General features: G+C 64.9%; 49 protein-coding genes and 1 pseudogene (2 of these 50 cut by a window edge). 26 read left to right on the plus strand and 24 right to left on the minus strand.

The annotated features are described in order from the left end of the window. Together NHH73_14750 and NHH73_14755 are read left to right on the plus strand one after the other, a co-directional pair. Positions 1-347: the 3' portion of a sigma-70 family RNA polymerase sigma factor gene (locus NHH73_14750; GenBank protein ID USX29471.1), read on the plus strand. It extends 205 nt beyond the left edge of the window; only the last 347 of its 552 coding nucleotides appear in the window; the start codon falls outside the window, past its left edge; it ends in the stop codon at positions 345-347. After that, positions 344-985, plus strand: coding sequence for a DUF1109 domain-containing protein (locus tag NHH73_14755; GenBank protein USX29472.1), 642 nt, complete (start codon positions 344-346; stop codon positions 983-985). The genes NHH73_14750 and NHH73_14755 overlap by 4 nt, the downstream gene beginning before the upstream one ends. A gap of 28 nt (positions 986-1,013) precedes the next feature. On the opposite strand, the gene hmgA is transcribed toward NHH73_14755, so the two are convergent. After that, positions 1,014-2,327, minus strand: a complete 1,314-nt coding sequence (hmgA, locus tag NHH73_14760) for a homogentisate 1,2-dioxygenase (GenBank protein USX29473.1) — start codon at positions 2,325-2,327, stop codon at positions 1,014-1,016. A gap of 106 nt (positions 2,328-2,433) precedes the next feature. On the opposite strand from hmgA, the gene NHH73_14765 reads away from it, so the two are divergent. Beyond that, on the plus strand, positions 2,434-3,342 hold the full coding sequence (locus NHH73_14765) for a LysR family transcriptional regulator (protein ID USX29474.1): 909 nt from the start codon (positions 2,434-2,436) through the stop codon (positions 3,340-3,342). Between the two features lie 37 nt (positions 3,343-3,379). Here the strand turns inward: NHH73_14765 and NHH73_14770 are convergent, their stop codons facing one another. From NHH73_14770 to NHH73_14795, 6 genes are all read right to left on the minus strand, one after another. Further along, positions 3,380-4,684, minus strand: a complete 1,305-nt coding sequence (locus NHH73_14770) for a pentapeptide repeat-containing protein (protein USX29475.1) — start codon at positions 4,682-4,684, stop codon at positions 3,380-3,382. A 32-nt stretch (positions 4,685-4,716) separates the two neighbouring features. Next, the gene (locus NHH73_14775; GenBank protein ID USX29476.1) at positions 4,717-5,598 is read right to left on the minus strand and encodes a hypothetical protein; all 882 of its coding nucleotides are present in this window, start codon (positions 5,596-5,598) and stop codon (positions 4,717-4,719) included. 451 nt (positions 5,599-6,049) lie between these two features. After that, positions 6,050-7,216, minus strand: a complete 1,167-nt coding sequence (locus tag NHH73_14780; protein ID USX29477.1) for a hypothetical protein — start codon at positions 7,214-7,216, stop codon at positions 6,050-6,052. Beyond that, positions 7,213-7,614, minus strand: coding sequence for a hypothetical protein (locus tag NHH73_14785; GenBank protein USX29478.1), 402 nt, complete (start codon positions 7,612-7,614; stop codon positions 7,213-7,215). The genes NHH73_14780 and NHH73_14785 overlap by 4 nt, the downstream gene beginning before the upstream one ends. Next, positions 7,563-8,339 carry a peptidoglycan-binding protein gene (locus tag NHH73_14790; GenBank protein ID USX29479.1) on the minus strand — a complete coding sequence of 259 codons (777 nt, stop codon included), beginning with the start codon at positions 8,337-8,339 and terminating at the stop codon, positions 7,563-7,565. The genes NHH73_14785 and NHH73_14790 overlap by 52 nt, the downstream gene beginning before the upstream one ends. Positions 8,340-8,453: 114 nt before the next feature. Further along, positions 8,454-8,741 (minus strand): hypothetical protein, encoded by a 288-nt coding sequence (locus NHH73_14795; protein ID USX29480.1) that lies wholly within the window; start codon positions 8,739-8,741, stop codon positions 8,454-8,456. Between NHH73_14795 and NHH73_14800 the strand changes: the two are divergent. From NHH73_14800 to NHH73_14810, 3 genes and pseudogenes are all read left to right on the plus strand, one after another. Next, a pseudogene (locus NHH73_14800) lies at positions 8,740-10,191 on the plus strand (glycoside hydrolase family 43 protein). The gene NHH73_14795 and the pseudogene NHH73_14800 overlap by 2 nt on opposite strands. Positions 10,192-10,587: 396 nt before the next feature. Further along, positions 10,588-11,079 (plus strand): LamG domain-containing protein, encoded by a 492-nt coding sequence (locus NHH73_14805; protein USX29631.1) that lies wholly within the window; start codon positions 10,588-10,590, stop codon positions 11,077-11,079. A 121-nt stretch (positions 11,080-11,200) separates the two neighbouring features. Then, entirely contained in the window at positions 11,201-12,382 is a 1,182-nt protein-coding gene (locus tag NHH73_14810) for a galactose mutarotase (GenBank protein USX29481.1), read from the plus strand. 82 nt (positions 12,383-12,464) lie between these two features. On the opposite strand, the gene NHH73_14815 is transcribed toward NHH73_14810, so the two are convergent. Next, the gene (locus tag NHH73_14815) at positions 12,465-13,214 is read right to left on the minus strand and encodes an SDR family oxidoreductase (protein USX29482.1); all 750 of its coding nucleotides are present in this window, start codon (positions 13,212-13,214) and stop codon (positions 12,465-12,467) included. 110 nt (positions 13,215-13,324) lie between these two features. Between NHH73_14815 and NHH73_14820 the strand changes: the two genes are divergently transcribed. From NHH73_14820 to NHH73_14845, 6 genes are all read left to right on the plus strand, one after another. Next, positions 13,325-14,230 carry a LysR family transcriptional regulator gene (locus NHH73_14820; protein USX29483.1) on the plus strand — a complete coding sequence of 302 codons (906 nt, stop codon included), beginning with the start codon at positions 13,325-13,327 and terminating at the stop codon, positions 14,228-14,230. 145 nt (positions 14,231-14,375) lie between these two features. Continuing rightward, a complete protein-coding gene (locus NHH73_14825) occupies positions 14,376-15,320 on the plus strand; it encodes a dihydrodipicolinate synthase family protein (GenBank protein ID USX29484.1) in 945 nt (314 codons plus the stop codon). Between the two features lie 106 nt (positions 15,321-15,426). Continuing rightward, positions 15,427-16,128, plus strand: coding sequence for a GntR family transcriptional regulator (locus NHH73_14830; GenBank protein USX29485.1), 702 nt, complete (start codon positions 15,427-15,429; stop codon positions 16,126-16,128). 158 nt (positions 16,129-16,286) lie between these two features. Beyond that, a complete protein-coding gene (locus tag NHH73_14835) occupies positions 16,287-16,562 on the plus strand; it encodes a hypothetical protein (protein ID USX29486.1) in 276 nt (91 codons plus the stop codon). A gap of 3 nt (positions 16,563-16,565) precedes the next feature. Beyond that, positions 16,566-17,084: a DNA-binding protein gene (locus NHH73_14840; GenBank protein USX29487.1), complete on the plus strand. Its 519-nt coding sequence runs from the start codon at positions 16,566-16,568 to the stop codon at positions 17,082-17,084. Positions 17,085-17,115: 31 nt separating this feature from the next. Further along, complete coding sequence (locus NHH73_14845; protein USX29488.1) at positions 17,116-17,793, plus strand: HAD-IA family hydrolase; 678 nt, start codon at positions 17,116-17,118, stop codon at positions 17,791-17,793. A gap of 14 nt (positions 17,794-17,807) precedes the next feature. Here the strand turns inward: NHH73_14845 and NHH73_14850 are convergent, their stop codons facing one another. Then, complete coding sequence (locus tag NHH73_14850) at positions 17,808-18,677, minus strand: phytanoyl-CoA dioxygenase family protein (GenBank protein ID USX29489.1); 870 nt, start codon at positions 18,675-18,677, stop codon at positions 17,808-17,810. A gap of 212 nt (positions 18,678-18,889) precedes the next feature. Between NHH73_14850 and NHH73_14855 the strand changes: the two genes are divergently transcribed. Further along, complete coding sequence (locus NHH73_14855; GenBank protein USX29490.1) at positions 18,890-20,539, plus strand: mechanosensitive ion channel family protein; 1,650 nt, start codon at positions 18,890-18,892, stop codon at positions 20,537-20,539. Between the two features lie 13 nt (positions 20,540-20,552). On the opposite strand, the gene NHH73_14860 is transcribed toward NHH73_14855, so the two are convergent. After that, a complete protein-coding gene (locus NHH73_14860) occupies positions 20,553-21,842 on the minus strand; it encodes a hemolysin family protein (protein ID USX29491.1) in 1,290 nt (429 codons plus the stop codon). A 70-nt stretch (positions 21,843-21,912) separates the two neighbouring features. After that, positions 21,913-22,530 carry an exopolysaccharide biosynthesis protein gene (locus NHH73_14865; protein ID USX29492.1) on the minus strand — a complete coding sequence of 206 codons (618 nt, stop codon included), beginning with the start codon at positions 22,528-22,530 and terminating at the stop codon, positions 21,913-21,915. A 250-nt stretch (positions 22,531-22,780) separates the two neighbouring features. Between NHH73_14865 and NHH73_14870 the strand changes: the two genes are divergently transcribed. The 11 genes from NHH73_14870 to NHH73_14920 all read left to right on the plus strand — a co-directional run bounded on the left by NHH73_14870 (position 22,781) and on the right by NHH73_14920 (position 33,261). Continuing rightward, complete coding sequence (locus NHH73_14870) at positions 22,781-23,641, plus strand: AraC family transcriptional regulator (GenBank protein ID USX29493.1); 861 nt, start codon at positions 22,781-22,783, stop codon at positions 23,639-23,641. Between the two features lie 23 nt (positions 23,642-23,664). Beyond that, positions 23,665-24,240 carry a gluconate 2-dehydrogenase subunit 3 family protein gene (locus tag NHH73_14875; GenBank protein ID USX29494.1) on the plus strand — a complete coding sequence of 192 codons (576 nt, stop codon included), beginning with the start codon at positions 23,665-23,667 and terminating at the stop codon, positions 24,238-24,240. A gap of 1 nt (position 24,241) precedes the next feature. Further along, the gene (locus NHH73_14880; protein USX29495.1) at positions 24,242-25,981 is read left to right on the plus strand and encodes a GMC family oxidoreductase; all 1,740 of its coding nucleotides are present in this window, start codon (positions 24,242-24,244) and stop codon (positions 25,979-25,981) included. A gap of 9 nt (positions 25,982-25,990) precedes the next feature. Continuing rightward, positions 25,991-26,863, plus strand: coding sequence for a sugar phosphate isomerase/epimerase (locus NHH73_14885; protein ID USX29496.1), 873 nt, complete (start codon positions 25,991-25,993; stop codon positions 26,861-26,863). A 15-nt stretch (positions 26,864-26,878) separates the two neighbouring features. Then, positions 26,879-28,369, plus strand: coding sequence for a sugar ABC transporter ATP-binding protein (locus tag NHH73_14890; protein USX29497.1), 1,491 nt, complete (start codon positions 26,879-26,881; stop codon positions 28,367-28,369). After that, complete coding sequence (locus NHH73_14895) at positions 28,347-29,348, plus strand: ABC transporter permease (GenBank protein ID USX29498.1); 1,002 nt, start codon at positions 28,347-28,349, stop codon at positions 29,346-29,348. Before NHH73_14890 ends, NHH73_14895 begins: the two co-directional genes overlap by 23 nt. 22 nt (positions 29,349-29,370) lie before the next feature. After that, the gene (locus NHH73_14900; protein USX29499.1) at positions 29,371-30,321 is read left to right on the plus strand and encodes a substrate-binding domain-containing protein; all 951 of its coding nucleotides are present in this window, start codon (positions 29,371-29,373) and stop codon (positions 30,319-30,321) included. Positions 30,322-30,334: 13 nt separating this feature from the next. Beyond that, entirely contained in the window at positions 30,335-31,390 is a 1,056-nt protein-coding gene (locus NHH73_14905) for a sugar phosphate isomerase/epimerase (GenBank protein ID USX29500.1), read from the plus strand. A gap of 1 nt (position 31,391) precedes the next feature. Further along, a complete protein-coding gene (locus NHH73_14910) occupies positions 31,392-32,549 on the plus strand; it encodes a Gfo/Idh/MocA family oxidoreductase (protein ID USX29501.1) in 1,158 nt (385 codons plus the stop codon). A gap of 152 nt (positions 32,550-32,701) precedes the next feature. Next, positions 32,702-32,980: an antitoxin of toxin-antitoxin stability system gene (locus NHH73_14915; GenBank protein ID USX29502.1), complete on the plus strand. Its 279-nt coding sequence runs from the start codon at positions 32,702-32,704 to the stop codon at positions 32,978-32,980. Then, the gene (locus NHH73_14920) at positions 32,977-33,261 is read left to right on the plus strand and encodes a type II toxin-antitoxin system RelE/ParE family toxin (protein USX29503.1); all 285 of its coding nucleotides are present in this window, start codon (positions 32,977-32,979) and stop codon (positions 33,259-33,261) included. Before NHH73_14915 ends, NHH73_14920 begins: the two co-directional genes overlap by 4 nt. 31 nt (positions 33,262-33,292) lie before the next feature. Here the strand turns inward: NHH73_14920 and NHH73_14925 are convergent, their stop codons facing one another. Both NHH73_14925 and NHH73_14930 read right to left on the minus strand, forming a co-directional pair. Then, positions 33,293-36,220 (minus strand): PA14 domain-containing protein, encoded by a 2,928-nt coding sequence (locus NHH73_14925; GenBank protein USX29504.1) that lies wholly within the window; start codon positions 36,218-36,220, stop codon positions 33,293-33,295. Between the two features lie 146 nt (positions 36,221-36,366). Continuing rightward, positions 36,367-38,370 (minus strand): hypothetical protein, encoded by a 2,004-nt coding sequence (locus NHH73_14930; GenBank protein ID USX29505.1) that lies wholly within the window; start codon positions 38,368-38,370, stop codon positions 36,367-36,369. Between the two features lie 297 nt (positions 38,371-38,667). Here NHH73_14930 and NHH73_14935 point away from each other — a divergent pair, with 297 nt between their 5' ends. Further along, on the plus strand, positions 38,668-39,603 hold the full coding sequence (locus tag NHH73_14935; protein ID USX29506.1) for a glycoside hydrolase family 6 protein: 936 nt from the start codon (positions 38,668-38,670) through the stop codon (positions 39,601-39,603). Positions 39,604-39,762: 159 nt separating this feature from the next. Further along, entirely contained in the window at positions 39,763-42,003 is a 2,241-nt protein-coding gene (gene bglX / locus NHH73_14940) for a beta-glucosidase BglX (protein USX29507.1), read from the plus strand. Between the two features lie 66 nt (positions 42,004-42,069). Here the strand turns inward: bglX and NHH73_14945 are convergent, their stop codons facing one another. The 11 genes from NHH73_14945 to NHH73_14995 all read right to left on the minus strand — a co-directional run. After that, the gene (locus tag NHH73_14945; GenBank protein USX29508.1) at positions 42,070-43,932 is read right to left on the minus strand and encodes an EAL domain-containing protein; all 1,863 of its coding nucleotides are present in this window, start codon (positions 43,930-43,932) and stop codon (positions 42,070-42,072) included. Then, the gene (locus tag NHH73_14950) at positions 43,929-44,444 is read right to left on the minus strand and encodes a YfiR family protein (GenBank protein ID USX29509.1); all 516 of its coding nucleotides are present in this window, start codon (positions 44,442-44,444) and stop codon (positions 43,929-43,931) included. The genes NHH73_14945 and NHH73_14950 overlap by 4 nt, the downstream gene beginning before the upstream one ends. Beyond that, the gene (locus NHH73_14955; GenBank protein USX29510.1) at positions 44,434-46,476 is read right to left on the minus strand and encodes a TonB-dependent receptor; all 2,043 of its coding nucleotides are present in this window, start codon (positions 46,474-46,476) and stop codon (positions 44,434-44,436) included. The genes NHH73_14950 and NHH73_14955 overlap by 11 nt, the downstream gene beginning before the upstream one ends. Before the next feature lie 151 nt (positions 46,477-46,627). Further along, positions 46,628-48,814 carry an alpha-galactosidase gene (locus NHH73_14960; GenBank protein USX29511.1) on the minus strand — a complete coding sequence of 729 codons (2,187 nt, stop codon included), beginning with the start codon at positions 48,812-48,814 and terminating at the stop codon, positions 46,628-46,630. Between the two features lie 63 nt (positions 48,815-48,877). Further along, complete coding sequence (locus NHH73_14965; GenBank protein ID USX29512.1) at positions 48,878-49,705, minus strand: DeoR/GlpR family DNA-binding transcription regulator; 828 nt, start codon at positions 49,703-49,705, stop codon at positions 48,878-48,880. A 95-nt stretch (positions 49,706-49,800) separates the two neighbouring features. Next, complete coding sequence (locus tag NHH73_14970) at positions 49,801-50,910, minus strand: amidohydrolase (protein USX29513.1); 1,110 nt, start codon at positions 50,908-50,910, stop codon at positions 49,801-49,803. Between the two features lie 24 nt (positions 50,911-50,934). Then, the gene (locus NHH73_14975; GenBank protein ID USX29514.1) at positions 50,935-51,900 is read right to left on the minus strand and encodes an N-acetylglucosamine kinase; all 966 of its coding nucleotides are present in this window, start codon (positions 51,898-51,900) and stop codon (positions 50,935-50,937) included. Further along, positions 51,884-53,065, minus strand: a complete 1,182-nt coding sequence (locus NHH73_14980; GenBank protein ID USX29515.1) for an SIS domain-containing protein — start codon at positions 53,063-53,065, stop codon at positions 51,884-51,886. Before NHH73_14980 ends, NHH73_14975 begins: the two co-directional genes overlap by 17 nt. A 2-nt stretch (positions 53,066-53,067) precedes the next feature. Then, the gene (locus NHH73_14985; GenBank protein ID USX29516.1) at positions 53,068-54,369 is read right to left on the minus strand and encodes a D-tagatose-bisphosphate aldolase, class II, non-catalytic subunit; all 1,302 of its coding nucleotides are present in this window, start codon (positions 54,367-54,369) and stop codon (positions 53,068-53,070) included. A 25-nt stretch (positions 54,370-54,394) separates the two neighbouring features. After that, on the minus strand, positions 54,395-55,315 hold the full coding sequence (locus tag NHH73_14990) for an EamA family transporter (protein USX29517.1): 921 nt from the start codon (positions 55,313-55,315) through the stop codon (positions 54,395-54,397). Positions 55,316-55,317: 2 nt separating this feature from the next. Beyond that, positions 55,318-57,671: the 3' portion of a TonB-dependent receptor gene (locus NHH73_14995; protein USX29518.1), read on the minus strand. It continues 445 nt past the right edge of the window; only the last 2,354 of its 2,799 coding nucleotides appear in the window; its start codon lies beyond the right edge, outside the window; its stop codon occupies positions 55,318-55,320.

The following is a 57,671-nucleotide window of genomic DNA, read 5'->3' on the forward strand; positions in this document are numbered from 1 at the left end:
TGCCGCTGACGGCGTGGGTCTACACCATCGCCAAGTACAAGCTGATCGACTGGCTGCGGCGGCACGCGCGGCGCGACAGCCTGCACGATTCGCTCGACGACGTCGACGAGGGCGAGAGCGCGCTGTTCTCCAGCGCGGAGGAGGCGGCGGGCGAAGCGCGGCGCGACCTCGCGAAGCTACTTGGCCTGCTGCCGGACAAGCAGCGCGACGCCATCGTCCACACCAAGCTCGACGGCTTGTCGACCCGCGAGGCCGCCGCGGTGCTGAAGATGTCGGAGGCGGCGGTCAAGGTATCCGTGCATCGTGGAATGAAGACGTTGGCCACTATCCTGAGAGGTTCGCCATGAAGACAGACGATTTGATCACCATGTTGTCCAGCGGCCCGGATGTGGCGCTGGCCGCGCGGCCGCTACGCGCCACGGCGCTGCCGCTGCTCGGCGGGCTGCTCGCCAGCGCCGCGCTGATGCTGGCGATACTGGGCCTGCGCCCGGATCTGGACCTGGAGATGACCTGGCCGAAATTCTGGCTGAAGCTGGTGTTTTCGCTGGCGCTCGCGGGCGCGGGCGCGCTGGCGGTCAAGCGCCTGGCCGCGCCGGGCGCCAGCACGCGCGCGCTGCCGTTGTTTATCGCCGCCCCGGTGCTGGCGCTGTGGACGGCGGCGGCCGCTTCGCTATGGCTGGCGGCGCCCGAAGCGCGTTCGGAGCTGTTCTGGGGCAGCACGTGGCGCTATTGCCCGCTGCTCATCGCGGTGTTGTCGCTGCCGCTGCTGGCGGCAGCGCTGCATATCCTGCGCGGGCGGGCGCCCACCCGCCTGCGCCTGGCGGGCGCCGCCGCAGGTTTCGCGGCCGGCGGCGCGGCGGCGGTCGTGTATTGCCTGCACTGCCCGGAAATGAGTCCGGTATTCGTTGGTTTCTGGTATCTGCTGGGGATGCTGATTCCGACCGCCTTGGGAGCGGCGCTCGGCCCGCGCGCGCTGGCCTGGTAGGGCTGTCGGATCGCGGGGGCGTTGAGGGTCACCCCTGGCGGTCGTCGGAGTAATACTTTTTGAAGCCCTGCCAGCATTGGTAATAGTCCGGCTGCAATTGCGGCGACGCCAGCGCGTGGGCGGTGGGGCGGATCACGTCGCGCGTCTCGAACATGAAGGCCATCGTGTTGTCGACCTTGTGCGGCAACTTGGTGTCGGCAGCGCTGGCCTTGTCGAACGTGGGCGCGTCCGGGCCGTGGCCGCTCATGCAGTTGTGCAGGCTGGCGCCGCCTGGCCGGAAGCCTTCCGACTTGGCGTCGTACTGGCCCTCGATCAAGCCCATGAACTCGCTGGCGACGTTGCGGTGGAACCAGGGCGGACGGAACGTGTCCTCGGCCGCCAGCCAGCGCGGCGGGAAGATCACGAAGTCGAGCGTGTCGACCCCGGGCGTGTCGGACGGCGCCTGCAGCACCAGGAAAATCGACGGGTCCGGATGGTCGTAGCTGATCGAGCCGATCGCGTTGAAATGGCGCAGGTCGTATTTGTAGGGCGCGTAGTTGCCGTGCCAGGCCACCACGTCCAGCGGCGAATGGCCGATGCGTGCGCTCCACAGGTTGCCGGCGAACTTGGCCACCAGCTCGAAGTCGCCCTCGCGGTCTTCGAAAGCGGCGCGCGGGGTGAGGAAATCGCGCGGATTGGCCAGGCCGTTGGAACCGATCGGCCCCATGTCCGGCAGGCGCAGCAAGGCGCCGAAGTTTTCGCAGATATAGCCGCGCGCCTCGCCGTCGGGCAGCGCCACCTGGAAGCGCACGCCGCGCGGGACCACGGCGATCTCCTGCGGTTCGATCTCGATCAGTCCCAGTTCGGTGGCGATGCGCAGGCGGCCCTGTTGGGGCACGATCAGCAGCTCGCCGTCCGCGCTGTAGAAGTAGCGGTCTTCCATGTCGCGGTTAGCGGCGTACAGATGGATCGCGCAACCCGATTGCGACTCGACCGAACCGTTGCCCGCCATGGTGACCCAGCCGTCGAGGAAATCGGTGGGCGTTGGCGGCATCGGCAGCGGGTCCCAGCGCAGCTGGTTGGGCGGCGCGGCGACCTGGTCGAAGCGGCTGACGATGCGGCCGTTGCCCACTTGGCGGAACGGTTGGTGCATGGCCGCCGGGCGGATGCGGTACAGCCAGCTGCGCCGGTTGTGGGCGCGGGGCGCCGTGAACGCGGTGCCGGAAAGTTGTTCGGCGTACAAGCCGTACGGGGCGCGCTGTGGTGAATTCCGGTGCGGCGGCAGGGCGCCGGGGCGCGCCTCGGTGGCGAATTCGTTGCCGAAGCCGGTTTGATAGCCGGTGGGAGGATGTCGAACGTTCATGCTGGATCCTTTTGCAGATGGTATCGGCACAATGTAGTGCAGCCGCGCCGATTTTGCGATATAAATAGATAAATGAAGACTATTTACAATGTAAATAAAGGATCGCATGGACCTGCGCGAACTCGACCTGAATCTGTTGTTGGTGTTCCATGAAGTGTTCCGCGAGCGGCAGATTTCCGCCGCCGCCAAGCGCATGCGGCTGACGCAGTCGGCCGTCAGCAACGCGCTGGCGCGGCTGCGCCGCAGCGTCGGCGACGAACTGTTCGTGCGCACCAGCGACGGCATGCAGCCCACCCCGTACGCCGAGCGCATGGCCGGGCCGGTGGCCGAGGCGCTGTCGCATGTCGAGCGCGCGCTGCGGCCGGAGGCCGCGTTCGATCCCGCCGTCAGCCGGCGCCGCTTCACCCTGGCCATGACGGATGTCGGCGAAACCTATTTCATGCCCCGGCTGATCGACGCCTGCGCTGGTGTGGCGCCGGGGGTGGCGCTGGACACGGTGCGCGCCGGAACCACCGACCTGCGCGCGGCGCTCGAGGCGGGAAGGGTGGACCTGGCGATCGGCGCCTTCGACGACGCGCCGGAGGTCTTGGTCCAGCGCCGCCTGTTCCGCCAGCACTTCGTCAGCCTGTACCGGCGCGGCCATGCGCTGGGCGAGGGGGAGCACACGCTGTCGCGGCTGGCGGCGATGCGGCACTTGCGGGTCAGTTCGATGGAAAGTCCGTACGACGGCATCAACCTGGCGCTGGAGCAGGCCGGCATTGCCGTCGACGGCGGTTTCAGCGTGCCGCATTTTGCCGCCGTGCCATACATCCTGGCCGGCACCGATCTGGTGGCCACCGTGCCGCTCAAGCTGGCCGAGCGCGCGGCCGGGCCGTTCGGCCTGGCCTACAGCGACTCGCCGTTGCCGTTGCCGGTGCTGCAAACAAATATGTTCTGGCACCGCCGTTACCACCAGGACGAGGGCGGCCGCTGGTTGCGGGCGCTGGTGGCCGCGCTGTTCGCCGAGCCGGGGTGACGCCACAGGGAATGTCTACTCTGGATTGCGCATGGCGTTAAACCTTGGTGGCAATTGACCGCGTTGATGGAGGTTTGCATCGTCCCTGGGCATCAAGCGTGAAGCTGTTTCCTTCGGCTGTCCACGTTTTGCAGCAATCCAAGGGCACGACATAGCCGTTGGGCAGCAGTCCTGCGGGCAGCTTGGTTGTTGCGGTGTCGATGCAGGTTTCGGTCACTTGCTTCTTGGTCAAACCGCGGACACTGGATAGGTTTGCGCTTGCTAGGTTCGCTCCTGATAAATCGGCGTTCATCAATTGAGTCCGCTCCAGCGTCACCCCTTCAAGATTTGCGGATATCAGGCGGGCATTGGACAGATCAGTTTCCGTCCAGTTGGTCCCTGCGAGGAAGGTGGCGTTCAATTCGGCGCCTTGCAAGTTTGCCCCGGTAAAATCGACGCCGCTCAGATTGGCGCGATTAAAGGTGGCGCGTGGTAAAAAGGAATGTGCCAAACTGGCTGGTTTTGATAGGTCCGGGCCGGGCAATCCGCCAAGTTGAATCTCATTAAATCGCGCGCCGGGCGCATATATGCGTTCGAATGTGGCGTTGTAGGCTGACAGCGGCCGAATATCAAAACGCAATGCGTGCAGGTTGACCAGAATTAGGCCTCGCTCGGGGCTATACCTCTTTGCGGTGAGAATGGGCAGCTGAAGTTCGATGTGCCCCTTGCGGCCTGGTTCCATCGCAGATGAACCGAAAGCGGCATCAAAAACCGAACGAATGCGCTGCACGGTGGCGAACATAAGACCATCGCCGTTCGGTATGAGTAGCGCGTTGCCGTCGATCGACGTGTCGACCCAGCGATACGGCTGGAATGTCTGAGTCAGCACAGCGATGCGGATGGACAGGTTGTCGAAGCCGCTGTCGGACGCCGGCACCTGGCCGGGAATAGCGTCGCGACGCTGTGCGTTTATTTTGAACTGCCGGACCTCTTCGATTATCGGTGGGATGAGCTGTGCAAATTGGGAGTTTCGTTGTGCTTCAGCGATTTCGCTGGCGACCACCGATAGGTGGTTCTGGAGATCGAGCTTGCGATTTTGGTCAGCCAGCATGAAGCTCGCATGCAGCGCCAGTAGGCCGCCCAGGCTGATACCAAGCACCACCATGGCCCTACCCAGTAGCATGTACCGTATCAAAGCCGCTCCTGCTTCGAGCCTACGCGCGGTCGTCCAACCTTGGCGTTGCGTCGCGGCCCAATATGCGTTGCGCACCACTTGAATCAAACGATGTTCGATGCCGGTCACATCATGTCGCATCGCTTCAATATCTGCGCGCATCTCTGCCAACGCGGTTTCGGTATCCAAGTTACCTCCTCATTGATGGGCGATGCAGGGTCTTAGACTCTCGGGCCGGGCGGCATACTTGGCAACGCTGCAGCACTTGGTTGAGCGCGCGGCGGCGTCGCGCTTTGTTCAATGAATTTCTTGCCGACCGCCTGCGCGACGCCGCTCAGGCCCAAGAACTGCAACCAGCTAGGATCGAAGGTGGGATAGCCCAGCGTTTGCACGACGTATACGATACCAACCGTCAGCAGCAGCGTGTTGACCAAGATGGCTTGGTAGCGGTGAATTTGCGGCGTGTCATCCCAACTCGTTGTTATGTCGAACAGGAACCCGTGTGAGAATTGTTCCGAACTTGTGGCATTGTGGGAATCCGCCATCACCGATGCGGTAGCGGTGGCGGTACTGATCGCGACCAAGGCCAGCGTGGATGACTCCAGTTCGGGAAAACTGCCGTATATCGTCCAAAGAAACAACGCAGCGGTTGTGGCGAACACCATCCACATTCCCACCTGCACGCGGGATAAGCTATACGGCTTTCGTCGTTGCTGGCGATGCTCTTGGATGGCACTCTTGCCGGTGCGAAAGGTGTCCGTGCAACGAAGTGACCAACCGAAGAAAACCAGGACCGCGGTTCCCAGAAGGAACGCGCCGGCGACAGCTGCGAACGTGCTCACCCGGATCGCATTACCGGGTTGCCCTCCCGAACTGCCCACATCCGGTTGAATGAAGTACGGTTCGCCACGAGACCCCACTGCCGCGTGAAGTTCCATCAGACCTGTCAGTCCCACCTGCTGGTAAACGGCTGCCCACAGAGGTTTGCTATCCTTTGCCGGTGCGACGCGAAAGGTTAGCGCGATCCGGCCATCGACGCGTTTGCTTGCCACCAGCTTTGCGTCATTTCCGAGGGGGTAGCCGTTGATGATCAGTTCAGGCAAGACTAGGACTGGTATTACTGCCGCGCGTGCAATGTCTGCGGATTTGGGCGATAAAGCGCTCTTCGCCCATTTCTCGTATTCGGCCGCGTCTAGCGTCACTTCCACATCGCCGCCCCCTGACAGCAGGGTGCCGGTAGCAGTTGCTGGAGTTTGCGCGCGCTCGGCCCCGATAGGACATTGTGGTGCAGTGTTATCACCTCCCCGCGAGGCGACGCATTGCCATATTGACGACAGAGAGGGGAATGTACGGTTGTCCGATACCGCGACCCTATAAATCACATTCGCCGGCCTCGCTTCAGGCACAGCTTTTGGGGCCGCAGGCAACGGCTGGCACCAAGTGGCGAGATGAGGCATGCAGGCCAGCAAGACAATCGCGCACCGCCGTTTTAGAAGTCTCATTTTTCTCTCTCAAATGGAATGACCGGGATTTCGGCGGGCGAGCAGCCGATAGTCACTTTCCGGGCAGATTAAGAAACGCTGCGCCGATGCGCAGGTTGGTGGTCAGCGCCGTACGATCCTTCCCATCCGAGAAACCGCGTTCCCGTACACTGCCCAGTTGCAGCCACATGTCGTCACCCAGTGCCAATTTGAATTCACCCCCGACGGCGGTGTGTCGGATCTTCTCCGTCATGTCCCCCTCAAGCTTGACTCGACGTCGGCCCAATTCGAAGTATCCGTGCCACTTGCTTCGTCCCGTGCGCAACCGCAGAATCGCCTCGGTGGAGTTTTGCTGCAGAAGCGTGTCCGGCGTACTTTCCCGGACGTAGCGGTCGTTGAGACGACGGGACAGATGGCCTTGTATCAGAGTGCGATAGCCGTCTCCGGATTCCCCGCCTTCTCCTTCCCGAACTATTCCCTGCGAGTAGGTCAACCACAAGACCTTGTTGTCGGATTCCCGTTGCGTGACCTTCCCGGTACGGGAATACCAGGATCTGCCGATGCCAGCGTAAAGGGCCGGCCTCGCCCAGAGGGCCAATGCCGTATCCTTGGCCGGATCGCACAGGTTGATGGCCGCATCGGCGGGAACGACGGTTGCCGTCGGTCCAGCCGGGATGGATTCCATTGGCGTATTTCGCAGACATCTGGAGACCTGATCGGCGAACAAGCCCGGGTCGCCGCTGTCAATCAAGCCGACCCTGAGTCCGAACGCCACTTTGGAGGCGCCGGTGCTGTCCGCTTCGGTGGTGCCGAGTGATACGGTGGTGCGTGCCAGCACCCTGGTCGGCCAGTTTTTCCATTGGAAGTCGCTGTGGTCGCCAGGTTCGCCGCCGTAGTTGGTGCCGCCGGTAATCAATTTTCTGAAGAATACCGTCGCCGGCGACATATCGACCGCAATCCCATTGACAAGCTTGCCGTCCGCTCCCAGTGCACGGATCACCGAGCCAACGAAGTCCCGGGTCATGCCCGGGCGCTGAATTTTTTCAGGGCTTAAGCCCAGTGCTGCGAAAGCCGGGCTGGCTGGCACCGCCAGATCGGCCTGCGTCAGCGCCGCGATTTTTTCAAAAGCGTTGCTTGTATTCGAAACGGCTTTGCTGGGCTGGTCCGATGTGTCGGCGTCGCCGCCCGCCTGGCAAAGTAGAGGTGTCGTGAGGCAAAAAGCCACTAGTCTCTTGATCATGCGGCCGCCCCCGCCGGCATCGGCGCGGTAAGTGGTGCGATGATCGAAATGCCATCGTACACAATGTCATCTGCCCAGCTGCCGTCCGCAATCGAGGCGGAAAACTGGCTTGTCGCTAAGACGTTGCCGTTCGCTTCGCGGACCTTCGCGGTGACGCTATAGTCGCCGAGATTGTTGGCGCTGCGCACCGCTTGCACCCCCCATTTGATGTAAGCGGCGTCGCTGTTGAGAACCGGAGGCGTCTTTGACATGAATCGAGGATTGAAACTTGATGCGTGCATCGACAGAAAAGTCAGCCATAGAAATCTCCTTCGTCGGTTAGCTGCCGAACGGGCGGCGGGGTTTTTTATTGCAAAACGATGAAGTCCTTTTTCACCGCAGATCGGGTCAGGTCGCATACCTCGAATCCATCCCGGCTACCCTCGTTGTTGGAGTTGCCTTCGATGGTATCGAATGAATGGTGGGTGCCGCCGAAACCGAAGCCCGTGTGGGTCCAATCGCCGGCGGTGCGGCGGGCGAGAAATATGTATGCTTTACCCAGATGGTTCCAGTTGGAATTTCCGCTCGACAGATCCCTCTCGGTAACGAACAGTTTGGCCGCTTGGGCCTGCGCCGCAAGAGTGTCGCACGATAAGCTGCCCTTGATCGGCATTGGCAGGCCGAGCTCTACGCAGGCCTGGCGAAGAACGGAGGTCACAAATCCAGCGCACCACGCCCAATCGGCGCCATCGTGTCCCCCCGTGTAGATCCTGACCCATGGTCCGCAATTGTTTCCCCCCAGCTCGACTGGACGTATATTGAGATGCTGTTGCGCAATCGTGCGGACGCGTTCGCCTAGCGTATCGCCGCTACCGTCCTTAAAGGCTTCATGAATTGGTGCCGTGAGACGCTGCCAAGTCGCCTGATCGACTTCCCCGGTCTGGCTCAATTGCTTTTGCTTTTGAAACTTGCGCACAGCTGCGGCAGTGGCGGAACCGTAGGCGCCGTCGATGCCGGTTCTGCAGCTATGGAAAGCCAACCATTCCTGTACCCGCTGGACGGCCATGCCTCTGGCTCCCTCGGCGAGCGGATTTTTTAAGCTGAGTTCTGCGTTGACGGCTGCGGAATAGTCACTCGATTTCATCGTATAACTCCAGCAAGGCGATCTTTTTAGGGAGGGTTTTTCGTCTTCCACTTTGCGCCAGAACAACAGTGCGACATATTTATGTGGAATATGCTAAGGATATCTCAAGTAAATTTAACTGAGATAAGTTCCAATGCAAAAAATATAACTGTTGTAATTATGAAAATACCTTCCTTGCACTTCGCAATCTCTGATAAATTGACATGCCGACGGGCCTTTGCCCAATCTGCGACGTGAAGCGGCGCCGAGAGCTCCATGCGGCATCGCGATGCTGGTTTGGCTATCAAAGCCGCGTAAAAGGTCATTAGACACATTGTTTTCCCCGCGATATCGTGCATGGCCGCCAGTGGAGTTCCAACCGCTGGCGGCTAAAACGATAAAAATATCAACGGAGACAGACATGACCAAATCCTTCTCGCTGTGGGGAGCCGCCGCTGTAGTGGCCTCATCCATGCTTTCCCTCAACGTCGCCGCGCAGGCGCCCACCGCGCCGGTGACCTTCCTGAACGCCTCGGTCCACGATCCTTCCGTGATCAAAACGGACGGCACTTATTACGTCTTCGGCTCCCATCTGGCGTCAGCCAAGAGCAAGGATTTGATGCGCTGGACCCCGATCACCGATTCCGTCAGCGCCACCAACAAGTTATTCCTGAACGGTGCCAACAACGTCTACACGGAACTGGCGGAGACCTTCAGCTGGGCGCAGACGACCACGCTGTGGGCGCCGGACGTGATCCGCCTCGCCGATGGCAAGTTCTACATGTATTACAACGCCTGCAAGGGCGATTCCCCGCGCTCGGCCATGGGCATCGCGGTTGCCGACAAGATCGAAGGCCCATACGTGAACAAGGGCGTCTTCCTCAAATCCGGCATGTGGGGCCAGGCCAGCTATGACGGCACGGTCTACGACGCGCTCAAGCATCCAAACACCGTCGATCCGAACGTGTTTTTCGATAACGGCGGCCGGCTGTGGATGATTTATGGCTCGTATTCCGGCGGCATCTTCATCATGCGGATGAACCCGGTCAACGGCATGCCGCTGCCGGGGCAAGGGTACGGCAAGCGCTTGATGGGCGGCAATCACAGCCGGATCGAAGGCGCCTACGTGATGTTCAGCCCCGTCACGCAGTATTACTACATGTTCACCTCGTTCGGCGGCCTCGACGCGGCCGGCGGCTACAACATGCGCGTGGCCCGCGCGACGTCCCCCGACGGCCCGTACTACGACGCCCAGGGCGTGGACATGGCCAACGTCAAGGCCGATCCGTCCAAACCCCTGTTCGACGACGCCTCGATCGCGCCGTACGGCGTGAAGATCATGGGTAACTTCCTGTTCGAACGCAAGCTGGGCGAGCCGGGCACGGGCATCGGTACCGGCTATGTCTCGGCCGGCCACAACTCGGCCTATTACGATGCGGCCACCGGCAAGCATTTCCTGATCTTCCATACCCGCTTCCCGGAGCGCGGCGAACAGCATCAGGTGCGCGTGCACCAGATGTTCATGAACGCCGATGGCTGGCCGGTGGTGGCGCCGTACCGTAATTCCAACGAGACGCTGGAGGCGGTCCAGCGCGGATTCGTGTTCGGCGACTATATGTTCGTCAACCACGGCAAGGATATTTCGGCCACCATCAAAAAATCCCGCTTCATCACGCTCAACGCCAACGGCACGATCAGTGGTGCCGTCTCCGGCTCGTGGGCGCTGGTGGGCGCCAACCAGGCCGAGATCAATCTGCCCGGCTCGCCGCCATTCAAGGGCGTGTTCCTCAAACAGTGGGATGAAACCTCGCAAAGCCATGTGATGACGTTTACGGCGACTTCGCGCGACGGCGTCTCCATCATGGGCAGCCGCCTGGCGCCGCGCAGCGACATGCAGGCGGTGAATGCCATCGCCGACCAGCTCACGCTGGGCAACACCAACGCCGTCACCGGCGACATGGCCCTGCCGACCAGTGGCGCGCGCGATGCCGTGATCACGTGGACCTCGTCCAACCCGCAGGTATTGAGCAATACCGGACAGGTCACCAGCCCGGCCAGCGATGTGACCGTCACCTTGACGGCGACTATCATCAAGGGGCAGGCGCGGGTGGTCAAGTCGTTCGTCGTGACGGTCCGCAAGGTGGGCGGCATGATCGCCCACTACACCTTCGATGGCAACCTGGGCGATGCGACCGGCGCGTTCGGCGCCGGCACCGTGATCGGGGCGAAAATCGATGTCGGCGGCGGCAGCCTGGGCTACGAGCCGGGCATGAAGGGCAGCGCCGCCGTGTTCAACGGCGCCAGCGGTGTGCGCCTGCCGAACGGCCTGATCTCCAGCAATACCTACACGGTGGCGATGTGGCTCAAGCCGGCCCAGTTGACCGCGTTCTCCACCACGTTCTTTGGCGCCCGCAACGGCGAGTCCTGGATCAGCCTGCTGCCGAAGGGCCATGACGGCGTCGGCGGCGCGACCATGCTGTGGTCGGGCACCGCGTGGTACGACGCCGGGCTGGGCATGAATATCCCGGCCGGACAGTGGTCGCACGTGGCGTTCAGCGTCAAGAACGGCGCCGTCAACATCTACGTCAACGGCGCCAAGCGCTACAGCGGCGTGAACTTCCCCAACGTGTTCACCACCACCACCGGCGTGTTCGCGCTGGGCGTGAACTGGTGGGATGCGCCGTACAAAGGGTCGATGGACGACCTGCGCATCTACGGCTCGGCGTTGACGGACGGCGAGATTTCCAGCATCGCGCGCTAGGCCTGGGACTTTTTTATGCTGAGCCTGCCCTCCCGGGCGCCGAATGGCCGGCTCAGCAATTATCATAGGCATGGCCGGCACCCGCCGGCCGCCTCCTTTTTAACGGACACATCACCTACACATGACTATTTCCACCAGACCCGCCAAGATTTTCCTGCTCAGTACCCTGGTCGGCCTCAGCGCCTGCAGCCAGACGCCATCCCGCGACGACGCCGCTGCTTCGGGCGTATCGCTGTCGCGCATGCCCTTCGGCACGCTGTCCAATGGCGCCAAGGTTGAAGCCATCACCCTGAAGAACGCCGGCGGGCTGTCGGCCACGCTCATTTCCTACGGCGCCACCGTGCAGAGCCTGCGCTTCCCGGACAAGCAGGGCAACGCCGCCGATGTGGCGGTCGGCTACGACACCCTGGCCGGCTACGAGACGACCCCGGGCTTCACCAACGTGACCGTGGGCCGCTACGCCAACCGCATCGCCAACGGCACGTTCGCCATCGACGGCAAGAAGTTCGCGCTGGCGGTCAACGAGGCGCCCAATACGCTGCACGGTGGCGCGATCGGCTGGGACAAGCGCAACTGGGTGGTCAAGAGTGTCGAACAGACGGCTGAAAAAGCGTCGGTGACGTTCACCTTGACGTCGCCCGATGGCGACCAGGGCTTCCCGGGTACCGTCGTCGCCGACGTGACGTACGAACTCAATAACAAGAACGACCTGACCATCCGCTACGGCGCCAAGACCGACAAGCCGACGGTGGTCAACCTGACCTGGCACAGCATGCTCAACCTGTCTGGCATCCCGGCCACGCGCCTGGCCACCGACGCCGAGGTGACCATCGAATCGGACGCCATCCTGCCGGTGAATAAAACGCTGATCCCGACCGGACAGCCGTTGCCGGTGGCCGGCACGCCGTTCGACTTCCGCACCCCCGGCGTTGTGACCGAGCGCGTGCGCATGCAGCACCCGCAGCTGGCGCTGGCCAACGGCGGCATCGACCACAACTACATCCTGCGCGGCGGAAAGACGGCCGAACCCAAGCCGGCCGTCAAGATCGAGGACCGCGCCTCCGGACGTGGCCTGACCATCGCCACCACCGAGCCGGGCATGCAGGTCTACACCGGCAATTTCCTGAAGGGCGAGATCACCGGCAAGGGCGGCCAGAAGCTGACCAAGTACCAGTCGATCAGCTTCGAGGCGCAGGGCTATCCCGACAGCCCGAACCAGCCGGCGTTCCCGACCACCCGCGTGGACCCGGGCCGCGACTATGCGCAGACCACGGTGCTGCATTTCTATACCCTCGGTAAGTAAACCCAACGGGGCGCCGCCATCCGGCGGCGCGCCCCTGAACGGGGCGCCGCCATCCGGCGGCGCGCCCCTGTCTACCGGTGACTTACAGCTGGCTCATGCCGCCGTCGATGATCAGCTCGGTGCCGACGACGAAGGCGGCCTCGGGCGACGAGAGGTAGAGCACCGCGCCGGCGATCTCGTCCGCCGTACCGAAACGTTTCAACGGGATCTGTTGCGCGATGCCAGCGGCCATGTCGTTCAGTTGCGCGTCGGGCAGGCCGAGGCGGCCATACAAAGGCGTCGACACCGGCCCGGGGCTGATCACGTTGACGCGCGCGCCACGCTGGATCAGCTCGGCCGACAGCGTCTTGGCGAACGAGATCAGGGCGGCCTTGCTGGCGGCGTAGACCGACGAGTTGGGCATGCCGATGTGGGCGTTGATCGAACCGTTCAGCACTACCGCGGCGCCGCGATTGAACAGCGGCGTCAACGCCTGGATCGTGAAATAGGCGCCTTTGACATTGACGTTGAAGGTGTTGTCCCACAGCGCTTCGTCGATGTCGTCGAACGGCGCGAATTTGGCCACACCCGCGTTAAGGAACAGCGCGTCGAGCGTGATGCCTTTTTCCTTTAGCGTGGCGGCCAGCAGTGCGGCATCCTTGATATCGCCCTGGTCGTTACGCACGGCGATCGCGGCGCCGCCCAACTGCTGGCGAGCCGCTTCCAGCGTGACCGGATCGCGTCCGGTGATGACAACGCGCGCGCCTTCATTGGCAAATTGCAGGGCAGTCGCTAAGCCGATGCCGCTATTGCCGCCGGTGACGAGGACTGTTTTGTTTTCAAAGCGTTTCATGGTGGTTCTCCAAAAGAGTGGGTGTGAAATCACTATAGGATTAATGATCCGAGCAATCAAAGCCTTGCTTGTTGGTGATATATTCAGGTTTTCTGAAGATTGGAGGCGCTATGGACAGGTTGCGAGCGATGGAAGTGTTCGTGGAGGTGGTGCGCAAGAACGGCTTCGCGCGGGCGGCCGACGCGCTCGATACATCGCCGGCGAATGTCACGCGCATCATCGCCGATCTGGAAAGCCACCTCGGCACGCGGCTGCTGAACCGCAGTTCGCGCAAGATGTCGCTGACCGAGAGCGGCGACGCGCTCTACGAGCGTGCCAAGACCATCGTCGAGGATATGGCCGAGGTCGAAGCGATCGCGTCGTCGACGTCGATGACGCCGCGCGGCCTGCTGCGGCTGAACGCGCCGCTCAGTTTTGGCGTGCTGCAGCTGGCGCCGCTGTGGGGCAAGTTCATGGACCTGCATCCCGGCGTCGAACTGGAGGTGGCCTTGAGCGACCGCGTGGTCGATATCGTCGAGGAGGGCTATGACCTGGCGATTCGCATCTCGCGCTCCGGCTCGGCGTCGCATGCGGCGCGCAAGCTGGCCACGTCGCAAAATATCTGCTGCGCCGCGCCGGCCTACCTCGAAAAACACGGCGTGCCCAAGGTGCCGCAAGACTTGGCCGCGCACCGCTGCATCGGCTACCGTTACGCGGCAACCGCCGACGAGTGGCACTTCAGCAATCCGCAGGGACAGCCGGACATGGTCAAGGTCAGTTGCGCGTTGCATACCAATAACGGTGACACGGCCCGCTCTGTGGCGGTCGCCGGCGGCGGCGTCATCTGGCAGCCGACCTTTTTGATCGGCGCGGACTTGAAGGCCGGGAGGTTGGTGCGCGTCTTGCCGGACTATTCTTTGCCCGACATCGACGTGCTGGCGGTGTATCCCAGCCGGCGCCACCTGAGCGCCAAAGTGCGCGTGATGATCGACTTCCTGGCGGGCGAATTTTCAGGCATCCCACCTTGGGATCGATAAGCCGATCGCAGGAATTCCTATAAAAATCAAAGACTTGAAGGAACTTCGCTTACCCGTGATTTTTAAGATTGTATAAAATATCCAAAAGGATTATGATTCGTGGGTCCGTTTTACCCACTCCCAACGCCTATCTAAAGGAAGCACCATGAGCGACAACATCTTCACCGGCACCATTCCGGCCCTGATGACCCCATGCACCCCCGAGCGCACCCCCGACTTCGACGCGCTGGTGAAGAAGGGCCGCGAGCTGGTCGACCTCGGCATGAGCGCGGTGGTGTATTGCGGTTCGATGGGCGACTGGCCGCTGCTTACCGAAGCGCAGCGCCAGGAAGGCGTGGCGCGCCTGGTCGCGGCCGGCGTTCCGACCATCGTCGGCACCGGCGCGGTCAACTCGAAAGAAGCGGTGTCGCACGCAGCGCACGCGGCCAAGGTGGGCGCGAGCGGCCTGATGGTGATTCCACGCGTGCTGTCGCGCGGCGCCTCGCCGGCCGCGCAGAAGGCGCACTTCGAAGCCGTCCTGTCGGCCGCGCCGAAGCTGCCGAGCGTGATCTACAACAGCCCGTACTACGGTTTCGCCACGCGCGCCGACCTGTTCTTCGAACTGCGCGCCAAGCATTCCAACCTGATCGGCTTCAAGGAATTCGGCGGCGCGGTCGATCTGCGCTACGCGGCCGAGCACATCACCAGCCAGGACGAGAACGTCACGCTGATGGCCGGCGTCGACACCCAGGTGTTCCACGGCTTCGTCAATTGCGGCGCCACCGGAGCGATCACCGGCATCGGCAACGCGCTTCCGCGCGAAGTGCTGCAACTGGTCGCGCTGTGCCGCAAGGCTGCCGAGGGCGACGTTACGGCACGGCGCCAGGCGCGCGAGCTGGAATCGGCGCTGGCCGTGCTGTCGTCGTTCGACGAAGGCACCGACCTTGTGCTGTTCTACAAGTATCTGATGGTGCTCAACGGCGACAAGGAATACACCTTGCACTTCAACGAGACCGATGTGCTGAGCGACAGCCAGCGCCGCTACGCCGAGATCCAGTACGGCCTGTTCCGCACCTGGTACGCCGGCTGGTCGAAAGAGGTCGCCGCCTGAGGTTTCCAACGGCGCGCGCCGGTAATTTACGGCGGGGCGACAATATAATTTATACTGCCGCCTGCAAAGTCCGGCGCCTGCCCGGATAGCTGACCGAAAGCCCGCCATGAGTTCCACCGCCACTGCCGCCAACAAGGCCGCCGCCCCGCGTTTTGCGGTGACCACCGTCGCCGAGCAGGCGGCGGACGCGTTGCGCCGCAAGATCATGGCCGGCGACCTGCCGGAAGGATTCCAGCTGCGCCAGGACGCGCTGGCGGCCGAATTCGGCATCAGCCGGATTCCCGTGCGCGAAGCGCTGGTGCAACTCGAGGGCGAGGGCCTGGTCAGGATCGTTCCCCACAAGGGGGCGGTGGTGTCCGAACTGTCGATCGCCGAGATCAATGAATTATTCATGTTGCGCGGCTTGCTCGAGCCGCTGCTGCTGAAAAAGTCCGCGCCCAAGCTCACCGCCGCCGACTTTGCGGAAATCGACGCCATCCTCGCCGAGTACAAACAAGAATTACACACGCAACATCCGACCCGCTGGGGCGAGCTGAACACGCGGCTGCACGACTTGCTGATGTCGCGCGCCGAACAGCCGCGCACCTTGGCCATCGTCACCAGCCTGTTGCAGCAGACCGACCGCTACACGCGACTGCAATTGTCGCTGAGCGCCGAAAGCTGCCGGCGCGCGGAGGAAGAGCACGCCGAACTCGTGCGCCTATGCAAAGTCGGCGAGGTGAGGGCGGCGGCTAGCCTGTTGAAGCGGCACATCGAGCACGCCGCCGCCGAGCTGGAGCGCTTCATCGTCTCGCGCCGGCGGGTGTAGGGCGACAAAAGTCGCCCGAGCGGCATCCATTTGATTCTGTCTCAACCTGCGCGTCATCACATTGACTCAAAATCCCGTATAGGCTGTGCGAAAACCCATGCTTGCAATGAGGTTGTCACTTGACAACCTCATTGCAAGTCTTATACTGGAGACCACTAATGGTCCGTCCGTCCCATCCCAAAAATGAAATTGAGCGTGCTCTTCGGCACGCTGAAAGGCAAGGATGGCGGGTTGAGGTTGGCCGCGGCCATGCTTGGGGACGCATTTACTGTCCGTACAACGATCGCGAGTGCCGCTGCGGCGAATTCTGTATCACATCCGTATGGAGCACGCCGAAGAATCCTGGCAATCACGCGCGTGCCCTGCGGCGTGTCGTCGATGGTTGCACGGCGCGCCGCAAGGAACAGCAAGCCACCAACGATGCCGAGGATTGACAAATGGAATATATCTTTACGTTGAAGTATCAGCTGGCAGATGATGATCGTGATGCCGATGGGTTGGTCGAGCGCCTGGGCCAGCAGGGCTGCGACGATGCCTTGGTCGGGATCGGTCAGCCGGGCCGGCTGGCGCTGGAATTCACACGCGACGCGGACAACGCGGAGGCTGCCGTGCGTAGCGCACTGGCCGACGTGCGCAGAGCTATCCCTTCGGCGACGTTGACCGAGGTCGCTCCGGATCTGGTTGGATTGACGGACGTGGCTGAATTAGTGGGTGTGTCGCGGCAAAACATGCGCAAGCTGATGTTGACCTACCCGGGCAGTTTCCCGGCACCGGTACATGAAGGTAGTTCTTCGATCTGGCATTTAGCGGACGTGTTGGCTTGGCTGCATACCAAGGGCGGCTACTCGTTGACGCAAGATGTGCTCGAAGTGGCAAACGTCGCGCTGCAGGTCAACGTGGCGAAGGAAGGGAAGCGGTTATTGCGCTGCGGTTGCCAGGATTCTGATATGGCATGATTGGAGTTCTATCAATTCTCTAAGGCCAGGCATGACCATCACCCACCTCATCTCCGACTGCGACGGCGTGCTGGTCGACAGCGAAGCCATCGCCCTGCAGGCATTGGCCGACTTTCTGGCGCCGATCGCCGGCGACCGCGAGCGCGTGTTGCCGCTGATTCGTCCCCGGCTGGGCCTGAAACTCGAAGCGCTGGTGCTGGGCGTTTGCGCCGAGTTGGTCCTGCCGGAACCGAGCGTCGCCGACCTGGCCGTCATGCGCGGCGTGGTCGAGGCCGAATGCGACCGCAAGGCCGAGCCGGTGCCCGGCGTCGAGGCCGCGTTGCGCGCCATCGCGCTGCCCAAGGCCGTCGCCAGCAACAGCCGCCTGGTGCGCGTGCAGGGTTTGCTGGAGCGCACCGGATTGATCTCCTTGTTCGACGGCGGCCTCTACACGGCCGATATCGCCGGCCGGCCGAAACCCGATCCGGCGGTCTACCTGTTGGCGGCGGCCGGCATGGGCGCCCGCGCGGCCGACTGCGTCGTCGTCGAGGACAGCATCACCGGTGTGCACGCGGCCGTGGCGGCCGGCGCCGTTGTACTGGGCTTCACCGGCGGCCCGCACAGCCCGCCGGACCAGGCCGATCGGCTGCGCGCGGCGGGCGCCCGGCTCGTGTTCGGTTCGATGGCGGAATTGCCGGGTTTGGTGGAGGGATTGCGTCGGCAGTCTTGAGCACGCCCGCGCGCTCAACCGCCCGTTCCCATCCGTTCACCCGGCGACACGCCCGTCAGCAGGCCCGCGATCGTATGCTCCTGCACGATCGGATCGAGCGTATCGACCACGCGGCAGGCGATGCGGCTGCGCACTTCTTCCGGCAAGCTGTCGTAGTAGCCGCGCGTCAGCTGTAGATCGTGCTTGTCGGCGTTGCGGGCGTCCGGCGCGTCCACGCCCAGCACGAACACCGGGCGCGATTTGTCGGACTGGTTGGCGGTGCCGCGATGGATGGTCAACGCCGAGCGCGCCGAAATGTCGCCCATTTTTGCCAGCTTGCGCTGCGCCAGCGCCTCGTAGCGCGGCCATAATTCGCGTGCCGGGAACATCGGGTCGCCGCCGGCCAGGTCGTCCCACTGCGTGCCGGGTGCGATCTCGAAGGGGCCCATGTCCTCGGTCACGTCCACCGTCGTGATGTTGAACGCGAGCGAGTTGAGGCGCCGGCCTTTCAGCGTCGCCTCCGGCGTCGGGAAGTCGCGATGCCAGGGCTGGTGCAGCGCGCCGGGGCCGGGCACGTCGAAGCCGGCTTCGACGATACGGTAATCGGGTCCCAGGATGGCGCGGCAGACCGCCACCACCCAAGGGTGCGTGACGATGTCGAGGAAGCCGCCCAGGCGCTCCGGGTGGATCTCGACGTAATAGCGGTTCGGCCCGCGCCCCAGGGCGCCGCCCGGCCGTGCCAGCGCCTCCTGGAAGAGCGCGGCGATATCCGCGCCTAGTTGACCCACCCACTCGCGGGTGAAGGCGCCCTTGCAGGCGATAAAGCCGTCTCCGTACAGCCCGCCCATGATGGCGGCTTCGCTGTAATCGGCCGGCGCCGGGGACTTGAGCTTGTCTGGATCCATGGTGGCCTCCTGGTTTCGATGCGGTCAGGGATGATTGTAGACAATCGCGCCAATCGGCGCGGCACGGCTGAACCGCGCATCCCGCAGGACGGTGCGCTTTGTGCGGTAGCGAACGGAGCATCGTCGAAGAGACTTTTATCATTGACGGCCCATATGGTGGTCTTGCGGCAGTTTTGCGCTGCCATGTAACAGGCATAGGAGTCGTTCTCAGCATGCGTTTTATTCCCACCTTCCTGATCTGGCTGATGCTCGCGCTGGCTGCGCCCCTCGCCGCCGCGATACCGCCCACCAAGCCCGCCGCCGAGGCGCCATCGGTTCCCTCCGATACGCTCGGCCGCGAGACCCCGCGTTCCATGGTCGCCGGGCTCATCGGCGCGCTGGCCGAACTCGATTACGACCGCGCCGCCCAATTCTTCGATCTGCCGGCGCCGACCAGCAACCGGCAGCAGCGGACCGCCGCCAGCCAGGCGCGCGCGTTCCATGCGCTGCTCGACGACAGCGGCTCGCTCAAGCCTTTCGCCGCCCTGTCCAACGTCGACACGGGCAGGTTGGACGACGATCTGCCGGCCGACGAGGAAAACATCGGTGAAATCAAATTGCAGGGCAAGGAAGTGCCCATACTGCTCACGCGCGGCCAGGACGGCGACCGGCAGGTGTGGCGCATCTCGAAAGAGACGCTGGCGCTGACGTCGGCGGCGATCAAGCTGGCGCCGGTGGCGCAGACGCCGCCGAAAAACGAATGGTTTGTCGCCGGCGCGCCGCTCAAGGACTGGGGCGTGCTGCTCGGGCTGGGCGTCGTGGTGTTCGGCGGCTTGTGGCTGGTTTCGGTCATTTGCGTGACCGTCATCCGCCGGCTGGTCGCCGATCCGGCCGCCAGCAGCGGCTACCGCTTCGCCGAGGCGGCGCTGCCGCCACTGAGCCTGCTCATTGCCGTCGCCGTGTTCTACAACTGGGCCGACGCGCTGCCCGTGTCCATCGTCGCGCGCCAGAATCTGCTGCGCTACACCGGCGTCATCACCGCCATCGCGGTGGTGTGGTTCGGTCTGCGCCTGGTCGACGGCATCGCCGACCTCGCCGTCGCGCGCATGCAGCGGCATCAGCGCCGCCAGATCGTCTCCGTCATCATCCTGGCGCGGCGCACGGTCAAGTTCCTGCTGCTCGCGTTCGCCGGCATCGGCATCCTCGGCACCTTCGGCATCGATGTGACCACCGGGATCGCGGCGCTGGGGATCGGCGGTATCGCGCTGGCGCTGGGCGCCCAGAAGACCGTGGAGAACCTGGTCGGCAGCGTCACCATCATCGCCGACCGTCCGCTGCAGGTGGGCGACTTCGTCAAGGTCGGCGACGTGGTCGGCACGGTGGAGGACGTCGGCATCCGTTCGTCGCGCATCCGCACCGGCGAGCGCACCGTGGTGACCGTGCCCAACGGCGACCTGTCGGCGCGCCAGATCGAGAACTACGCCGAGCGCGACCGATTCCTGTTCAATCCGGTCATCGCCATTTCCTACGGCACCACGTCGGCCAAGCTGCGCGAGGCCATCACCATCGTCCAGCAGGTGCTCGCCACCCATGACAAGATGGCGGAGGGCGCCCGCGCGCGGTTGGGCAACATCACCGACCGCGCTTTCAATATCGAGGTGTTCTCGTACATCGACGTGCCCGACTTCGACACCCAGGTGGTGATCCGGGAAGAATTGCTTCTGACGATATACGAGCGGCTCGAAGCGGCCGGCATCGGCCTGGCGTTCCCGACCCAGACCGTTTTCTACGCCCCGCAACGCGCGGCGGCGACGGAGATGCCGACGCCGGTGGGCATTGGCGTCACCGCTTCCCGCAACAGCTTCGCCAAGTCAGCGATGTAAAAAGAGGAAGCGCTTAAGCCGCCGGGGCCGGTGGAACGGCCAACACCTTGTCGATGCGCTTGTCGTCCATGTCGACCACCTCCAGCCGCCAGCCTTCCCACTCCGCGTAGTCGCCGGGTACGGGGATTTCCCCCAGCAGCAGCATCATCATGCCGCCGAGCGTGTGGTAGCGCGCCTTGTCCTCTTCCGGCGCCGTCTTCAGCGCTAGCCGGTCTTTCATCTCCGGAATTGGGATGGAACCGTCCAGCAGCCACGAGCCATCCTCGCGCCGGACCGCCCACGCGGCGTCGGCGCTGCGCGGGGTGAACTCGCCGGTCACCGCTACCAGCAGGTCGTGCAAGGTCACGATGCCTTGGACTTCGCCGTACTCATCGATCACAAAAACCATCTGCGCCTGGTTGCCACGGAACTGGTCGAGCAATTCCATGCCGGTCAGCGTTTCCGGCACGTGGATGGCGGGGCGACGATTGGCCGTGTAATCGGGCGCCCGGCCTTGTGCGACGGCGGCGAGCGCCTGCTTGGCGTGGATCACGCCCAGTATTTTGTCCAGGCCGCCCTCGCAGACCGGGAAGCGCGTGTGCTCCGATTCGATCAGGCGGCGCAGATTCTCGTCCGGCGGCAGATTGATGTCGATGAAGACGACGTCGGCGCGGGGCACCATCAGCGAGCCGAGCTGGCGGGCGTCGAGGCGGAAGACATTGCGCAGCATCTCGTGTTCGTGTTGCTCGATGACGCCGGCCGCCGAACCTTCCTCCAGCACGTCGTGGATCTCCTCCGGGGTCACGCCGGGCTCGGCGTTTTGATTCACGCCCATCAGGCGCAGCAGGAAGCGGGTCGATAGCGACAGCAGGGCGACGAATGGGCGCGTCGCCATCGACAGTATCCGCATCGGCCGGGCGACCAGCCGCGCGACCGGCTCGGCTGCGATCTGCCCCAGGCGCTTGGGCACCAGTTCGCCGACGACGATGGAGATATAGGTCACCACCACAACCACTGCGGCGGTGGCGCCGATGTTGGCCGTGCCTGCGGCCAGGCCCAGGGAGCGCAGCCACTGCGCCAGCGGGGCGGCCAGCACGGCTTCGCCGACGATGCCGTTGAGCAGGCCGATGGAGGTGATGCCGATCTGAACGGTGGACATGAGATCGGTGGGATCGCCGCCCAGTTCGAGGGCGGTGGTGGCGGCATTGTCGCCTTCGGACGCCAGCTTTTTCAAGCGGGCTTTACGGACAGTGACCAGGGCGATCTCGGACATCGCGAACACGCCGTTGAGCACGCTGAGGCCGATCAGTATCAGGATTTCCATGGCACCTCCCGCTTCGAGCATACCAAAAAGGGCGGGGCGCGGGAGCCGCCATGGACGAAGCAGGGGCCAGCTAGACCAGCACTTGCGCGACCATGAAAACACACGCCTTGACGATGCCCCAGATGACGCCGGAAACCAAAACGGCCGAAGCGGTGGCCGCCACCACCCCGGTCGCGATCGCGAAGCCGTCGCGTTCCAGCAGTCCCAGCGCAAGCAGACTGATGGAAAGGGCCGGCAACATGTTTCCCAGCGGGATGGGGAGCACCAACACCAATGCCAGCAACAGGCAGACAAGACCGATCAGGTATTCGCATGGCGGCAGCGCCAGGACGCTGATGCGTGGACGCAGCAGTTTCTCGGCGCGCTCCAGCCATGGAATGACGCGCCGCATCATGCCATGGAAATCCGCGCGCGCCATGGAACGCCGGCTGATGATCCCCGGCAGCCAAGGCCGCATGCCGAATGTCAGCTGGGCGGCGAGGAACACAAGGGGAGCGCCCAAGATGGCGGACGTTCCCGGCGGCACCGGCAAGATGTTTGGAAAAGCGAAAATGAACAGCAGGGCGCCGGTGGCGCGGTCGCCCAGGGCGTGCAACAGGTCGCCCACGGCGATCCGGTCCCGCGACGTATCGTCGGCCAGTTGGCGCAATAGTTGGGAAAGTGCGGGGCCGTCGCCTGCGCAACTCATTTGTTAGGCTTCATTATTCACGGGAAGGCGGAGTGGACTCGCCTCGATTGTGGCCCTGCAACCTTAAGACCCTATTAACGGCATGGAGAAGTCCGCCGTTGTGACAAATTCCAACCGCGCCGGCAGGGCGTGAAGGCCGCTTCCCCGATTTTTGACTTGCCGATTTTGTTATAAATTTTTCCGATTTTTTATTACTTTCCCGGCATTGTCGATGCTACCATTCTCGCCAGACTAGCGAATGGCAGAGGCGATGAGCACGAGGATGATCAGGATGGGCATGGTGGTGGCCACCAGCGATACCGAAAAGGAAAAGCACCAAAATTTCCTGGCCGGTGACGGCGGCGCGTCCAGCTCCGATTGCACCGACTTTTTCTACCGCCACGGCATTTCCACCCCCAGCGTGCTGTTCGACGATCTGCAGGATACCTACTATTTCGCCAAGAACCGCGCCGGCCAGTTCGTCTGGGGCAACCGGCTGCTGCAAGAGCAGCATTCCCTGTCCAGCGTCAAAGACATCATCGGCAAGTCCGACCATGACTTCTTCCGCCGCGACATCGCCGACCGCATCCGCGCCGACGATCTGCAGGTGATGGAAAGCGGCGTCGCCGTCAAGAACAAGCTGGAGGTCATTGACGGCAATAGCGGCGCCTTGACCTGGCTGTTCACCACCAAGGCGCCGGTGCGCGACCGCCATGGCGAGATTGTCGGCGTCGAAGGCTTCAGCCGCGACGCCCAGCGCTCGCAGGAGGCCATCGCGCCGTTCCACGTTTTCAAGAGCTGCATCGAATACCTGCAAGCGCACCTGACCGAGGATATCGGCATCGAACATCTGGCCAGCCTGTCGTGCATGTCGCTGTCCACCTTCGAGCGCAAGTTCAAGCAGCACTTTTCGCTGACGCCCAAGCAATACATCCTGCGCATGAAGATCCACGAGGCGTGCCGCTTGCTGCCGGGCGCGCAAAGCATCGCCCGCGTGGCGGTGGAGACCGGCTTTGGCGGGCAGAGTTATTTCACCAAGATTTTCCGTAGTGTGGTCGGTATCACGCCCAAACAATATCAGCTGTCCTTGCTGGCCTCCGGGCGGGCGGGAACGGTCCGAAGGAGTAGTTGAACCAAAGAAGCATTGGAGGAGACATGTTGCACGCTGAACGAGAGATAGACGGACGCAGATCCGCTCTCATCAAGTTAGCCGGCCTGTGCGGCCTGGCATTGTCCGGCGACGCCCTGGCGGCGCTGGCGGTTTCCGGCAAGGCACCCGCCGCGCCGGAGTTGTTGTCGGCCGACGCGCTGGCGCTGACGGCCGTGATGGCCGAGCACATCATTCCCGCGACCGATACGCCCGGCGCGCTGGCGGTCGGCGCGCACCGCACCATCGACCATATGTTGAAGGTGTGCGCCACCGCGTCCGAGCAGCAGGGCTTTATCACCGGCCTCGAGCGGGTGGACGCCGTCGCGCTGGCGGCCGACGGCAAACGCTTCCGCGCGTTGCCGGCCAAGCGCCGCATCGCGCTGCTGCACGCCCTCGATGGCGGCACCGCGCCGTTCACCGCCGACGATCAACGGTTTTTCCGAAAGATGAAGTCCTACACGCTGTTCGCCTACTACACCTCGGAGGGCGGCTCGACGCTCGAACTGGCCTACCTGCCGGTGCCGGGAGGCTTCAAGGGCAACTTCCCCGTTCGTAAAAACACCAGGACCTGGGCGATCTGACATGAGCCAAACTTCATCGTTTTATATCAAGCAAAGCGCCGAGCAATTCGACGCCATCGTGGTCGGCTCCGGCATCACCGGCGGCTGGGCCGCCAAGGAAATGTGCGAGCGCGGCCTGCGCACCCTCATGGTCGAGCGCGGCCGTCCGGTCGAGCACCGCAGCGACTACATCGGCGAAGGCGTCGACGAGTGGAACCTGCCCAACCGCGGCCTGGTCGACGAAAAGCTCGCGGCCGACCAGTTCGCCGAGCAGCGCAAATGCTACGCCTTCGACGACCATACCAAGCATTTCTTCAACAACGACCGCGACATGCCTTACAGCACGCCGGAGGGCAAGCCCTTCAGCTGGATACGCGGCAACCAGCTGGGCGGCAAGTCGTTGATGTGGGCGCGCCAGTCCTACCGCTGGAGCGACCTCGACTTCGAAGCCAACGCCAAGGACGGCCACGGCGTCGACTGGCCGATCCGTTATGCGGACCTGGAATCCTGGTACGGCCACGTCGAGCGCCACGTCGGCATCAGCGGCGCCAAGGAAAACCTGGCGGTGCTGCCGGACAGCGAATTCCTGCCGCCGTTCGAATTCAATGCCGTCGAAGCGGCGATGAAAAAGAAGTTCGACGCCAGTTTCGCGCCGGCGCGCATGATCATGGGCCGCTGCGCCCATTTGACCAAGCCCAACGAAAAGCATCTGGAGATGGGACGCGGCAGCTGCATGGCGCGCAGCATGTGCCATCGGGGCTGCTCCTTCGGCGCGTATTTCTCGACGCAGAGTTCGACCTTGCCGGCCGCCGCCGCGACCGGACGCCTGAGCGTGGCCACCAACGCCATCGTCCACAGCGTGCTGTACGACGCCAAGACCAACCGCGCCACCGGCGTGCGCGTGATCGACGCCGAGACCATGGAAACCCGCGAGTTTTACGCCAAGGTGGTGTTCCTGTGCGCGTCGACCCTGGGCAGCACGCAGGTCTTGCTGAATTCGACCTCCGAGGCCTTCCCGACCGGACTGGGCAACTCGTCCGGCGTGCTGGGTCACTACTTGATGGACCACCTGTTCGGCGCCGGCGCCTCCGGCCGTGTCGAAGGCTACGAGAACGATTATTACTCCGGCCGCCGTCCGACCGCGCCTTACATTCCGCGCTTCCGCAACGTGACGGATCAGCACCCCGGCTTCCTGCGCGGCTATGCGCTGGCGGGCGCCGCCGGACGCGAGGGCTGGGCGCAGCAGGGCAACAAGCCGGGCTTCGGCAAGGATTACAAGGCCATGATACGCAAGCCCGGACCATGGCACTTCGGCCTGCACGGCCAGGGCGAGATGCTGCCGCGCTACGAAAACATGGTCAGCCTGCATCCGACCAAGAAGGACAAATGGGGCATGCCGCAGCTGCACATCGACTGCACCTATTCGGCCAATGACGACAAGATGCGCGAAGATATGGCCGACACCGCCGCCAACATCCTCGAATCGCTGGGCGTGAAGGATGTCCAGAAATCGATCAGGACCACGGAGCAGTGGGCGCCGGGCTTGTCGATCCACGAAATGGGCACGGCACGCATGGGGCGCGATCCGAAGACCTCGATGCTCAACGGCTACAACCAGGCGCACGACGTGCCGAACCTGTTTGTGACCGATGGTGCCAGCATGTGCTCCAGCGCCTGGCAGAACCCGTCGCTGACCTTCATGGCGCTCACCGTGCGCGCCTGTGCTTACGCGGCTGAACAACTCAAACTTGGCAAACTCTAAGGAATAATAATGAAAACATATCAACGCAAGGCCCTCTCCCTGTCGCTTACCCTGTCCCTGACGCTGTGCTTCACCCTGGGCGCCGCGTCGTCCCAGGCCGCCACCAGCCCGCTGCTGGGCGTGCAACTGTGGTCGGTCAAGGACGAGGTCAAGCAGGACTTCGAGGGCACCCTCGACAAACTGGCGAAGCTGGGCTTCCAGGGCGTGGAATTCGCCGGCGAGTTTGGCAAGTACAAGGCCGATCCGGCAGGGTTGAAAGCATTTTTGCGGAAGAAGGGGCTGCAATGCGCCGGCGCCCACATGCGTGTCGACCAACTCAACGCCGCCAATTTCAAACCCACCACCGACTTCTACAAAACGCTCGGCTGCAACCGCCTGATCATTTCGATGGACGAGCGCGCCGCCAGCAAAGAGGGTTCGACCGAACTGGCCAAGGAACTGAGCGCGTTGTCGGCCAAGCTGGACGCGCAGGGGATGAAGCTGGGCTATCACAACCACGAAGCGGAAATGTTGGGCGACAAGGGACAGACCAACTGGGACCTGCTGGCCAAGAACACGCCCAAAAACTTCATCCTGCAGCAGGACGTGGGCTGGACCACCTACGCCGGCAAGGATCCGATCGATTTCGTCAAAGAGTATCCGGGCCGCACCGTGACGACGCATTACAAGGCGAAGTTCGTCAAGGGCACCGAAGGCACCAGCATCATCGGCCAGGACAAGACCGACTGGACCGGCCTGACCAAGGCGGTGCGCAGCGTCGGCGGCACCGAGTGGATTATCGTCGAGCAGGAGGAGTATCCGAACGGCATGGGCCAGCTGGAATCGGTGGCGGCGTCGATGCGCGGCCTGCAAGCCATCTTGTCCAAGATGCCGGCGCCATAAGGTCCAGGGAACTCCATGAGCTTGTCAGTACATTTTCAACACATCGTCAAGGAGTTCGGCCCGGTGCGCGTGCTGCACGGGGTCGACTTTGCGCTCGAGCCGGGCCGCGTCTACGGCCTGCTGGGCGAGAACGGCGCCGGCAAGTCGACCTTGATGAAAATCCTGGCCGGCTACGAACGGCCCACCGGCGGCCAGTTGCTGATCGACGGCACGGCGCGCGACTTCGCCGACGCGCGCCAGGCGGAGGCGCTGGGCATCGCGCTGATCCACCAGGAATTCAACCTGGCCGAGCATTTGACGATCACGCAGAACATCTTCCTCGGCCATGAGAAAACCAGCGGCTGGCTGCTGGACACCAAGGCGATGCGCGCCGCAGCCGCCGCCTGCCTGGAGCAGGTGGGGCTCAACGTCAGTCCCGATACCAAGGTGGCCGACCTGATCGTCGCGGAGAAGCAATTGGTGGAGATCGCCAAGGCGCTCAGCCGCAAGGCGCGCCTGCTGATCATGGACGAGCCGACCGCCAGCCTGTCGTCCGGCGAGACGCGCAAGCTGTTCGAGCTGATGGCGCGGCTCAAGTCCGAGGGCGTGACCATCGTCTACATCTCGCACAAGCTCGACGAGATGGAAGCCAACACCGACGAGGTGGTGGTGATGCGCGACGGCCGCTTCGTCACCCGCGCCGTGACCGCCGACATCGACCGCCATCAGATGGCGAATTTGATGGTGGGACGCGACGTGTCCGACATGTTCGCCGCCAAGCAGTTGCCTGCGCCCGACGCCAGGCCGCTGCTCAAGGTCGGGGGCCTGAACGTTCCCGGCTGGGTGCGCGACCTGAGCTTCGAGGTGCGCGCCGGCGAAATCCTCGGTTTCGGCGGCCTGGTCGGCGCCGGCCGCACCGAGGCTTTCGAAGCCTTGCTGGGCCTGCGCCCGCGCTCGTCGGCGCGGATCGAAATCGACGGCAAGCCCGTCGATATCCGCAACCCGCGCCAGGCCATGCTGCACGGCTTGACCTACCTGAGCGAGGACCGCAAGGGCAAGGGCTTGCACGTCGACCTCGGCTTGCGTGAAAACCTCACCATGATGACGCTGGAGCGGGACTCCAAACCGTGGCTGGACCTGAAAGGCGGCCGCGCCGCGCTGGACAAGGCGATCACCGATTTCGGCATCCGCCTGCGCGACATCGATTGCAAGGCCGGCTCCCTGTCCGGCGGCAACCAGCAAAAACTGGCGCTGGCCAAATACCTGCACAGCGATCCCCGCGTGGTGGTGCTCGACGAGCCGACCCGTGGCGTCGATGTCGGCGCCAAGCGCGACATTTATCAACTGATCCACCGCCTGGCGGCCGAGGGCAGGGCCGTCATCGTCATCTCGTCCGAGCTGATCGAGCTGATCGGCCTGTGCCACCGCGTGGCCATCCTGCACGGCGGCAAGCTGCAAGCGATGCTGGACCACGACCATCTCACCGAAGAAGAATTGATCTCCCATGCAACCGACACCCACCACTAAGATTCCTTTCGCCCTGCCGGGACTGTCGCGCTTCCGTGGCTACGGCCCGGTTTTGGCGCTGATCCTGCTGTGCATCGCTGGCGGCCTGCTGAACCCGGATTTCGCCACCGTCGAAAACATGATGAACGTGCTCACTCGCACCGCTTTCATCGGCATCATCGCGGTCGGCATGACCTTCGTCATCGTCTCCGGCGGCATCGACCTGTCCGTCGGCTCGATGGCGGCGCTGATCGCCGGCGCCATGATCATGGTGATGAACGCGGCCGCCGCTTCGGCGCAACCGCTCGACCCGGTGACGACCGTGATGCTGGGCTGCGCGCTGGCGTTGCTGATGGGCGGCGTGCTGGGCGGCGCCCACGGCTTGCTGGTCACGCGCGGACGCATCGAGCCGTTCATCGCCACGTTGGGCACGCTTGGCATCTTCCGCGCCACCTTGACCTACCTGTCCGACGGCGGCGCGCTGACCCTGGACAGCACCGTCTCCGATGTGTATAGCCCGGTCTACTATCAGAGCGTGCTGGGCGTGCCGATTCCGGTGCTGGTGTTCCTGTTGGTAGCCGTCGGCGGCGCGGTGATCTTGAACCGTACCGCCTTCGGCCAGCACGTGCAGGCCATCGGCTCCAACGAGCAGGTCGCCAGCTACGCCGCCATCCGCGTCGACAAGATCAAGGTGCTGACCTATTTGCTGCTGGGCGTGTGCGTGGCGATCGCCACCATCCTGTACGTGCCGCGCCTGGGCTCGGCCACGCCGACCACCGGCATCCTGTGGGAGCTAGAGGCGATCGCCGCCGTGGTCGTTGGCGGCACCTCGCTCAAGGGCGGATCGGGACGCATCATGGGCACCGTCATCGGCGCCATCCTGCTGTCGGTCATCGGCAATATCGTCAACCTGACCAGCATCATCAGCGTCCACCTGAACGCCGCCGTCCAGGGCGTGGTCATCATCACCGTCGCCTACATGCAGCGCGGCCGCCGTTAATTTTTTTTGAATAGGGAACACAATGATCACAATGAAACGCATCGTTGGCGCATGCCTGCTGGCAGTGACAGCTGGCTCGGCCATCTCCGCTGAAAAAGTCACGCTCGGCGTCGCGATCCCGACCGCGACCCACGGCTTCACCGGCGGCATCGTCTGGTGGGCCAACCAGGCCAAGAAGGAACTGGAGGCGGCCAACCCGACGCTCAAGGTCATCATCAAGACGGCCGCCAGCACGCCGGACCAAGCCAACCAGCTGCAGGACATGCTGGTGGTGAACAAGATCAACGCGCTGGTGATCTTCCCGCTGGAGTCGGCCTCGCTGACGCAGCCGGTGACCCAACTGAAAAACAAGGGCGTGTATGTCACCGTGGTCGATCGCGGCCTGACCAATCCGGCGGCGCAGAACGCTTATGTGGCGGGCGATAACACCGCCTTCGGCAAACTGCCGGCCGAATACCTGGCCAAGAAACTGGGCGGCAAGGGCAATATCGTCATCCTGCGCGGCATGCCCAGCACCCTGGACAACGAGCGGGTGGACGCGTTCAACGCCGCGTTGAAAGCCAATCCCGGCATCAAGGTGCTCGACACCAAATACGGCAACTGGAACCGCGACGACGCCTTCAAGGTCATGCAAGATTACCTGACCCGCTTCAAGCAGATCGACGCCGTCTGGGCGGCCGACGACGACATGGCCATCGGCGTGGTCAAAGCCATCGAGCAAGCCAAGCGCACCGACATCAAGGAAGTGTTCGGCGGCGCCGGCGCCAAGACCGCCGTCAAGAAAATCATCGATGGCGACAAGCTGATCCAGGCCAACGTCTCGTATTCGCCGAAGTTCATCTACGACGCCATCAAGATGACCGCCACCGCGCGCCTCAAAGGCGAAGCCTTGCCGGCCAAGACCGTCATTCCATCGGTACTGATCACGCGTGAGAACGCCAAGCAGTTCTATTTCGCCGATTCGCCGTACTAAGTAGGAGTTCAGCATGAAAACCATCAAGGGGCCGGCCATCTTCCTGGCGCAGTTCATGGGCGATGACGTCCCGTTCGACAGCCTCGAGAACCTGGCCGGCTGGGCGTCCGGCTTAGGCTACAAAGCCATCCAGCTGCCGTGCGATCCGCGCCTGTTCGACCTGGAGCAGGCCGCCGACAGCCAGGATTATTGCGATGGCGTCGTCGCTCTGCTGGCCTCGCACGGCTTGCAGATCTCCGAGCTGTCGACCCATTTGCAGGGTCAACTGGTCGCCGTTCACCCGGCTTACGACGCGCTGTTCGACGGCTTCGCGCCGGCGCATGTGCGGGGCGATCCGGTCGCGCGCCAGGCCTGGGCGGTCGACCAGTTGCTGCGCGCCGCGCGCGCGTCGAAGCGGCTGGGCCTGGCGGCCCACGTCAGCTTTTCCGGCGCCCTGGCCTGGCCCTACCTGTATCCGTGGCCGCAGCGCCCGGCCGGATTGGTCGAGGAGGCGTTCGCCGAGCTGGGCCGCCGCTGGCTGCCGATCCTTAACGCCTTCGAGGATGCCGGTGTCGACATCTGCTACGAGCTGCATCCCGGAGAAGATTTGCACGACGGCGTGACCTTCGAGCGCTTCCTCGACGCGGTGGGCGGCCACAAGCGCGCCAACATCCTGTACGACCCCAGCCACTTCGTGCTGCAACAGCTGGACTACCTGGCCTTCATCGACATCTACCACGAGCGGATCAAGGCCTTCCACGTCAAGGACGCCGAGTTCCGTCCCAACGGGCGCCAGGGGGTGTACGGCAGCTATCTGGGTTGGCAGGAGCGGGCAGGGCGCTTCCGCTCGCTGGGAGACGGCCAGATCGACTTCAAGGCGATCTTCTCGAAGATGGCGCAATACGATTATCCTGGCTGGGCGGTGTTGGAATGGGAATGCGCGCTCAAGCATCCCGAGGACGGCGCGCGCGAAGGCGCGGACTTTATCCGCAGCCACATCATCCGTGTGGCTAGCCGGGCGTTTGACGATTTCGCCGGCAGCGGCGCGGACCTGCAACAGGTGCGCGCGCTGATGGGACTGGAGAATTGATATGAGTGTGCAACGACGACTTCGGCTCGGCATGGTGGGCGGCGGCGACGGCGCCTTTATCGGCGCGGTGCACCGCATCGCCGGCCGGCTGGACGACTGCTACGAACTGGTGGCGGCCAACCTGTCCAGCAATCCGGAAAAAGCTGCGGCCAGCGCCGCCGGCCTGCGGCTCGGCTCGGCGCGCAGCTACGCGGACTACAAGGAGATGGCGCGGGCCGAAGCGGCGCGGCCGGACGGTATCGACGCGGTCGCCATCGTCACGCCGAACTATCTGCATGCGCCGATGGCGACGGCCTTCCTGGAGGCGGGCATCCACGTCATTTGCGACAAGCCGCTGGCGATTTCACTTGCCGAAGGCGAGGCGCTGGCCGCGTTGGCGCGTGAACGCAACAAAATCTTCGCGCTGACCCACGTCTACGCCGGCTATCCGATGGTGCGGCACGCGCGCGCCATGGTCGCGGCCGGCGAGATCGGCGAGATCCGGCTGGTGCACGTGGAATACCCTCAGGACTGGCTGGCCGATGCAACCAACCAGAGCGAGGACTACCAGCGCAACAACTGGCACAACGATCCGCTGCGCGCCGGTCCGAACGGCTGCCTGGGCGATATCGGCAGCCATGCCTATCACCTGGCCGGCTATGTCAGCGGCATGCTGCCGAACGAGATCCTCGCCGAGCTGCACGCATTCACGCCCGGACGCAAGCTGGACGACCACGTGCAGGTTATGCTGCGCTACGCCAACGGCGCGCGCGGCATGCTGTGGAGCAGCCAGATGGCGACCGGCTGCGAGAACGGTCTGCGTCTGCGCGTGTATGGCACCAAGGCCAGCCTCAGCTTCGAGCAGGAGAACCCGAACGAACTGTTGCTCACGCCGCAGGGCGGTTGCGCCCAGCGCCTGACGCGCGGACGGGTGCGCAGCGCGGCAGCCGATGCGGCGACCCGCGTGCCGTCCGGTCATCCGGAAGGCTATCTGGAAGCGTTCGCGCAGCTGTATCGCGACGCTGCGGCGCAAATCCATGCAATCGATGCCGGGCAGCCCATTCCCGAGCTAACTCAGGGCATGCCAGATGTCGGCGACGGCGTGGCCGGCCTCAAGTTCATGGACGCGGCGATGGAAAGCAGCCGGCAGGGTTCGCGCTGGATCAGAATCTCAGATTAGTGGCGGTGACACAGCCGGCTGTGGCCGGCGATTACCATGCGTCTGTCATATGTCTCTTTTCGTGATTGGCTTGGTTCCCGCTGCGCCTGAATACCTTGCGATGTAATGAAAACGTATATACTTAGTTCATACATTTAGTGGGGAGTCGACTTATGGCAAAGGAAGCTGTCTTTACGATGAAGCTTGAGCCGGAACTACGCGCCGACTTCATGGCCGAGGCGGAGGCCGCCCACCGGCCTGCCTCGCAAATTCTGCGCGAGCTGATGCGGGACTTTGTCCAACGTCAGCGGGAGGCGAGGGAATATGACGAGTTCTTGCAGCGCAAGGTTGATGCGGGGCGCCAATCGATGCGCGCAGGTGTGGGACATTCCAACGACGAGGTTGAGGCGATGTTCGCCGCTCGGCGCGCACGCGGCAAGAGCCAGGTGTGAATGTCGTTTGGACTCCCGAAGCGCTGCAGGATCGCGCTGATATTTGGGATTACATTGCGGCAGACAATCTACGCGCCGCCATCCATATGGATGAACTTTTCAGTGTTGCTGCTGGCAGGTTTGCCGATCACCCGGAGCTGGGACGGCCGGGAAAGATCCAAGGAACGCGGCAGCTGGTGCCGCACGAAAGCTACTGCCTCGTTTATGAAATCAATGGCGAAACTGTGTGGGTGCTGGCTTTGGTCCACACTGCGCGTCAATGGCCATTGATCCGTGATTGATTCCCCCCTGGGACAGCGCAACGCCGGTTCGCTAGAACTTCACCGACACCGGTTTGCCCGCATAGGTGATCGACTTGGTGGCGTCGGCCGGTTTGATCGCGGTGGCGTTCTTCGGGCTCACCAACACAATATTCAGTTTGCGCGTCTTGACCAGGCCGTTATAGTTGCCTTTGCGGGCGCCGACGGTGAGCGATTTGGCGGCGTCGTTCCAGGTCAGGTCGTAAGTCGCGTAACGTCCCTTTTCGTAATCGTAGGTTTCGTTGTCGTCCTCGTAGACGGTGAATTTGCCGTCGGCGCCGGGATAGACGCGGATCTCGTACGGCGCGTCCGGACGCTCGGTCGCGTATTGCACCACCGGTCCCATCGGCACGATCGACCCGGCGCGCACGTACAGCGGGAACACATCGAGCGGCACGTCCTTGCCAACCGTCTTGCCGCCGGCAAAACGTTCATGCGTCCAGAAGTCGTACCAGTCGGCGCCGGCGGGCAGGTAGGTTTGCATTAGGGTGTCCGGCTTGCCGCTATCCTTGGCCGCGCTGGCGATTTGCGACGGTGTGCGCCACACCAGCCGCAGGTTGCGCTCGTTGCCGCCCTGGAAGTACTCCAAGGTGACCGGCAGGCTTTGACCCTGTTTCAACGTGACCTTGGTCCCTGCGTAGCGCTTGCCGCCATTCTTCCAGTCCTCGGCGGCGAGCTTGCCGTCCAAGAACAGGCGGAAGCCGTCGTCGCCCTCCAGTCCCAGTTCGTACTCGCCGTCTTCCGGCGCCACGATGGACCCGTTCCAGCGGGCCGAGAAGTTGTCCAGGCTGGTGAGCCCGCCCGGGATATCCGCCAGTGGTGGCCCCGGCCATTGGAAGTCGATGGTGGCGTCGACGGTCTTGCCCTTGGGCGTTTCGAAGGCGGTCCCTTCGAAGTACTGTCCGGCCAGTCCGGGCTTGCCGTCGGCGGTGCGCAGGGCGCTGGCCGGAATGGTGGCCGGCGGAGGTGGCTGGAAACGGTACATCTGGCGCGTGACCGGATGGACCAGGAACGACGGCCCGAACTGGAAGGCGTCGTTGATGCTGCGCACACCCTTGTCATCGGGGAAGTCCATCGGCAGCGGGCGCATCATCGTGTAGCCGTCGTGGGTCACTTTCCAGCTCAGGCTGTAGATGTAGGGCAGCAGCCGGTAGCGCAGGTGGACGGCGTCGCGCAGCGACTTGTACATCTCCGGATCGGATTGCTTGAACAGATAGGGCTCGCGCTCGATGTCGGTGCCGTGGATGCGCATCAGCGGATTGAAGGCAGCGTATTGCAGCCAGCGCGCGTACAGCTCGCGGTACGAGGCGTTCTTTTCACCGCCCGGGAATCCGCTGACGAAGAAGCCGCCGGTGTCCTGGGTCCAGTACGGGTTGCCGGTGACGGTGACGTTGACGCCGCCGTTGATCTGTTCCTGCAAGGTTTTCCAGCTGGCGCGCGTGTCGCCGGACCACGAGGTGGCGGCGGTCCGTTGCGCGCCGGCCCAGGCCGAGCGCGTCAAGGTCATGGCGCGCTGGTTGCTGGTGGCACGCTGGCCTTCGTACGTGCCCAGGGTGGTCATCAGCGAATAGGGATTGAGGTAGCGGGTGAAATCGCCCATGGCGTTGTTGCCGAGACCCTTGATGTCACGCTCGGTTTCGCCGGCGTCGTGGACGGCCGTGCCGACTTCCACCTCGGTGCCGTCCATCCACAGCGCGTCGACGCCGACGTCGAGCAAGCCCTTCTTGACGTGCTTGAAGTAGATCTTGCGGCCCTCGGGGCTGAAGGCGTCGTAGATGCGCGCCTTCTTGGAAATCCAGTGCAGCGGTTCGAAGCGCAGGCCCTTCTGGTCGAGTTCCTTGGCCAGCGCGGTGTCGTTGCCGATCGACGGCCAGATCGACACCATCAGCTTGAGGTTCATGTCGTGGATCGCCTTGGTCATGCCCTTCGGATCGGGGAAGCGCTCGGGATTCCAGATCATGCCGCTCCAGGTGCCGTCCTTGTCGCTGCCCCAGTACTGCCAGTCCTGCACGATGTAGTCGAGCGGGAACTGCTCCTTGCGGAAGGTTTGCGCCACCTCCAGCAGGCGCGCCTGCGTCTGGTAGCGCTCCTTGCTCATGAACAGACCGAAGGCCTGCTTCGCGTACATCGGCGCCGCGCCGGTGAGGTCGCGGTAGCCGGCGACGACCTCGTCCAGCGTGCCGCCGCCCATGAAGTAATAGTCGACGCCGCCCGGCGCGCTCTCCGCCCACAGCGTGGCGCCTTCGGGCGTGTCCTTGAAGCGCATCTTCGAATAGGTGTCCCACAGGATGCCGTAGCGCTCCGACGACATCATGACCGGGATGACGATGCCGACGTTGGTCTGTACCAGCAGCAATTCCTTGTTGCGGCGATTGAGTTCGCCCTGGCCCACGAAGCCGAAGCCGTAAATGCCTTCATCCGGCTTGAGCGTGAGGGTGTTTTGGGCCTCATAAGTCGGTGCGCCGGAGATGTCGATTTTTTTCAGGGTCTGCGGCGCGGCCTGGTTTTCCCGCGTGTAGACCTTGCCCCTGGCGTCCTTGAAGGTAAGGGCGCCGCTCGATTTGTCGATGACGATGTGCAGCAGTTTGCTTTCCAGGGTCAAGGTGTCGGCGTTGTCGCGCGTCTTGAAGGCGACGGCGGCCGGCTTGCCGGTGACGACGATGCTCGGATGGCGCCAGAAATTCCCGGCCAGCGTGGTGTTGACGCGCACCGTCGCCGGGCCGTAGAAGATCACGTTTTTGGTCATGCCGCCGACGCGGACCTGCACACCGTGTTCGATCTGCGAATACGAAAACGCCGGTGAAGGTGCGCCAGCCGCGACCGGTATCATGTGGCCGTTGGCGTCGAGGCCGACGGGTGGTTTCTCGTCCGCGTTGGCGTAGGCGTTTGCGGCGAGAATGGCGAGTAGCGTCAATGCCGCTGGCGCGGTAGGTCGGTTCATGTGGATTTGTCTCCCCTGCTCGGTGGATGGTCTGGCTCTTGTACGCGGCCAGGATAAGACTCGAAACTAGCAGAGGAGCTCGACAGGCGCCAATTCCAAATTTCGCGCTGTCGATAGCAAAATCGGTATCAGTCCGTGTTGGACGATTACCAGTCGCGGCGCACGCGCAGCATGGCGAAGGGTTGGGTACGGGTGAGGTTGTGTTCGACGAAGTCGACGCCGCCCGCCAGCCGGTCGCCGGTGTAGTGCGTGCGGTCGTAGGCGATGGTGCGGCTGGTGAGGTTGTTCAATTCCAGGGTCACCATCATGTTCGGCGCCGGCCGGTAGTTGACGAAGGCGCGCGCCCAGCCGCTGCCGCTGCTGGAGGCGCGGTCGGCGATCTGCCAGCTGTCGTTGCTCCAGCCGTTGTCGACCGAGAAGCCCCAGGCGGTGCGCTGCCGTGGCAAGTCTTGCGAGAATTCGATCCGCCACGCCAGCGGCTGCTCGCCGGACAGGCGGCGCGTCTCCTGCGTGGTGGGGTCGGTGACCGACGACGAGCGCCACGTGGTCGACAGCTTGAGCAGGCCCTGCGGCAGGGCCCAGTCGTCGGTGGGCAGGTTCAGCACGCCGGTGACGCTGTCGGCGCTGGCGTCGCCGATATTGCCGGCGGCGTCGTAATTGGCGTTCGCCGCGCGCATCGGCATGCGGTCGATGACATCGCTGATATGCGATTGCGTGTAGCTCAGCACGGCAGCGCCCCGGTCCCAGAAACGGTATTCCAGCGCGCCTTCGCACAGCCAGGTCTTCGCCGGCACCAGCTCCGGGTAATCGGAGCGCAGCGACTCGTCGGCGATGCCGAAGTACGCCGCCGCGTCGCCGAAATTGAGCTGGCTGACCTCGCGTTCCAGGCGCAGGCGCAATTGCAGCGATGGCGTCGGCGACATCGACAGCCGCAGTCGCGGCTTGGGGTAGAAGTGGGCCTTGCCTTCGGGCTGGTCGGCGCCCACGCTCAAGCTGGCGTGCGAAATTTTCAGGCCGGCTTCGGCGTTGATCGAATTGTCGAGCTGCCAGACCGACGACAGCTGGCCCTCGATGCGCTCCTCCTGCACCCAGGCGCTGCCGGTCGGCACGGCGGCCGCGCCGGCGCTGGCCTGGTAGGTGTTGGCGCTGTCGTTGGTGTTGACGGCCCGCTCGACGCCGCCGCGCAGCACCACGCCGTTCGGCGCCTGCCAACTCATTTGCGCGGCGAGGATCTGTTCGGTGGCGTTGGCGGTCGTGACCGCATAAGAGGTGTTGCCGCTGGAGGAGAATGTCGACTCTGCGTCCACCTCGGAGGTGCGGAACAGCGCCTTGAGGTCCAGGCTGGTCCCGGGCGCCAGGTCGCGCGTGTAGGTCAGGCCCTGTTCAATCGTGCGTCCGGCGTTGTCGTTGCTGTTCAGGGCGCCGGTCTCGGTGTCGAAGCGTGCCTGCGACTGGTAGGTCCAGGGATTGACGGCGCCGTTCCAGGTCAGCTGGCCGTCGAGGAGGTCTTGCCCGTAGTTCCACTTCGCCACCTTGTTGCCGGAAGTGCCAGCGCCGGCCATCGTCACCTCGGTGGCCGGCACCTGGCCGGCGTACACGGTGGTCTTGCGTGCCTGGCCCTGCGAGGTGTCCGGCGAGCGCGTCCAGCCGAACGTGAGGTTGATGCTCTTGTCGGCGCGTTTCAGGCTGTAGTTGCCTTCCAGCGAAGGCGTCAGGTCGCCGTCGGCCGTCAGGTAGCTCGACGCGGTGGTGCTGGCCGACACCAGGTCCATCTGCTTGATCACCAGGTTGGCGACGGTCGGGTAGCCCTGCATGTCGATGCCGCCCGCGCCGCCGTTGATGACGTCGATGCGTTCGACCGCCGCCGCCGGGATTCGTCCCAGCACGTCGCCGAGCGGTTCGGTCTTGGACGCCGGGCGCTTGCCGTTGATCAGGACGTTGCCGGCCACCCCGCGCGACGCATTGCCGCCATCGAAGACGAAGCCGGGCAGGCGGGTGGCCATGTCCATCGCCGTCGTGGCCTGGAATTGCTTGAAATAGTCGGGAGGGTAGGACTGCGGCGGCGCTCCATCGGCGGCGGCTGCCGGCCCGGCGGCAGCAATGGCGCAGGCCAGCAGGACGGCGGAGCGGATGGAGGACGGGGTTGTCATCCCGATATTTTACCGGTATCCGGCCTGCCCACCTAGATGAAATCGTGTTCAAGCCATGTCGTTTTTGCATGGCAAATCATCGTGCGCTGCCGCCGCCGAGGCGTGGGATCCTGCGGGCCGACGCGCCGACCTCTCGCGGGCGAGGCAAATTTGCCACAATTTACGATTGTTTATCAAATTTAGTAAACGTCACTAAACAAACTATTGGCGAAAACGCCACGCCGCAGGTAAGGTCCGGTGAGGTTGAAAACGGTTTCATGCCGTAAATACGACCTCTAAAACCAACAGGAGACAAACATGAACATGACGATACGGCCAACCCTGGCCGCGATATTGATATTGTGTGGCGCCGTCCAGGCCGCCAACGCGCAGGTCAATCCGGCGTTATACGCCGACCCCAATTCGAGCGCAGCGGTCTGGGCCCGCAACAACCCGTCCGACGGCCGCGCCACCGATATCCGCAACCGCATCGCCAACCAGCCCGGCGCCCGTTGGTTCGGCAACTGGAGTGGCGAGATCGGCGCCGCCGTCGGCAACTACGTCGGCACGGCCGCGTCCAACAACCGCACGCCGGTCCTGGTGGCCTACAACATCCCGGCGCGCGACTGCGGCCAGTACAGCGCCGGCGGCGCCGGCTCGGTGCAGGGCTACCGCGACTGGATACGCGCGTTCGCCGCCGCCGTCGGCAACCGTCCGGCCATCGTGGTGCTGGAGCCGGACGCGCTGCCGCAACTCGACTGCCTGGACGCGGCCGGCAAGACGGCGCGCCTGGACCTGTTCAAGTACGCGGTGTCGCAGTTCACCGCGCTGGCGCCGCGCGCCTATCTGTACCTCGATATCGGCAACAGCGCCTGGCTGGCGCCGGCCGAAGCGGCCACGCGGCTGGTCAACGCCGGCGTGGCCAACGCCCGCGGCTTCTCGCTCAACGTGTCGAACTACCGCACCGACGCCGAAAGCAATCCGTACGGCGTGGCCGTGGCCGACGCGCTGCGCCAGCGCGGCGTGAACAAAACCTTCGTCGTCGACACCAGCCGCAACGGCAACGGCCCGAACGGGACGCAGTGGTGCGACCCGGCCGGGCGCAAGCTTGGCGTGACGCCGCGCGTCAACGCCGCCGGCAGCCAGCCGGAGATGGCGCTGTGGATCAAGTCGCCGGGCGAGTCGGACGGGTGTGCCGGGCCGGCCGGAACCTTCGTGCCCGAGCTGGCCTATAAGATGATCTACGGCTTCTAGGGAGGGCGGTGCGGGCGGCGCGCGACGATCTGAATGGAATCGTTTCCGATCCCGGCAAAAACCGCTTAGCCCGCATCCTGTTTGCGTGTATATTTGCGTAACTTTTTCGCACACTACGCTCACTACGCTCACTAAACGACAAATAGCACGGAGACACGCATGACACGGAACTTGATCGCACGCTCGGTCGCAACGGCGCTGCTTGCATTGATCGCCAACGGAGCCTGGGCGGCCCAGGGCGCTCCCGTCCCCGAACGGGTCGAGTCGCTGCTGCGCCAGATGACCCTGGAAGAGAAGGTCGGCCAGCTGAACCAGATATCGGACAAGGAATTCATCACCGGCCCGGAATCCGAACTGCGCCGCAACCTCGAGAGCGACCTGCGCGCCGGCAAGGTCGGCTCCATGCTCAACGTCAAGGGCGCGGCCGATACGCGCGCCGTGCAGGCCATCGCCATGCAGTCGCGGCTGAAGATACCGCTGCTGTTCGGGCTGGACGTCATCCACGGCTACGAGACCGTCTTTCCGGTGCCGCTGGGCGAAGCGGCGTCGTGGGACCTGGAGGCCATCGAGCAGGCCGCGCGCATTGCCGCGCGCGAGGCATCGGCCTCCGGCATTCACTGGACCTTCGCGCCGATGGTCGACATCGGCCGCGATCCGCGCTGGGGCAGGGTGATGGAGGGCGCCGGCGAAGACGCCTTCCTCGGCGGCCGCATCGCCGAGGCGCGCGTGCGCGGCTTCCAGGGCGCCAAGCTGGGCGGCACGAGCTCGGTGATGGCCACCGCCAAGCACTTCGCCGCCTATGGCGCCGCCATCGCCGGGCGCGATTACAACGCCGTCGACATGAGCGACCAGCTGTTGTACGAGACCTACCTGCCGCCGTTCAAGGCGGCGCTCGATGCCGGCGCGGCGACGTTCATGAATTCGTTTAATACGCTCAACGGCGTGCCGGCCACCGGCAGCGCCTTCCTGCAGCGCGACATCCTCAAGGGCGCCTGGGGCTTCAAGGGCTTTGTCGTCAGCGACTGGAACTCGATCGGCGAGATGGTCCCGCACGGTTATGCCGGCGACCTGTCCGACGCGGCGGCCAAGGCGATCAACGCCGGCAGCGACATGGACATGGAAAGCAACGCCTATTCCGGCTCGTTGGCGCAACTGGTCGGCGCCGGCAAGGTCGACGTCAAGCTGGTGGACGACGCCGTGCGGCGCGTGCTGACCAAGAAATTCGAACTGGGCCTGTTCGACGACCCTTACCGCTACTCCGACGTGCAGCGTGAAAAGCAGGCCATCAACGACCCCGCGCACCGTGCCGCCGCGCGCGCCACCGCCGCCAAGTCCATGGTGCTGCTGAAAAACGATGACGCCACCTTGCCGATCAGGCGTGGCGTCAAATCGATCGCCGTCATCGGTCCGCTGGCCGACGCCCGCCGCGACCTGGAGGGCGGCTGGATCGTCAAGTCGAACGCGGCGCGCGTGGTCAACCTGGTCGACGCCATCCGCGCGCAGGCCGGAGCGGGCACGCGCGTGAGCTTTGCCGCCGGCTGCGATATCGCCTGCGCCACCGATGGCGGTTTCGCGGCCGCCGTGGCGGCGGCGCGCGATGCCGACGTCGTGGTGCTGGCCGTCGGCGAGTCGTGGGAGATGAGCGGCGAAGCCAAGTCGCGCGCCGATATCGGCCTGCCCGGACGTCAGGGCCAATTGTTCGACGCGCTCAAGGCGGCCGGCAAGACGCCGGTGGTGGTGGTCCTGGCCGGCCGTCCGCTGATCTTCGAGAACGTGGCCGAACAGGCCAAGGCCATCCTGTACGCGTGGCTGCCGGGCAGCGAGGGCGGCAACGCGATCGCCGACGTACTGTTTGGCGCCGTCAACCCGTCCGCCAAGGTGCCGATGACCTTCCCGCGCCATCAGGGGCAGATCCCGATCACCTACCAGCAATACCGGACCGGCCGTCCGGTGACCGATCCGCGCGACGTGCTGTACAAGTCCGGCTACATCGACATGCCGAACACGCCGCGCTACGCCTTCGGCCATGGCCTGAGCTACACCACGTTCGCCTATCGCGATATGAAGGTGAGCCAGAACGCGCTGAAGGCCGACGGCAAGGTTACGCTGTCGTTCACGCTGGCGAACACCGGCAAGGTGGCCGGCACCGAAATCGTGCAGCTGTACCTGCACGACCCGGTCGCCTCCACCGTGCGTCCGCTGCAAGAGCTCAAGGGATTCCAGAAAGTCGCCCTGGCGCCCGGCCAGCAGCAACAGGTCAGTTTTACGCTGAATCGCGACAGCCTTTCATTCTTCAACCGCAAGCTGCAGTGGGTCGCTGAACCGGGCCGGTTCGAGCTGATGGTGGGGGCGGCCTCGGATGACATCCGGCTGCGCACCAGCATCGAGCTGGTGGAATAAGCGCTTCCCCTTTACCCAGTCGGCGAAGGCCGGGCCGTGGTCTGCGCCGCGCTGGCGGCGTGATGGTCAGCCCGCGCTGTGGGCCAGATGGCGGGCGGCGAAGTCTTCCGGCGGCATTGGCTTTCCGAGCAGGAAGCCCTGGACGATGTCGCAGCCGGCCTCGCGCAGCCAGTCGAGCTGCGGCTGCTCCTCGACGCCTTCGGCAACGACCGCCAGGCCGAAGCCGCGCGCCAGCGCCAGAATGGCGTGGACGATGGTTTCGCCGCGCTTGGGCAGCACTTGCACGAAGCTGCGGTCGATCTTGAGCTGATTGAGCGGGAAGCACTGCAGGTAGGCCAGCGACGAGTAGCCGGTGCCGAAATCGTCGATCGCCAGCCGCACGCCGAGCGCGCGCACCGCCCGCATGAAGGCGGTGGCGCCGTCGACATCCTCCATCAGCACACTTTCGGTCAGTTCCAGTTCCAGCCGCTCCGGCGCCAGGCCGCTGGTGGCCAGCGCGCGCCTGACGTCGTCGATGAAGCACGGCTCGCGCAGCTGGCGGGCCGACATGTTCACCGCGATCATCAACGCCGGCGCGCCGGCGCGCTCCCAGGCGGCCACCTGCGCACAGGCGCGGTCGAGCACCCAGCGGCCCAGTTGCACGATCAAACCGCTGTCCTCGGCGATCGGGATGAATTCGGCCGGCGAAACCTGTCCGAACTCGGGATGATGCCAACGCAGCAGGGCCTCGACGCCGACCAGCGCGCCGCCGGCGCAGGCGAATTGCGGCTGGTAGTGCACCGACAGCCGGTCCTGCTCGATGGCGTGGCGCAGCTCCCGTTCCAGCGCGGCGCGGCGCTGGGTGGCGGCGGTCATGGCCGGCACGAACTCGGCGAGCCGGTTGCGTCCGCCGTGCTTGGCGTGATACAGGGCGGTGTCGGCGCTGCTCATCAGCTCGTCCATGGTCGGGGCGTCTTCCGGATACAGGCAAAAGCCGACGCTGGCGGTGGCGAAGAATTCGCCCTGTTTGAGCTGGAACGGCGCCTGCAACGCCTGCGTGACGCCCGCCGCCAGCGCCAGCGCGGCCGCGCGGTCGGGCACGGGACCGGCGATGATGGCGAATTCGTCGCCGCCGATGCGGCCCACCAGGTCCGAGCCGCGCACCGCGCCGGACAGGGCGGCGGCGACGTGCTGGAGCAACTCGTCGCCGGCGGCGTGGCCGGCGCTGTCGTTGACCAGTTTGAAGTTGTCCAGATCGACCAGCAGCAATGCCAGCTGCTGCCCGCTCGCCCGCGCGCTGTCGATGTCCGACGCGAGGCGGGCGTAGGTGGCGTGGCGGTTGGGCAGGCCGGTGACGTGGTCGGTATGGGCCATGTAATCGAGCTTGCGTTCGGCGGCGGCGACCCGGGCGCGCGTCTTGCGGCTGAGCGCCGCCACCCCCAGCATGGCCAGCAGCGAGGCCACCGTCAGCAGCGCGAGGTAGCGCAGCATGGCCGCGCGCAGCTTGCCGGTGCTGGTGTGCGTGACCGTGTGGCCGAGTGTGACGCCGCGGTGGCGCACCGTGTCGGTGGCGTTGACCACGCCGGCGGGGGGCGCGTCGGCCGCTGGCAGGCGCGCCGGCAAGCGGCTGTCGGGATAGGAAAACTCGGCGAACAGATTGCCCTGCGCGTCGTAGACGCCGACCGCCCGCAGGCCGGGTGCGAAGCGGAACGCGCGCAGGGCGTCGGCGGCGGCCTCGCGGTCGCCGAACATCAGCGGCGCCGTCACGCTGTCGGCCACGATCGCCGCCTGCACCCGGGCGCCTTCGGTCAGCGCGTGGCGCATGTCGAGCAGCTGATAGGCGATCAGCACGGCGCCGGCGATCACCAGGGCGGCGGCGGCGGCGATGACCTGGCCGGCGCCGAGCGCGCTGGAGATCGGCGCCGCTGTCGCAGGCGATGGCGGTTTCATCGGACGTTCCTCGCCAGCTTCAACAGGCGCGAGCTGAAACGGAGGCCGGCGCGCGCGGCTTCCTCGGTGTCGATGTCGAAGCGCAGGTGCTGGTCCTCCTCGACCAGCGCGACGGCGCCGCCGTAGCCGTTCTTGGGCTCGTCGACGATGGCGAGGATGCCGTTGGCCGCGCCGGCCGGACGCGCGGCGCCGGCGCGCAACACGGCGACGTCGCACTGGACGCCCGGACCCGGTTCGAGCACGGCCAGCTTGCGCTCGCCGACCGGCTTGCCCTGCAACTTGCGCAGGCTGTCCCACAAGGCGTGCGCGCTGCTCAGGCAAACGGTCAGCGGCCGCGCGCCCGCCGCCGCCGGCCAACTGGTGAATTGGGCGATGTTGTAGACGTAGGCCGCCTTGAGCGCGGCGTCGTCGGACTGGGCCCAGGCGCTGCGCGCCAACAGCGCCAACATCAGCAGGGCCAGCGCGCCGCTCGACAGCACCAGCAGCGTCACGCTGTGCGGTTCAGAACGCATAACCGATCTTGGCGGTCACGGTGCGCCCTTCGCGCGGAATCGATTCCTGCACAAACGCGGGACCGGCCGGGTCGGCGTAGCGGCGGTCGGCGGCATTGTAGAAGCTGACGGACCAATCCAGGCCGCCGGTGCGCCGGCTTGCTGGCGTAACGGTCAGATTCACGGTGCAGAAGCCGGCGGTGGCGGCGTTTTGGGTGAGCCGGCCCGCCATGCATTGTCCCTCCACGCCCAGTGCCAGCGCGCCGCCGGTGCCCGGCAGCGGCCAGGTGCCATTGAGCTTGGCCATGTGGCGGGGCGAGTTGACCGGCCGCGCGCCGTCGCCGTTGCGCACCTGCTGCCACGCGTAGCTGGCGCGCAGCCGCGCGCCGCCGGCGTACAGGCGCTCGGCCGCCAGCTCGGCGCCGTTGGCCGATGCGCGCTCGGTGTTGTCGAACACCAGCAGGCCGTCCTCGCGCAAGGTCTCGGTGATCAGTCCGTCGAGGCGGTAGTGGAACATCGCCAGCGACAATTTGCTGTAGGCGTCGGGCCGGCGCTCCCACACCAGTTCGTGGGTGGCGATTTCCTCGGCGCGCAGGTGCGTGTTGGCCGCCTGGCCGCCTTCGCCCACGCCCACCGCGTAGTAGGACTCGTAGGCGTTGGGCGAGCGGTAGGCGGTGCCGTAGATCAGTTTGAACGTGTCGGCCGGCGTCGCGTGCCAGATCAGCGCCGCGCGCGGATTGAAGCGGGTGCCGGTGATGCTGTCGCGGTCGAAGCGCAGTCCGGCGTTGACGATCACCGTCGGCGCCAGACGCATCTCGTCTTCGAGATAGGCGCCCAGGCGGCTGTCGGCGCGGCGGTCGTCCAATTTGACCTGGTACGGATCGGGATCGAAATTGAACTGGTCGCGCCGGGCGTTGCGTTGCGCGTCCAGGCCGGCCACCAGCTTGTGTCCGGCGATGCCGGTGAGCGTGGCGTTGACGTTCAGGCCGTACCAGGCGGCGTGGTCGCCGTCGACATTGACGCGCGGCCGGCCCTGATCGTCCGGATACAGGCCGACGCCCAGGTAATCGGCGCGGCCCCAGTCGATGCGGGTCGACACCGCCACCGTTTCGCTGGGGGCGGCGTTGTAGGACAGGCTGGCGAAGCTTTGGGCGTCGCGCGTGTAGTTGGGGGTGTTGAACACGGCGCCGAAGGACGCCGTCGGCACGCCCTTGACGCGCGTGACATGGCCGGCGCTGATGCCCCAGCCGTCGCGGCCGGCCTTGATGAAGGCGCCGCGCGCCCGTTGGTAGTCCAAGCCCTCGGCAAGGCCGTTGTTCTGTTCAGGCGTGTCGAACTCGGGCGCGTACAGGGCGCCGCCGCGCCGGGTGGAGGCGTTGACGGAAAACAGTACGTCGGTGCCGTCCTGGGCGTGGTAGCCGTAGCTGGCGCGCGCGCGCCGTTCGCCCTTGCCGCCGACCGAAATCGTCCCCTGCGGACCGGCCATGGCGCTGCCGGTCTTGGTGACGACGTTGATGACGCCGAACAGCGCGTTCGAGCCGTAGACCGCCGCGCCCGGGCCGGGCACGTATTCGATGCGCTCGACCAGGTCCATGTCGACCAGGCTGTCCTGGCCGATGGAGGCCTGGTCGTAGACGCTGTCGTTGACCCGAACGCCGTCGATCAGCAGCAGGAAACGGCTGTCGTAGTCGCCCGGGCGCAGGAAGCCGCGCGCGCCTAGGTAGTCGTAGTTGCGGTCGCTCGAGACGTACAGGCCGGGCAGGGAGGCCAGGGCCGCGCCCAGGGTGCGCCAGCCATGCTCGCGCACATCCTGCGAGGTCAGCACGGAGACCGCGGACGGCGCTTCGCTGACACGCTGGGCGAAGCGGGAGGCGGAAGTCACCATGGTGACCTCCATCAGGCTTTCGAGCGACAGGGTGCTCAATTCCTCCGCCTCGGAAGGCGGGGCGGACTGGGTTGTTTCAACGGCCAGGGCGCGGCTTGCCTGCAGCGCCAGGAGTACTAACAGCGTGACGCAGCGGAAGCGCGGTGCACGGCGATCTGATGAGTTCACGGTATGCAATGATTTATTGGTTTGTAGAAAGTATGTTACTCCTTGTAATGGCTGGAAACGCCGTTTTTTAGTATTTTGAAAATGTTCCTGTGCGTGCTTGCAACAGCACAGCAACGGCGCGCGTGGCTGAGCTCGCTTAGGTCGCGAGCGCTTAGACCTGGACCGCTTCGATCAGCAATGCATGCTCGAACCGGAGCGTCACTTTCGGGTTGCCGCCGCCATGCACCTCGCCCAGGTCGCGGCCGTCGATATAGTCGCGCAGGCGCCAGCGGCCGGCGCCCAGGCCGCGTATCTCGACCGGCCCGTCCCAGCGCGGCGCGTAGAATGCGAAATACAGCCTGCCGTCCTTTTCCACCGCGTGGCCTTCCGGCTTGTCGAAGCCGATGTCGTACAGCTCGCCCCGGTAGATGCCCTTGGGCAGCATCTTGTCGCGGTAGATGCCGATCCACTTGCGCCACTTGTCCTCGCGCTGCGGCGTCAGCAGGAAGCTGTCCTTCGGCTTGGGATCGACCGGCCAGGTGAACTTGGTCGACAGCACCGCACCGATGCCGATGGTGGAGGCGAAATCCTCGCCGCCGTCGCTCAGTTCGACGTGGTCGCCGGCGTATGGCGCGGACGGCCCCATCAGCGCCTTCAGGGTCTTGCCCTTGTGGCGGACCTGCCACGACGACAACGGGTCGGCGGCCGGCGCCTGGTTCATGTACGGCATGTTGTGGAATGAGTACGAGGTGCCGCAGGGGCACAGCTCGACCACGGCCTTGGGGTTGATTTCCATCGCGGTGTCGTACACCATCTTCCAGAAATCCTGCAGCTTCTCGACCGATTCCTCAGGGCGGGCGTGCTTGTGGGCCGGGTTGTAGCAGGGCGCCACGCCGTTCAGATGCTGGCCGTCGAGCTTGAGGCCCTGGTAGCCCCATTCGCCGAGGATCTTGCGCACCAGGTCGCGCGTCATGTCGATGGTGGGCTGGTAGGCCGGGCACAGGTACAGGCTGTTCCACCAGGTGACCAGCTGCGGCGCGCCGTCCTTATCGAGCAACAGCATGTCGGTGTGATCGTGCAGCAGGTCCGAGCCGGGGTCGACCGCCAGCGGCGTGATCCACAGGCGCGCCTTCAGGCCGGCTTCCTTGATCGAGCCGACCAGGCCGCGCATGTCGGCCTCGCCGCCCGGGAATTTCTTGGTGTCGATCTTCCAGTCGCCCTCGTTGGTCTGCCAGCCGTCGTCGAGGACCGCCCATTCCAGCCCCAGTTCCTTGGCTTTCTTCAAGGTGCCGACCATTAGCGGCACCGTGAAATCGCGCTCGTAACCCCAGGCGCACCAGATCGGCTCGTAGCATTCATCCGGGCAGTCGGGCGAGCGCAGACCGCGTTCGGCCATCACCTGGCGGTAGCGGTCCAGCGCGCCGAAGTAGTCGCCCGTGTGCAGCGCCAGGAAGGTGTCGAGCGTGGTGAGCGATTCACCCGGTTGCAAAGTGAGATCGAGCTCGCATTCGACCGCCAGCGCCGCGCCGCCCTTGACCTCGCGCACCGGCAGTGCCACCAGGCGCGGGACGGTGTCGATGTGGCCGACGGCCAGGCCGCAGTCGCGCTGCCAGACGTCGGCCGCCGGCGTGCCGCTGCCGTAATCGGACGCGTTCATGCCCATGAAGTTGCGCTGGTCGAAGCCGGCTTTGAGTGGCTGGACCCAGTCGCGCCGGTCCAGGTGGCTGGCACCGGAAAAGGTCCAGAATTCGGCTGTGCGGCCGGCGGCGGGTTGCAAGGTGTGTCCGCTGTTGCTCCAGGCGGTGACGGGGAGCGGGGCGGCCCCGGTGTTGCGGTAGCCGACGCGGATGATGGCGAAGCCGGGATGGCGCTCGTAGAAGGTGACGTTGACGGTCTTCTCGACGCCTTCGGCGGCCACGCCGGTGAAGCGGTGGCGCACGCCGGCGCCGTGCGGACCGTCGACGCGGTCGGCCGCCTGCGCGGTCAGCGCGAAGTGTTCGATCCAGCGGCCGGTTTTCAGGCGCAGCCGTTCGCTCGGCGCGAAGGCGGTGACGGCGGTGACGGCGGTGGGGTTGGGGCGGGGCGCATGTTTCGAGAGCACGCGGCAGCGCAACTGGCCGTCGAATTCCAGCGCCATGGCGGCGTCGCCGATGCGGGCGACGTTCTTGCCGCCGGCCTTGGCGGCCGCCATCGTGGCCGCTTCGGCGGCCCAGGCGGCGGAGGCCACCGGCACGGCCACGGCCGTTCCGGCCAGCCATCCGAGCAGCGTGCGGCGCCGCTGGTCGTGTCCGTTGTCGATGAGCTTGTCGTGTTGCTGTGGCTGGTCCCGGTCGCTGGCTTTTTGATGCGCTTGCTTCATACATCTCCTCGTCTGTCTTGTAGGTGGACTGCATGGCCGGCGCACGGCGGCCGCAGCGACCGCCTACACCAGCACGACTTGCGCGCCGCGTGCCCGCAGCGCTTCGACCGTCTCCGGCGCCGCGCCGGCGTCGGTGATGATGCGGTCGACTTGTTCGATCTTCGCGATCACGGACAGGCTGCGCCGTCCAAGCTTGGACGAGTCGCCCACCGCGACCACGCTGCGCGCGATCTCCAGCATGCGCGAGTTCAAACGCGCCTCCAGCAGGTGCGGCGTCATTACGCCGATCTCCGGATCGAGGCCGTCGAAGCCGAGGAACAGGATGTCGGCGTGCAGACCCTGCAACGCCGCCTCGGCCTGCGGCCCGCCCAATGAATACGAACTGGGCCGCAGCACGCCGCCCAGCATGATCAACGTCACGTGCGGCGCGCCGGCCAGCAGCACCGCGATGTTGAGCGCGTTGGTGATGACGTTGATCGACTGCAGCTTCAGGCCGCGTATCTGCTTGGCGATTTCCGCCGTCGTCGTCCCCGAATCGAGCACGATGGTTTGTCCCTCGCCGATCAACTGCACGGCCGCCTCGGCGATGCGCATCTTCTCGGCCCGGCGCAAGGTTTGCTTGACGCCGATCGGCAGGTCTTCATCGGCCCGCTGGGCCAGGGCGCCGCCGCGCGTGCGGACCACCGCGCCGATCTCGGCCAGCGCATTCAGGTCGCTGCGCACGGTCACTTGCGAGATGTCGAACATCGTCACCAGTTCGGCCACGGTGATCCGGCCGCGCTCGGCGACCAGCTCGCGGATGTGGCGGCGCCGTTCTTCCACCAGCAGGTTGTTGTCGGCTGGCGCTTCCTTTGCTATCGCTTTCGCTTCCGTCTTCTGGGTTGTTTTCATTGCCGGTCTTTCCAATTTTGCGCGAATAAAGAGTGTTCCCGATGATACAGGACGCCCGGCGCGAAAAGAATCGAAAGTTCGGCGTTATCCTTTTTTCAGTCTTTTTTGGCCTTCGCCGGGGCGTTTTCCCACGCGTTCGGGAAGGTTTTTTCGGCGTTTTCCCGGAACAGCTTGTCGATCACCGCGCGCGGCAGCTCAAGACCGGGCACCGGCGTGTCCAGTTCCGGCACCGTCTGGCTCTCGGCGGTGGCGAAGTAGCGCCAGTCGCGCCGCCAGACAGTGTCCAGGTCCCTGGCGAAATCGGCGTCGGGCTGGGCGGACGATTGGGCCAGGTCGGAGCCGTACATCAGGCGGTTCTGGTATTTGATGAAGAATGCGCGCACGCGCTCGCGATCGCGCTGCGATTGGTACTGCAATTGGCCGATGCGGGCGGCGACATCGACGTTGACGGCGGGGTGCGCGTCCAGAAAACGCGCCAGCAGGTCGATGTCCCATTCGAGCGAGGCCAGGTGAACGCCGGTGAAGCGGAGCGTCGGATGCTTGGCGAGCAGGCGGTCGCGTGCGGCCATCTGCTGCTCGTAGCTGGGCATTTCCGGGTGCCGGTACATGTGGTAGGCCGGATGGGCTTTGAAATATTCGCGGTCGCTGTTGACCGTCATTTTTTCGAGCGGCAGCCAGCAGTTGTGCGGTTCGCCCTGGTGGCCGAGCACCATGGCGCCGCGTTGGGCCAGGCCGTCGAACAGGCGGTCGAAGCGGGCGTCGTCCACCATCACCAGTTTGCCGGAGGCGTCGCGCAGGTCCATGCCGATGTTTTTCCAGACCTTGACGCCGACGGCGCCGTCGGCCAGGGCGGTGTCGAGGTCTTTGAGGGTGGCTTCGGTCCATCCGGGGCGCTCGAAGTCCTTGGTGGAGAACGTCGCGACCCAGGCGACATCCTTCGGGTTGGCGTGCGCCAGTTTGCTGGCGACTTGCCGTTGACGCGCCGGAGGAGGGAAGTCGCCGTAGTCGACGTTGATGGTCAGCGCGCGGAAGTTGTCCTTGCGGGCTTGCTTCAGATAGGCGGTTTGGCTGTCGCCATGCAGGTGCAGGTGGGCGTCGATCTTCGCTACCTTTTCGAAGTCGGCCATGGTGTAATTGCTTTGTGCGGCTTGCGCCGACAAGGCCGGCAGCATCGCCAGCATGAGACGGATGAGGGTGGAGCGCATCGGACTTCCTCTTGAATTGGTGGTTCAGCTGTTGTCGGACAAGCGATGCAGCGCGATGGCGTCGAGCGGCGTGCCGGCGTTGCGGGCGGCGTACAAGGCCGCGCCGATGACCGGTGCGAACAGCGGCGGCGATACCAGATACGGTCGCGCGCGGCCAGCCAGCACCCTGGTGAGCGGTGTCCGCAACGGCCCGTCCGGTCCAACCAGTCCGCCGGTGAACGACACCGCGACGTCGACATCGTCGGCCACGTTCAGCGCGGCGCGCACCGCATCGACCAGGTCGGCGAGCTCCCCTGCGGCGGCGTCGATGATCGCCATGGCCTGGCGGTCGCCCAGCGCGGCGGCTTCGCTCACCAGCCGCGATAATCGCGCGATCCCGCTGCGTTCGCGCTTCAAATCGCCATAGACCACGCCGCACAAGTCCAAATTCTCCTCCAGCGACAGGCGCTCGCGCACCAGCGCATACAGCTCGCCGCGCGGCGCGCGGCCGTCGCTCATGCGCGAAAACAAAGCCAGTCCGGCGCGAGCGATCCAGTGGGCCGAGCCCTCGTCGCTGAACAATTCACCCCAGCCGCCCGCGCGTGCCTGCTTGCCGGCGTATTCGCCGTAAGCCATCGAGCCGGTGCCGGCGATGATGCTGATGCCGTCCGCGCAAGCCAGCGAGCCGGCCCAGCTGCATACCATGTCGTTGTTGCAGCGGTAGCGGTCGTGGCCGAGGATGGCGCGCGGCAGCGCGTCGAGCGCGGGCACGACGGCGCGGTCCTCGCCATAGGCGGGCAGGCCGAAGAAGGCCTGCGCGATGTCTTCGGCCCGCACGCCTGCGTTGGCGAACAGCGCGCGGCAGCCGCGCTCCAGCATCGCGGCGGCGCCTTCCATTCCGACCTCGAGATAGTAGGCGCTGCCTTCCTCGTGGCGCGCGCGCACGTTGCCGTCCGCGTCCACCAGTGCGAACGCGGTCTTGGTGCCGCCGCCGTCAACGCCCAGAAACATCGTCTTTTCCTTCGCATGGATAAATCGTCACGCCGCGCACCACCCGGTTGACGGTGCCGGAGACGCTGGGCGTGTCCGGGCGCAGGCCGAGGTCGAGCGATTGCAGCAGCGCGTAGCTTTGGCAGAATACGATATACGGCAGCGCCAGCGCCAGTTCGTTGGCCTTGTCCACGCCGTCCAGCAGCACGCAATCGTCACCCAGCGTCGGTTCGGCGATGCCGCTCAGGGCCAGCACGCGGCCGGCGCGGCCGTCGTTGCGCAGTTCGCGCAAGAGGTCGAGATCGTAGCGGCGCGCGTGCGCGTCGTTCGACAGCATGACCACCACCAAGGTGCGGTCGTTGACGATGGTCTTCGGTCCGTGGCGGAAGCCCAGCGGCGAATCGAACAGCGCCACCACCTGGCCGTCGGTCAGTTCCAGCAGTTTCAGCGCGGCTTCGCGCGCCAAGCCGCGCAGCTCGTTGCTGCCGAGGTAGACGACGCGGTTGAAGCGCTGCGCCACCAGTTGGTTCAGCAGCGGCAGGGCGCTATGCAGCAATTGTCGCGCGGCGGCCGATGGCGCTTGCACGGCTTCGTCAGCGACCGCGCCGAAGGCCAGCGCGGCCGACAGCAGCATCGAGGTGAAGCTGGTGGTCATGGCGAAGCCGCGGTCGTGCGTCGCCTCCGGCAGCAGGATCGCCAGTGCGCTGGCGCGGCCCTCGGCCATGCTATACAGCTCGCCGTCGGCGTTGCAGGTGATGACCAGGTGGTGCACGTCGGCCACCAGCTGGTCGGCCAGCGCCACCGCCGCCACGCTTTCAGGGCTGCTGCCGGAGCGGCCGAACGAGACCAGCAAGGTCGGCACGGCCGGTTGCAGGAACGACTGCGGGCCCGATACCAGGTCGGTGGTCGGCACGGCTTCGGCGCGCAGTCCTTGGCGCAGCAGCGCGGGGACCAGGCATTCGCCGATGAAGGCCGAGGTGCCGGCGCCGGTCAGCACGATGCGCAGGTCCGGCCGCGCCAGCAGCGGGGCGAGGAAGGCGTCGACGTCGGCGCGCCGGCTTTTCAGCAGTTCGGCGATGGCCGGCCAGACGGCGCTTTGTTGGGCGACTTCGCGCGCCGTCAGGCCCGCGCCGGCCGCGTCCAGCGTATCCTCGTCGATGCCGATGATGCTTGTTTTGGTATCCACTACTAACATGTTTCCAACTCCTTTGTTGCGGCGCCTGCCGTGCAGGCGTCCATATATTGGCGCAGCACTTTGGCCACGCCTTCCTTGAGCAAGTCGGCCGGACGGTTGCGCAGGCGGCCTTCGCGCACCGCCTCGTACTGGGCCGGCAGGTACTGGCTCAGCAAGGTCAGTGGCGGCGCGTTGCGTTCCAGGTAATCGATCAATGCGGTTTGTGCTTGCTGGATCGCCGGGTGCGGCCAGTAGTAGCGAATTCGGTCGCTCAGGCTGTACTGCTGGTCGAAGCGCACGCGCACCGGATCGCCGTAGTATTTGAGCCAGTAGCCCGGTTCGGCGCGCATGGTCTCCAGCACCACGTTCTTGAAGTTGGAACCGGGACGGCCGTCGAGCATTTCCTCTTCGATGTCGGCCAGGGCCCACAGCGTCTCGCGCAGCGCGAAGGTCAGGCCGGGGCCGACCTTGAGGATGGCGAAGTGGTCGCGCACCAGCGCCGCCAGGCTGTCGCGGATCTGGTAGTCGGTCGAATGGGCTTCGTAAACCAGGGTGGATTCGCCCTCGATGAAGCGGCTCAACTCGCGTGCTTTTTCCGGGCGGTAGTCGATCACCTTGTGGTGGTCGAATTCGACGCCGGGCTGCACCACCAGGCCGATCACGCGCGGCCAAGCCGTTTGCAAGCCGGCTTCGGCAAAGGCGGCGCGGTGCACGGCGCTGGTGGCGGCGGCCGCCTGCGGCGTGGTGACCGCCAGTTCGTCGAGGTCTTCGTGGGCGCCGCCGGGCACCGGCACTTCGGTGCCGACGATGTAGACCGGGGCCTCGCCGCCGGCCTGCTGCCAGGCTGTTTCGGCGACCGCGCACAGGCGGGCCGCGCGGCGGGCGACGATGGCGTCTGGCAGGGGTACCGGATCGCCGGCGCACGACATCGAGCAGTCGAGGTGGATCTTGCGGAAGCCGGCCAGTACGTATTGTTCGATCAGCAGCTCGGCCTTCGCCATGGCGTCGTCGGCCGGCTGGTCCTGCCAGGCGTTCGGTCCGAGGTGGTCGCCGCCGAGCAGCACGCTGTCGCGCGCCAGTCCGACCTTGTCGGCGATGCCGTGCACGAAGTCGCGGAAACTGGCCGGCGTCATGCCGGTGTAGCCGCCATCCTGGTTGACCTGGTTGGAGGTGGCTTCGATCAGCACCGGCTCGCCGGCGGCGGCCGCCACTTCCATGGCCGCTTCGATCACCAGCGGATGGGCCGAGCACACCGAATAGATGCCGGCCGCTTCGCCGGCCTTGTGGCGCCGCACCAGATTGAGAAGATATTGCATGTCAGGTTCCTTGAAGTCTGTGTATTCAGGCGGTTGGGTTGTCGTCCGGTTGCAGCGCCAGGCAGAGCGCCGCGGCCAGCGACAGCGCGATGCCGGCCAGCTTGTAGCCGCTCGGCAGCGTGGCCGCCACGGTCATGGCGATGACGGTGGTCAGCAGCGGCGCGCCGGCATTGACCAGCGGCGAGACCACCAGCGCCTTGCCGTGCCGGAAGGCGTGCACCAGCGTGAGGGCGCCGACCGCGTTGAGGATTTGCGTGACGGCGGCCAGCAGCGGTCCGCCCGGGCCGTAGTTGATCGGCTGCGAGAAGTCCGTCATGGCCAGCGCCACCGGGATGAACAGCAGCGCGCTGGCGGTCATGTAGAAGAAGATGCTCTCGGCGTCCATGCTGGCGTTGGCCAGTTTCATGAAGTAGGCCTGCAAGCCCCAGGCCAGCAGCACGCCGATGGCCAGCACGAACCACAGGCCGTATTGGCGAGGCGCGCCGCCGGGCGTGAAGTCGAACAGCGGCAGCGCGCACACCGCCAGGATGATGCCGGCCACGCCGAGCATGCCCGTGCGTTCGCGCAGGAACAGGTAGGACAGCGCAATGGTGATCACCGGCGACAGCGAGATCAGCGGGAAGATCAGATAGGTCGGCCCGGCCTTGACGGCGTAAAACAGGATCATCTGGCCGCCGGCGCCCAGCAGGCCGATGGTCAGGCCGAAGGCAACTGAGCGGCCGTCGCGCCGCACGCGCCAGCCATTGCGCGCCAGCACCAGCAGGGCCGGCGGCACCATCGTCAGCGCCCACACCACGTAGATCAGCGTTTCGGGAAAGCCGTTCTGCCCGGGCAGGCCGGCGAAGGCGCCCCACACGCCCCACAACAAGGTGGTGGTCAGCGCGTAGCCGAGCCAGCCGGTGGGGCGGGCGCCGGCTTTGCTGGTCATCGTTATAGAATTGGTCATGTTTAGAACTTCACGCTCATGCCAGCGACGTAGGTGCGGCCCCAGGTTTCGAAGCCGTATTGCGCGTCGGCGCGGCCCAGGTTTGAGCGCATGACCGCGTCGCCGAGGTTCTTGCCTTCGACGAACAGCGTGATCGCCGGCGTGATGTCCCACGAGGCCGAGGCGGTGATCCAGGTCAGCGAATCGACCTTGTTCGGGAAGCCGGCAATCACATTGGTGCTCTGCGTGTACTCGCCGGTGTAGTCGAACGAGATGGACGCGTTGACGCCGCTTTTCTCATACAGGAAGCCGATCGACGAGGCGGTAGGCGCCACGCCTTCGAGCTGGCCGACGTATTGGCCGCCCTGATAGGCCTTGGTCCAGGTCTTGGCGAATTTGGCGTTGATGCCGAAGCCATTGTCGAACAGGTGCTGGACGCCGATCTCCATGCCGCGCACGCGCGCCTTATCGCCGTTGACCGGATGCGTGACCGTGTACAGGTAGCCCGGCACGCCGATGTCGACTTTTTCGTCGGTCTGGTAGGTGACGAAATTCTTGATCTGCTTGGCGAAGACGGCCGCCGTGATCGCCGATTTCGGCCGGTAATACCATTCGACCGACAGGTCTTGCTGCACCGCCGTGGTCGGTTTCAGGTTCGGGTCGCCGACGATGTTGAGCACATAGCTGCGGTCGAGCGTATTGTCGGTGCGGGTCGGCGCCAGCTTGTCGAGCGACGGCCGGGCCATGACCTTGGCCAGCGCGCCGCGCACCACGAAGTCGTCGCGCGCCCACCAGCTCAGATTGGCCGACGGCAGCAGCTTGGTGTAGCTGCCGTCCTGCGACACCGGCACGGCCGGGCTGTAGGTGATGTCCGGGCTGCTGGTCGGGATGTCCGGCGTCGGGTCGTTGATCGCCAGGATCTGGTCGATCGCGCTGTGCGACGTGGTCCGCGTGCGCACCAGGCGCGCGCCGACATTGCCGTTCCAGTTCTCGCCCGACAGTTCCAGTTGACTGAACAGGGTCGCGGTCTTTTCGCTCACCGCATAAGAGTCGGTCGGCACCAGCACCGGCTGCGACAGGCTGGCGTTGAAGGTTTGGCCGTCCGGATTGACCTGGCTGCCGGGATTGGGCCGGCCGTCGAGCTTTTTGAGCGCGGCCAGATAGGCCGGCACGTCGAACTTGACGAAGCTGCCCGGGAAGCTGCCGCCGGCGTTGCGCATGTAGTTCGGCAGTGTCATCGGGCTGACCACGTCGGCGCCGAGCGAGGCGAAGGTGGTCGAATACATGTCGCAGTACTGGCAGGCGCCGCCGCTTTTTTCGTTGCCGATCGAGTTGCGGTCCTTTTGCCGGCGGGTGCCGCTCACGCCGAACTGCAGGCCGTCCATATGCCACGCGCCGCCCAGCGCCAGGCGGCCCTCGAAGGTGGCGCCGTCGACGGTGTCCTTGATGTCGGTGCCGGTCAGGCCGACAAAATGGAGGCCGTAATCCTTGTTGCCGAGACGGCCGGCCGCCAGTTCGGTGGCCAGGTCGCGGCCATCTTCCAGGGTGACGCGGATGTCGGGCAGGCGGCCGTTGTTGGCGCGGTAGTAGCCGGTGTTGTGGCCGGCGATGCCGGCGACGACGAAGCTGTCCTTGCCGCCGGAGTTGCGCTCGGACGTCGAACGGTACAAGTCGCCCGAGAGCTTGAGGTCGGGGCTGGCCTTCCAGTCGCCGTGCCAGCCGAGCTGCCTGGTGTCGACCACGCGGTCGGTGGTGACGTTGCTCATTTCCGGCACCAGGTCCTTGACCGTCATGCTGGTGATCAGATGGTCCTTGATCACCACGTCCGACCAGCGGCCCGGCGCGTGTTCGACGTAGTACGACTGCTGGTAACCGACCTGTGGCGAATCGAGCCGGGTGGCGAGGGCGTCGACGGTCATGCGCAATTGTGGCGTGACCTTCCACTCGAACGCGCCGGACAGCGCGGTGCGCTTCTTTTCCTCGAAAATGGAGCCGAAGGAGGTGCAGCATGGCGCCAGCAGGCTGCTTTCGCCGCTGCCGATGGCGCCGTCGCCGTTGGCGTCGAAGCTGCCCGGCGAATCGGCGTTGAAGGTTTGGTAGCCGAGCGAATCGGTGCGCACGTTGCGCTTGGAAAGCACGGCGCCGACGATCACGCCCATGGTGTTGTTATTGAAAGTGTTGCTGACCACGCCGGAGAGTTTGCCGCCGTTCTTGCGCGACAGGTCGTTGCGGTCGCCCTCGAAGCGCACCGACGCGTGGTAGCCGGGATTGTCCATCGGCCGCGCCGAGCGCAGGTTGACCGAGCCGCCGATGCTGCCTTCCATCTGGGCCGCTTCGGCCGATTTCATCACGTCGGCGCCGCTGATCACCTCCGACG

This window comes from Oxalobacteraceae bacterium OTU3CINTB1 (genome assembly GCA_024123955.1).
In the GTDB taxonomy this organism is placed as follows: Bacteria; Pseudomonadota; Gammaproteobacteria; order Burkholderiales; family Burkholderiaceae_D; genus Rugamonas.

Coding starts and splice junctions, on each gene's coding strand:
- NHH73_14755 (USX29472.1), top strand. CDS start 344: ATGAAGACAGACGATTTGATCACCATGTTGTCCAGCGGCCCGGATGTG.
- hmgA (USX29473.1), bottom strand. CDS start 2,327: ATGAACGTTCGACATCCTCCCACCGGCTATCAAACCGGCTTCGGCAAC.
- NHH73_14765 (USX29474.1), top strand. CDS start 2,434: ATGGACCTGCGCGAACTCGACCTGAATCTGTTGTTGGTGTTCCATGAA.
- NHH73_14780 (USX29477.1), bottom strand. CDS start 7,216: ATGATCAAGAGACTAGTGGCTTTTTGCCTCACGACACCTCTACTTTGC.
- NHH73_14785 (USX29478.1), bottom strand. CDS start 7,614: ATGCGACCTGACCCGATCTGCGGTGAAAAAGGACTTCATCGTTTTGCA.
- NHH73_14790 (USX29479.1), bottom strand. CDS start 8,339: ATGAAATCGAGTGACTATTCCGCAGCCGTCAACGCAGAACTCAGCTTA.
- NHH73_14795 (USX29480.1), bottom strand. CDS start 8,741: ATGTCTGTCTCCGTTGATATTTTTATCGTTTTAGCCGCCAGCGGTTGG.
- NHH73_14805 (USX29631.1), top strand. CDS start 10,588: ATGAAGGGCAGCGCCGCCGTGTTCAACGGCGCCAGCGGTGTGCGCCTG.
- NHH73_14810 (USX29481.1), top strand. CDS start 11,201: ATGACTATTTCCACCAGACCCGCCAAGATTTTCCTGCTCAGTACCCTG.
- NHH73_14815 (USX29482.1), bottom strand. CDS start 13,214: ATGAAACGCTTTGAAAACAAAACAGTCCTCGTCACCGGCGGCAATAGC.
- NHH73_14820 (USX29483.1), top strand. CDS start 13,325: ATGGACAGGTTGCGAGCGATGGAAGTGTTCGTGGAGGTGGTGCGCAAG.
- NHH73_14825 (USX29484.1), top strand. CDS start 14,376: ATGAGCGACAACATCTTCACCGGCACCATTCCGGCCCTGATGACCCCA.
- NHH73_14830 (USX29485.1), top strand. CDS start 15,427: ATGAGTTCCACCGCCACTGCCGCCAACAAGGCCGCCGCCCCGCGTTTT.
- NHH73_14835 (USX29486.1), top strand. CDS start 16,287: ATGGTCCGTCCGTCCCATCCCAAAAATGAAATTGAGCGTGCTCTTCGG.
- NHH73_14840 (USX29487.1), top strand. CDS start 16,566: ATGGAATATATCTTTACGTTGAAGTATCAGCTGGCAGATGATGATCGT.
- NHH73_14845 (USX29488.1), top strand. CDS start 17,116: ATGACCATCACCCACCTCATCTCCGACTGCGACGGCGTGCTGGTCGAC.
- NHH73_14850 (USX29489.1), bottom strand. CDS start 18,677: ATGGATCCAGACAAGCTCAAGTCCCCGGCGCCGGCCGATTACAGCGAA.
- NHH73_14855 (USX29490.1), top strand. CDS start 18,890: ATGCGTTTTATTCCCACCTTCCTGATCTGGCTGATGCTCGCGCTGGCT.
- NHH73_14860 (USX29491.1), bottom strand. CDS start 21,842: ATGGAAATCCTGATACTGATCGGCCTCAGCGTGCTCAACGGCGTGTTC.
- NHH73_14865 (USX29492.1), bottom strand. CDS start 22,530: ATGAGTTGCGCAGGCGACGGCCCCGCACTTTCCCAACTATTGCGCCAA.
- NHH73_14870 (USX29493.1), top strand. CDS start 22,781: ATGAGCACGAGGATGATCAGGATGGGCATGGTGGTGGCCACCAGCGAT.
- NHH73_14875 (USX29494.1), top strand. CDS start 23,665: ATGTTGCACGCTGAACGAGAGATAGACGGACGCAGATCCGCTCTCATC.
- NHH73_14880 (USX29495.1), top strand. CDS start 24,242: ATGAGCCAAACTTCATCGTTTTATATCAAGCAAAGCGCCGAGCAATTC.
- NHH73_14885 (USX29496.1), top strand. CDS start 25,991: ATGAAAACATATCAACGCAAGGCCCTCTCCCTGTCGCTTACCCTGTCC.
- NHH73_14890 (USX29497.1), top strand. CDS start 26,879: ATGAGCTTGTCAGTACATTTTCAACACATCGTCAAGGAGTTCGGCCCG.
- NHH73_14895 (USX29498.1), top strand. CDS start 28,347: ATGCAACCGACACCCACCACTAAGATTCCTTTCGCCCTGCCGGGACTG.
- NHH73_14900 (USX29499.1), top strand. CDS start 29,371: ATGATCACAATGAAACGCATCGTTGGCGCATGCCTGCTGGCAGTGACA.
- NHH73_14905 (USX29500.1), top strand. CDS start 30,335: ATGAAAACCATCAAGGGGCCGGCCATCTTCCTGGCGCAGTTCATGGGC.
- NHH73_14910 (USX29501.1), top strand. CDS start 31,392: ATGAGTGTGCAACGACGACTTCGGCTCGGCATGGTGGGCGGCGGCGAC.
- NHH73_14915 (USX29502.1), top strand. CDS start 32,702: ATGGCAAAGGAAGCTGTCTTTACGATGAAGCTTGAGCCGGAACTACGC.
- NHH73_14925 (USX29504.1), bottom strand. CDS start 36,220: ATGAACCGACCTACCGCGCCAGCGGCATTGACGCTACTCGCCATTCTC.
- NHH73_14930 (USX29505.1), bottom strand. CDS start 38,370: ATGACAACCCCGTCCTCCATCCGCTCCGCCGTCCTGCTGGCCTGCGCC.
- NHH73_14935 (USX29506.1), top strand. CDS start 38,668: ATGAACATGACGATACGGCCAACCCTGGCCGCGATATTGATATTGTGT.
- bglX (USX29507.1), top strand. CDS start 39,763: ATGACACGGAACTTGATCGCACGCTCGGTCGCAACGGCGCTGCTTGCA.
- NHH73_14945 (USX29508.1), bottom strand. CDS start 43,932: ATGAAACCGCCATCGCCTGCGACAGCGGCGCCGATCTCCAGCGCGCTC.
- NHH73_14950 (USX29509.1), bottom strand. CDS start 44,444: ATGCGTTCTGAACCGCACAGCGTGACGCTGCTGGTGCTGTCGAGCGGC.
- NHH73_14960 (USX29511.1), bottom strand. CDS start 48,814: ATGAAGCAAGCGCATCAAAAAGCCAGCGACCGGGACCAGCCACAGCAA.
- NHH73_14965 (USX29512.1), bottom strand. CDS start 49,705: ATGAAAACAACCCAGAAGACGGAAGCGAAAGCGATAGCAAAGGAAGCG.
- NHH73_14970 (USX29513.1), bottom strand. CDS start 50,910: ATGCGCTCCACCCTCATCCGTCTCATGCTGGCGATGCTGCCGGCCTTG.
- NHH73_14975 (USX29514.1), bottom strand. CDS start 51,900: ATGTTTCTGGGCGTTGACGGCGGCGGCACCAAGACCGCGTTCGCACTG.
- NHH73_14985 (USX29516.1), bottom strand. CDS start 54,369: ATGCAATATCTTCTCAATCTGGTGCGGCGCCACAAGGCCGGCGAAGCG.
- NHH73_14990 (USX29517.1), bottom strand. CDS start 55,315: ATGACCAATTCTATAACGATGACCAGCAAAGCCGGCGCCCGCCCCACC.